Here is a 41,740-nt window from a genome sequence, read left to right on the forward strand (position 1 = left end):
AATACATGGCGAAATTGTCTAACCTAGAATGACTAGGCGTCAAAAATTTCACTGCGTATTGTCTAAAAAATAGCCACCGCCAGTGCCACATTTGAATGTTCAACAGACCCTAAAAACAAGCAGCCATTCTATTACTAATCGTTTTATTACCAACACATTTTATTACCAACACATTTTACTATTAACAAAAGTAACGGAAGATTTATGAGTCAGTCGCAAACGCAGAATGAGAGCAATGTGAGTAAGTTAGATCCAAACTGGCGTAACGACGCCCTAGATTTAGGGCTTGATTATGGCATGCAGACCATCGCTGTACGAGCAGGACAACATCGCACGGATGAAGGTGAGCACTCAGAGGCTATCTTTACTACCAGCTCGTATGTTTATACCTCAGCGGCAGATGCCGCCGCTCATTTTAACGGAGATAAGACAGGCAATGTCTACTCGCGGCATACCAATCCGAGCGTGCGTACCTTTGAGCGTCGTTTGGCAGCGCTTGAAAATGGTGAGCGCGCTGTTGCGACAGCTTCGGGTATGGGTGCGATTTTGACCATGTGCTTGGCGTATCTAAAAGCAGGCGATCATCTGCTGGCTGCCAATCAGCTGTTTGGTTCATCCATCGGTCTATTCAATAATTATATGGCCAAGTTTGACGTTGAGGTCAGCTACGTTGATTGCTTTGATAATGACGCTTGGGCAAAGGCAGTGCAGCCAAATACCAAGGTTATTTATTGCGAAAGCCCAAGCAATCCATTGGCGCAGATTTGTGATATTGAGTATTTAAGTCAGCTGTGCAAAGACAATGACATCTTATTGGTGGTAGATAATTGCTTTGCCACGCCAGCCTTGCAGCGTCCGCTTGATTTGGGTGCCGATGTGGTAATTCACTCTGCGACCAAGTACTTAGACGGGCAAGGTCGTGTATTGGGCGGTGCGCTGGTTGGTAGCGATGCGCTCATGCAAGAGGCATTTACCGTCGTGCGCTCAGGTGGTATTAGCATGAGTCCGTTTAATGCGTGGGTGTTTACCAAAGGGCTTGAGACACTGAAATTGCGTATGCAAGCGCATTGTCAAAATGCCAATCAAGTGGCGGATTTCTTGGTCAATCACCCCAATGTCAGTACCGTGCATTTCTCAGGGTTGAGCGATCATCCGGCTCATGAACTGGCGACGCGTCAACATCATATGAAAGGTGGTTATGGTGCTATCATGGGTTTTGAAGTCAAGCCATCTGCTAGCCTTGATTCAAAAGCCGCTGCATGGCATGTGATAGACTCAACGCAAATGGTTTCTATTACTAATAATTTGGGCGATGCCAAAACCACGATTACTCATCCAGCGACGACTACCCACTTTCGCTTGACCGCTGAGGCAAGGGCAGAAGCAGGCGTCAAAGATGGTCTTATTCGTCTGTCTGTCGGTTTGGAAGATGTAGAAGATATCATTAAAGATTTGGCGCGTGGTTTAGACAGTTTGTAAAGATAACGGTATAATCACTGTTAACGCATAAAATTTACGTTATTAATAATTACTCACTACGATACGCATTATCATAAATAATAAAGAGGCAACTATGAACATCCAAGCATTAATGCAACAAGCACAAACGATGCAAAAGAAAGTCGAAGCAAACGTTGAAAATGCTAAAAAAGAGCTAGGCAATAAAGAAGTTCACGCAGAAGCGGGCAGTGGTCTGGTAAAAGTCACCATGACGGGTCGCCATGTGGTTAAGCGTTTGACCATTGATCCAAGTTTGCTTGAAGATGAGCCAGATATGATCGAAGACTTAATCGCTGCTGCTATCAATGATGCGGTGCGTCAAGCGGATGAGCTATACGAAGAAACCATGGCTGGCGCGACCTCAGGTATGGGTCTGCCACCAGGTATGCAAGGTATGTTTTAAGCGTTAAATACTTCATACTTAAGACAAAAATGGGGTTGTTATCGACACGATACGACCCCATTTTTATAGCTACGGTTTATAAATTAAGTTAAATAAAGGAAGATGCTTTGCTGACAGCCAAATTTGATCAGCTGGTCAAACAGCTGCGTATTTTGCCGGGTGTGGGTCAAAAAAGTGCCCAACGTATGGCGCTGCATTTGCTTACCAAAAAGCGCCCACAAGGCATGGCACTCGCCCAAGCACTTGATGAGGCGATGCGTGATATCGTCGAATGCCAGCGTTGTCACAGCTTTAGTGATGAGGTCGTTTGTCCGCTGTGTCAAGATCCAAGGCGTGATGATGGCCTATTATGCGTGGTCGAAACGGCGGCAGATGTGATGGCTATCGAGCAAACGGCAGGTTATCGTGGACGCTACTTTGTTTTAGGTGGTCACTTATCACCGATTGATGGGATTAGTGCCGACGACTTAAACATCGATCAGCTAGTATGGCGGGTTAAGCAAGAGCCTGTTGAAGAGCTGATATTGGCAACGGGTACAACTGTCGAAGGGCAGACCACCGCACACTTTATCAGCGAAGCGGTCAGTCGTCATGTCAATAAAGTCACACGTTTGGCGCAAGGCGTACCGATGGGTGGCGAGCTGGAATACCTTGATAGTATGACCCTTGGACAAGCGATGCAAAATCGTTCATTCCTATAGCAATTTTATAAGTTCTCTATAAAACCCAAATCTTGCCCATTTTATTTTATGAACTTGTTATAATTGCTTAATTGCCACTATTTTTCTCGTTTTTTTTTATTAAAACGCAGTTTGGCGTTTTCTTTCCCCCTATTTATGCAGGTATCTGCCCGTGTCTAACCATGTTCCAACCGCTTCAAGCGCTTCAAGCGCTGCCACCCAATCAAACCTTGCAGACAACGCTGCTGCTATTGACGATTCATCAAGGCAATCAGTTGATACTGATATAGCGTCAGCAGCTGTGCCGCCTGAACCAAATATAGATGCATTATTGGATATTGCGGACGAAGTTGCCATCACGTGGGTGCGCGAGCAAGATGGTTTGGCTGAAGTTATCGATGCATTGGCGATTTGCGGGCGAGTGGCATTAGATACCGAGTTTATCAAGCGCGATACTTATTACCCGCGCTTGGCACTGGTACAGCTAAATACAGGCAATCACATCTATTTACTAGATGCTCCGCAGTTGCAACTGGGTGATTTTTGGCAAGCGCTTAGCGAAGTTGACGTGGCGATTTGGCATGCTTGTGGTGAAGATTTAGGGATTTTTTATCTATTGTCTGGTTGCCCACCGTTGACCAATATTTTTGATACGCAAATTGCGTTGTCTTATTTGACGGGACAGTTGCAAATGGGCTATCAGCAGGCGCTTGATGATCAGTTAGATATGCATATCGATAAAGAACAAAGCCAATCAGATTGGTTACAGCGTCCGCTCTCAGATGAGCAAGAGCAATATGCGATTGATGATGTACGCTTTTTGCCAGCGCTTTACTTGAGCCTCGAATACGAGCTAAAAAAGCAAGGACTGTTTGAATATGTATGGGCGGATTGCCAGCTTTATGCCAGCGATTTGTACGACGCTCAGCACGTTGAAGACGAAGCGATGTACCTAACGATGGCTGATTATCGCTATAACTCGCAGCAAATGGCGATACTCAAAGGAGTGGCTACGTGGCGAGAAGAGCTAGCGCGTTCGACCAATCAGCCGCGTACTTTTGTGATTAAAAAACAAGCCGTACGTGAGATTATCACTGAAAAACCGAGCAATATGCGAGAGCTTGCGCACAAAACCACGATGCATCGCAGTATGTTGCGCCTATACGGCGAAGAGCTGCTTAAGGTAATAAAAGAGGCAAAAAACCTGCATCCTGCTGAATATCCAGACTGTCTATTGCCGCCGTATCGCTCAAAAAATAAAGTGCTGTCAAAAGCCGTGCAACAAGCGATTGATGAGCAATCAGAAGCTATTGGTGTACCTGCTAATGTATTGATGCGCAAAAAATGGCTAGGGCAGCTGTATGAAGTGATTGCGTTTGATAAAAACCTAAGCGAGCTACCAGAAGGCTTAAAAGGCTGGCGCAATGAGTGGGTGACGCAGACTTTGATACCAGTGATTAACAAGCATAAAACCGAGTTGCAGCAGGGTATGGGTATCAATGTTTAAGTTTTTTATGCTCAAACTGTCCATGTTGTAAAAAATATATCACTTGTGTGGTGACACCTTTATCGACCAGCATCCCAGTATGCGAAACTGGTAAAACAATATGATCAGTGGCTGCCTCTATTTTAGTTTCTTCTATATATACTGTGCCATCGTGTAGCAGATGTTTTGCTGATGGCATATTGTCTGCTTTACGCAGTTTACGGTTATGATACTGTAAAAAAAGCTGCCCCAATCCATACGGACGATTTCCTGCAATCACGCCCAAGGTAATATGTGCTGGTAATGGTGGGACTGTTCCATCTAAAGCATCGACATATGAGCGTCCTACTACAGCGGGGCTTAAGCGCCAGATATAATCTGCACAAACACTTCCTACATGCGGTGTCCCAAGCGTCACGCAGCGTCCAATCTGCCACTTGGGATACTGAGTGACGAAATCACGAATAATCAAACCACCCAAACTATGACCGACCAAATCTATCGGCTGATCAGGCTGATGATGCTTTTCTAGCCAAGTATTAAGGCCTGCACTATTGGTTTTGATGCCATCACGCATACTGCGGTAGCTATATTGATGAGTATCGAAGCCTGCTGCTTGCAGGCGCTTGGCTAGTGGTCGCATGATCCAAGCGGTTTGATGCAGACCATGAATTAGAATAACGCGGTTTTTTTGTTGCATAGTAAGATCCAAGTCATTGCTTCAAAAATTTACGGCTTCAAAGATTTAAGATAAATATTTTCTTATCGGTATAAGCCTTTATTTATCGCTTATCCATTAATAATGTTACCTGTTAATTTGATAGATAAAAAGTAAGCAAAATAAAAACCTCCAAATCAGCTACTGACTTGGAGGTTTGTTTTTCTATAAAAAGCTACTTATGATTTATCGAAGACTTCGATTACAGATAGTTTTCGATACTTGGGCACGAACACATCAGATTCTTATCACCATAAGCATCATCGATACGAGCGACGCTTGGCCAGAATTTATGAGCGCGTACATAAGGCAATGGGAATGCGGCAACATCACGGCTGTATGGATGCGTCCACTCGCTGCTGGTGATCATAGAAGCGGTGTGCGGTGCATTGACTAGTGGATTGTCTTCTAGCGTCCAATTGTCTTCGCCTGCTTTGGCTTTCATCGCTTCAGCTTTGATAGATTTTAGCGCACTGATAAAACGATCTAACTCTTCTTTAGATTCAGACTCAGTTGGCTCAATCATCAACGTACCTGAAACTGGGAAGCTCATGGTTGGTGAATGGAAACCATAATCCATTAAGCGCTTGGCAATATCGCTTTCGCTGATACCAGTTTCATCCTTTAATGGACGAATATCGATGATACATTCGTGCGCGACGCGGCCGTTTTTACCAGCGTATAGAACAGGGTAGTGATCTTTTAGCTGAGCGGCGACGTAGTTGGCATTTAACAGCGCCAGTTCAGTGGCTTTAAGCAAACCATCACGGCCCATCATGGCAATATACATCCACGAGATCGGCAAGATGCTGGCTGAGCCATAAGGCGCTGCCGATACAGCTGAACAGTCTTTTTGCGCATTATGCACAGGGCTTAAGGTATGGTTGGCCATAAATGGTGCTAAATGTGCCTTCATACCGATAGGACCCATACCTGGACCGCCGCCGCCATGTGGGATACAGAAGGTTTTGTGCAAGTTCATATGTAATACATCTGCACCGACATCCGCAGGCTGCATCATGCCGACCTGCGCATTCATATTCGCGCCATCCATATAGACTTGGCCGCCATGCTTATGAATCAAATCACAAATATGACGAATGCCTTCTTCGAACACACCATGCGTCGACGGGTAGGTAATCATCAAGGCACCTAGGTGCTCGCTATGCTCTTCACATTTAGCGGTCAAATCTTCGATGTCGACGTTACCGTTTTCATCGGTTTTAACCACGACGACTTTCATACCCATCATCATGGCAGTCGCAGGGTTGGTACCATGCGCTGACATTGGGATGAGGCAAACATCACGGTCGGTCTCGCCCAATGATTCATGATAGCGGCGAATCGCTAGCAGACCAGCATATTCACCTGAAGCGCCAGAGTTTGGCTGCATCGACACATCGTCAAAACCAGTGATGGCTTTAAGTTGATCTTGTAGACTATCAATCATCGCAATGTAGCCAGTGACTTGATCGCGCGGTGCAAAAGGATGCACATTGGCAAACTCGGGCCACGTAATCGGTATCATTTCACTGGTTGCGTTCAATTTCATGGTACAGCTACCCAATGAAATCATACTGCGATTCATCGCCAAATCTTTGTCTTCAAGCGACTTTAAATAGCGCAGCATCTCATGCTCGGTATGATGCGAGTTAAATACTGGATGGGTTAAGATGTCATCGGTACGCAAATGTGCGCTATCAAGTGACAGGCTGGCAGTCTCAGGCAAGTCATGTGATTTACTAACGAAGAGCTGGGTCAACACCGTAAAGTCATGCTGGTCGCTGATTTCACTAAAAGCGACACCCAGTTTGTTATCATCAAGACGCCATAAGTTATAACCAACATTATCGGCATTTGCAAAAATTTGCGTCGCCAGTTTTTCTGAACCGCAATCGACAACGACGGTATCAAAGAACTGATCATGTACTACACTTAGACTGCTATCGTTGGCTTCTGTAATGACATTAGCAAACGCTGTGGCAAAAGCATGGATACGAGTGGCAATGCGTTTTACGCCACCGGGACCATGATAGACCGCATACATACCAGCGAGGTTAGCCAGCAATACTTGCGAGGTACAGATGTTTGAGTTGGCTTTTTCGCGGCGGATATGCTGCTCGCGGGTTTGTAATGCCATACGTAGGGCGGTATTACCTTGCGAATCTTTAGACACGCCGATAATACGACCAGGTGCTGAGCGCTTGGCTTTATCAGAGAAAGCAAAGTAGGCGGCATGAGGACCACCAAAGCCCATTGGAATACCAAAGCGCTGGGTGCTACCTAACGCGACATCTGCGCCCATATCCGCTGGTGATTTTAATAGCACCAAGCTCATGATGTCGCTGACGACGCTGACATAAGTTTTGTTTTTCTTAACCGCAGCAATAACGTCAGTTAAGTCTTTGACATCGCCTTCAACACCGACGTATTGGAATAGCGCACCAAAATAATCACCAGATTTGGCGGTTTCAACATCACCAACGACGACTTCCCAACCAAAGTATTTTGCGCGAGTATTGATAACGTCTAACGTTTGTGGATAGACACGATCATCAACGAAAAACTGCGTTGATTTACTTTTGCTCACACGCTTAGACATCGCCATGGCTTCTGCGGCTGCCGTTGCTTCGTCAAGTAACGATGCGCCAGCCATTTCTAGACCCGTTAAATCGATACAAACTTGCTGGAAGTTGAGCAAAGCTTCTAGACGACCTTGGGCGATTTCAGCTTGATATGGCGTATAAGCGGTATACCAACCTGGATTTTCAAGGACATTACGTTGAATGACCGCAGGCATACGCACAGGCGAATAGCCTTGGCCGATGTAGCTTTTATTAACGGTGATATTATCTGCCATGGCGCGCAATTTAGCCAACGCTGCATGCTCACTCATTGCCAATGGCAAGTCTAAGTCTTTGTGCAAGCGTACGGGCTCAGGCACCGTATCATTGATAAAACTCGCCATGTCTTTATAACCAATTTTGCTGAGTAAATCAGCTTGTTTGGTCTCATTTGAGCCTAAATGACGATAGACAAATTCAGCTTCGTTGAATAAACCTTGAAAGGTATCAAACGTCGGGTTTTGAGAAATAGTCATGACAATCCTTGGTTAAGGGAGTAATAAAAGGGTTTATTTAAATAGAGTAATATGGCGATGCATTAAACGTAATGTACAAATTGCTTTTGATCAAAGCGGAACTGGCTGTTGTAAATGCCATTGTCAGCACGCTCGCCAGCACCAATCATCATGATAATGTGCTGATCATTGCTTAAGCCTAACAAGCGCTTCATGGCAGGCTCATCGAAGCCGCCCATCGGACAGCTATCAAAGCCGTGCGCGCGTAGTGCCAACATGAGGTTTTCGGCAGCAAGTGCGGTATTGTTGGTCGCCCAGTTTTTGGTGTCTTCAAAAGTATAGTAAGGCGATTTAATAGGCCCTTTTACCCGTCTGACGACTTGAGTTGCGCTCCATTTAGCCGCTGATACTACGTTGGCAGGTCCACGTAAAAAGTCCATGGCAACGACTTTGGTATAGTAGTCTTTGACTTTCTTCGGTACTGGCGTCTCAGGATACTCACGTAAGATCTGCTGAGCGTGGTCGTGCCAAATGTCAGTACGGGCGACAACTGCGATCAAGCGCGCTGCTGTTTTTGCTGCGTTTTGATTCATGCAGTTTTTGACGGTACGTTTGCGTTTATCAGCATTGTCAATCACATAAAATTCCCACGGCTGTAGATTGCTTGAGTTCGGCGCTAGCATGGCCAAACGCAGACAATCTGCTAACACATCGTCAGGTATCGGCGTGTCAGTAAAACGACGGACTGAACGACGTGACTCGACCACCTCACGGAACGCTTGCAACTGCGGTGTGTGTTCGGGTGTGGCAATGTTGTCGTTGTTATCAGAGTTGGAAGTCATATTAAGATCCATGCTGGGGATTAAGTGATTAATTTGCTTATTACCGATGGCAGATTTTTTATAGACCAAGTCAAATAGATAAGGCAAATACATTAACGAGCGTATGGGGTAATAACATTGAGTAACAATCTTTCATGGCAGTATGCGTATTTAGCACAGTTGCTGAATATTTTGAAATGATAAGTGCGTCTAAAATAAAGCGTACAGATACCAGTTAGCACCAGTATCTGTCATGTTTTCACGTCATATGACTATCGAATATAAGTGATTATCGAATATAAGCTAAATATTGATTACAAAAGAAAGCTTGGACTATAGATCGTTTTCGTACTCATCAGCCGTCATTAGTGCTTCGTAGTCAGCGATGTTGTCAGGCTTCATTCTAAAGAACCAACCTTCGCCATATGGGTCAGAGTTGATGATTTCTGGATCTTCTTCTAGCGCTTCGTTAATCTCAACCACTTCACCTGAGATCGGGGCATAAACGTCAGAGGCAGCTTTTACCGACTCAACGACTGAGATTTCGTCATCAACGGCGATGATGTCACCCACGTCAGGCAGTTCAACAAACACCACGTCACCAAGCAAGTCTTGAGCATGGTCTGTGATACCGACAGTGATTGTACCGTCGTCTTCTAGACGTAGCCATTCGTGGCTGGCAATGTATTTTAGTTCTGCTGGGATATTACTCATGGTCTCTCTCCTAAGTGATAGAGGATGGTTAACAAAAAAAGTGAAAGCTAATAATAGAGTTTATAATGCCTATGAGTCAAACTGCTGCTTGCCATTACGGACAAACGGTAACTTGAGAACGCGTACATCAACGAACTTGCCTTTGCCGCGTAGATCAACTTGGACATTATCATCCTCTGATACGCTGGCAGGAACACGGGCAATCGCAATGGAGTTTTTTAGACTAGGGGAGAATGTACCACTGGTGATAATGCCAGTCTGCTCATTGTCTGAGCCTTGATTGATGGTGACCGTCATGCCTTCACGTAACACACCGCGCGTCGTCAATAGGAGACCCACTTGCTTCATGGCCGTATTGTCGTCTTTTGACTGCTGGCGTTTGCTAACCAACGCTGCACGACCAACGAAGTCGCGCTCATCTTTTAGCGCGAGCGTCCAGCCCATATTACATTCGTAAGGGCTAATGGTCTCGTCCATATCGTGACCATAGAGGTTCATGCCCGCTTCCATACGCAAGGTATCACGAGCGCCAAGACCCGCTGGTTTTACACCATTGGCTTTTAATAGCTCAAAGAACGCTGGTGCATCATCGCCGTGCATGATCACTTCGACACCGTCTTCACCAGTGTAGCCAGTACGAGCCACGAACCAATCAGCGCCTTCGATATCAGTCAAGTCAGCACCGACGAAAGGTTTAAGTTCAGCTAACGTTTCTGCCCAGCTTGGTTTGGCTTGTGCCAGTTTTTCAATCGCATTAGGTCCTTGAACTGCCAGCATAGCAAGCTCTGGACGCTCAGTGATGGTGATGTCAAAGCCTTCTGCGACTTTATTGAACTGCGCCATATCTTTATCGCGAGTGGCGGCGTTTGAGACGATACGATATTCGGTTTCATCTGCATTCATTAGATAGACGATCAAATCATCGATAACGCTGCCTTGCTCGTTTAGCATGCCAGAATACAGCGCTTTGCCAGCAGTCTTGAGTTTATTGACATCATTAGCGAGCAGTTTTTGTAGCCATGCCTTAGTGTCAGCGCCTTTGATATCTGCGACGACCATGTGTGAGACATCAAACATACCGGCGTCAGTACGTACCGCTTCGTGCTCTTCGATTTGTGAACCATAATGAATCGGCAATTCCCAACCAGAAAAATCCACTAACTTGCCTTCACTATCAACGTGAGACTGGTAAAGGGGCGTGCGTTTAGGGGCTGAGGTATTGGTGTTTTGAGAGTCGGTCATAACAAATCCTTATGTGTACATTAGTCATACTCGGTAGAGTAATGAGCGATGCGCAGTATCATAGTAGCGAGAAGCAACGTTGCAGGGTGCAAGCATTGCAACCAAGGGTAGCACAGAAAAAAAAGATAAAGCCGCCAGCCAAACAGACGCTGAACGTCAGTTTAAGCAAAAGCCCTATCTGTCCTGTAACCTGAGATTTTCAACACGAACCATCACTGTTAGTTTCTAAAGCATAAGCTTCAAAAAATCAAATGATGTCGCATTTTCTCCCCTTCGGTGGGTAAGACGTCGTCCGTCCTTACCGCTCTCCAGATTTGTTATGCCCTATGTTTGGATGTGCTACGCGATTGACGGCAGACAGCGAAACAGTCGTGACATGCGTTTTTCAGTCCTTTTACCTGAGCGATTGGCAGGGTGGATGCGCCTTCGGTGGTCGTGTAGCAATTATATACGTCGTATGACCAATGCGGTTTGATACGATATTTTTTATGTTATAACCATATATTATAGTATAACTATGCTCACAAACTCTCTCCTGAAAAACGCTTTTATTATGAAAGGTTCAGGGCGCTTTTACAAGTCATCAACGCCATTAAAATCAATAATTTCGGCAAAAGTGCCTGTTTGTGAGGATAATCAGGCACATCCGCGATAAACCGAGTACCTTTATTGCTATTTTATCGTCTCAGTCTTAGAGCGGTTGCTTATATCAAAACGTAAAGCAACTACTGAAATTTGGCTAAATTATGCTAACCTACGCCTATAGTTTCTGACAGGTGGTTTTTATGCATTGTGATATTTATAAATTTTCTAAACATGACGGCATGTATGTCTATATTGCCCGCCCTGATTATCCTGATGACACTGACGAGATTAAGGACTGGCTGGGTGTGCTACCAAAAGACTTCCGCGCAAGCTTAGGTCGCAGTAAATTTGTGATGCATCTGGATTTGGCAACCACGCCAACGCTTGCACGTGTCGATAAAGAAGAGGTACTCGCAAAATTACAGTCGCAAGGGTATTTTGTACAAATGCCACCGCAAGACGTTATGCGCCGCCAAGCGGAATTACGTGCGCGCGAGGCACAAGACAACATTTACGATTGATACGTTTCTTTGAAAAGTTTTCTTGATAGCTATCTCTTTGATATGTTGAATGAAAGCCACTAAGAAAAAGTTTACGACACATTTGCGCTCATGCATTTTGATAGAAAGTCATGATAAACTAGCAGGCTATCAATGAGTGATGAATGGCAAGGTGAGTAGTTTTGTCTCCAAGGCTTCTTTCGATAACGTATACGATATTCTCGTGAATAAAACAGCATATACTATAGTCAGAGCATTTTTAAACCGCTACGGTGTTACCTGTCCTAGATGTACTCAGTGTACTATTTGCGGTCGGTCGCCTTGTAGCGATTCTAAAATTACTTGACTATATTTATCATTAAGCGCAACAACGCGACGCACAATTTATAAACGCAGGTAACTACACACGCATGGACTGGTTAAAAGGTATTATAAACAGCTTACCGCTGGAAGCCATTAGCGATATTCTCGGTGAGATTGCTATTTGGTGGGGACAGCTGGTAAAAGACGTGCCACCCGCAGACTTACCAATGTATGCGTATCTCGGTGGTGTCGTTATTGTGTTGGTATTGTGGTTGTTGGTCGCTCGTATGCTGCCGCGACCGTTGGGTGGTATGAGTTGGATGATGTTGTTTGCCGTGTTGTTGGCACCTGGCACTGCCCTTAGCGACCCAAGTGTGATTGCACCGGCCAGTATTTCTGTAGTCTATGCGATTATGATGAAAGACACAGCTGGCGCGATTACCAACATGTTACCGATATTGGTTGTCTTGGTATCAGGCTTGTTTATTGGCTTTGTTTGGCAGCTTATTCGCGGTGCGTTTGAGTCAAGTCTAGACAAAGCGCGCAGTCGTACCGCAGAAGATACGCAAGCAACCATGCAGCTGACGACGGGCAGTTATTTGACAGAAAACGCGACTTTGATGGATCCGCCTACTGTCGCTGAGCAGTCTAATAAAACGCCTTTAGCGGCTAATCCTAAAGCAGATATTAGCTTAAAAAAAGACAGCAGCTTAGCTAAGCAACCCGATGTTGAAAAGCTTGATAAGCGGTAAAGTTATACCAGAAAAGTGATATCAAAATTTTGCTAGAGGTGACTGGGTCTTTGCTTTAGGCTTATGGTAAGTACAATCAAAGCCGCTATGAATAAAAGATACTATTAATAGACAAAAGATACTATTAATAGACAAAAGATATTATGAATAGATGAAAAGTATTATGAATAGATGAAAAGTATTATGAATAAAAAAAAGACACCATGCGTGTCTTTTTTTATGAAAAAACGTTTTATGATTGAGAGAATAAATAGTTAAAAGGCGCTCCCTATATATGTTGTTTATTAGCAATTGCGAACGCATGAGTATTTTGGCAATCAATCATGCTGTGCTAATCTAAATGATTATTTATTTGCCATCGATTGCTTTTAGGCTCTTGATAGCCTTAATCTATAACAATAACTGAGACTTGATTATGACCACGACTGATAAAACGAAGAAAAGCTTCACCGGTACGCAAAACTATATAGCCACTGACGATTTGCAGCTGGCGGTTAACGCAGCGATGACGTTACAAAAGCCGCTCCTGATTAAAGGTGAGCCGGGTACTGGTAAGACGTTACTGGCAGAAGAAGTGGCTGAGAGTTTGGGTATGCCGCTGATTACGTGGCATATCAAATCAACCACCAAGGCTGAGCAAGGGCTGTACGAGTACGATGCCGTATCACGCTTACGTGATTCGCAACTGGGTGATGACAAGGTGTATGACATTGCCAACTATATCAAGCCCGGCAAGCTATGGGATGCGTTTACCAGTAAAGAGCGTAGTGTGCTACTGATTGATGAAATTGATAAAGCTGATATCGAGTTCCCAAATGACTTGCTACATGAGCTGGACAAAATGTCTTTTTATGTCTATGAGACAGGCGAGACCATTACCGCGGCACAGCGTCCAGTGGTTATCATCACCTCGAACAATGAAAAAGAGCTGCCCGATGCCTTTTTGCGTCGTTGTTTCTTCCATTATATTGACTTCCCAGAAGAAGAGACCATGCGTCAAATCATCGACGTGCATTTTCCTGAGATTCAAGAAAAGCTGGTCAATGATGCGCTCGATATTTTTTATAAGCTGCGTAATGTTCAAGGGCTTAAAAAGCCGCCATCAACGTCTGAACTTGTCGATTGGTTAACTTTGCTACTGGCTGATGATATGGCACAAGCAGAGCTGGAAGAAAATTTACGCGGTGAAAAATCTATTCCGCCGTTATATGGTGCGCTGCTCAAAAATGAAGCCGATGTGAGCTTGTTGCAACGCTTTGCTAATATGATGCGTCGTTAAGCAACAGACCATTTGTCATGATTAAAGCTCATGATTGAAGTCAATAAAACGGCTTCATTCGTCACCATATCAGCCAATAAGCGATGCGACTCTTATGTTTATCAAATTGTTCTATACCTTACGTACTTACGGTGTGCCAGTCAGTACGCGCGAGCTGCTTGATCTAAATGCTGCGCTAGATAAAGGGCTGATGATGCACCCGCATCCTGAAGATTCGGCATTGACTACCTTTGCCAGTCGCGAAGATATGTATCGGTTGATTCGATTGTGCATGGTCAAAGACGAGCGCCATTTTGATAAGTTTGATCGGGCAATGGCAGATTATTTCGAGGGTGTCGACAGTCTGGATATGGATGAGCTATTGTCTAAGCTCACAGATGTGCCCAAAGAATGGTTAGATTTAAAGCTCGATCCAAAGAATCTAACTGAAGAGCAGCGCCGATTGCTGAAAAAATATGGCTCGTTAGAGGAGCTGATGAAAGCCTTGGAAGAGCGTCTTAAAGAGCAAAAAGAGCGTCATCAGGGCGGTAGTAAGTGGGTTGGTACAGGCGGCACGTCACCATTTGGTGCCTATGGCGACCATCCAGAAGGGGTGCGCGTCGGCGGTGAGTCACGTAAACGTAGCGCAGCGAAAGTCTGGGAGCAGCGTAAATACCGTAATCTCGATGACGACAGCCAGCTTGGCACCCGTCAAATTCAGATGGCACTACGAAACTTGCGCCAGTTTGCTCGTACTGGTAGCGCGGATGAGCTAGACATTCATGAGACTATCAAACGCACCGCTAAAAAAGGCGTGCTCGATATCCATATGCAAGCGGAGCGTCGCAATCGCGTCAAAGTATTGATGCTGTTTGATGTTGGCGGCAGTATGGATATTCATGTCGAAGCTCTAGAAAAGCTGTTTTCGGCGGCCAGAAATGAATTTAAAACATTAGAGTTTTTTTACTTTCATAACTGTCTGTATGACTATGTCTGGAAGGACAATGATCGTCGCCACAGTGCGCCGATGCCAACGTATGAGCTGCTCAATAAATACGGTCGCGAGTATCGTGTTATCTTCGTCGGTGATGCCTCAATGTCGCCATATGAGCTGATGACAGTAGGCGGTAGCGTTGAGTATATGAATAATGAGGCGGGTATTGTTTGGTTGAAGCGGGTACTTGATCATTTTGATAAAGTGGCTTGGCTGAATCCTGAAGCGCCTTCTTACTGGCAATATACCCAAACCATCGTTGAGATTAAAAAGTTAGTGGATCATAAGATGTATCCGATGACGTTACATGGCGTAGAAGAGATGACCAATTATTTAGCGCGGTAATTTTGGTGTTTTCACCAACTTGTAAAACCTGTTGATTCCCATATTTTTTGATAATAGCAGCCGTTATGACAGCATAACGGCTGCTTTTTTGGCTAAAAATCAGCTTTATAGCAATGCGGCATTGGTATGCTCAGTAAAATATGATAACATTCATTTAAAATGAATGTTATAGATAGGTTGATGGCTTTCACAAAGCTTGACGGCAGAATTTTAAATTTTGTTGGCGCCACTTATTTAAGTTATTTATTTTAAAATCTCTATCTTTCATTTTTAAACTGATCAATACCATCATTTATTAAGAGAAATAACATGGCCTCACCAAAAACGTTAGAAATCGTCACCGCAACTGTTCCCATCCTTGAAGAGCATGGAACGGCAATCACCACGGTGTTTTATAAAAACATGTTTGAAGAGCATCCCGAGCTGTTGGACATATTTAACGAAACCAATCAAAAATTGGGTCGTCAACAGACGGCTCTGGCGACGACCGTGTTAGCCGCTGCTAAGCACTTGGATAAATTGGCAGCGTTATTGCCACAAGTCACGCAAATCAGCCACAAGCATCGTGCTTTACAAATTTTGCCCGAGCATTATCCCATCGTTGGTAAGCATTTAATCGGTGCAATCAAGGAAGTGCTGGGCGAGGCTGCCAATGACGATATCATCGATGCTTGGACTGAAGCTTATGATGAGATTGCCTCAGTATTTATTCAGATTGAACATGGCATGTATAAGGAGGCAATGTGGCAGGGTTTTGCGCCTTTTGTAGTGACTAAAAAGGTAGCAGCTGCTACGGATATTGCTGCTTTTACAGTTGTACCAGCCAAGGATAACGCCGACAGCAATCAAGATATTGACTTGAGCAAATTGACTTTAACCGCGGGTCAGTACATCACGGTGAAAACAGACCCAAAAGACAGTGACCATGTTGCCCTGCGTCATTACTCTTTATATTCCGCTAGTACCGATACAGGCATTCAGTTTGCAGTCAGACGTGACAACCGCAATGAGCATCATGGTTTGGTCTCTAACTATATGCATGATGATTTAGAAGTGGGTGACACGGTTCTATTATCGGCACCAGCGGGCGACTTTGCGCTCAATCAAGACTTGGTACAGCAAAATGAGATTCCGCTGGTATTGATGAGTGCGGGTGTTGGCGTAACCCCTGTGCTATCTATGTTAGAGGCACAAGTATTAGCCAATCCAAAACGTCCTATCATCTGGGTTTATGCTTGCCAAAATGAAGCGCATCATGCTTTTAATACCGAAGTAAACAAGCTATTAGAAAAGGCTGAGACTGTAGAAAAACATGTCTTCTATTTTGAGTCGGGACAACTATTAGATGAGGCATGGCTTGCTATATTGCCTGAGCCTGCTGATATTTATGTCTGTGGCTCAATGCCATTTATGGAAAGTATGATCGATGGGCTAGTGACGTTAGATCACGGTGTCGATAGTGTCCATTACGAACCGTTTGGTCCCAAGATGAGTCTGGGCGGTTAATCTTTAGCTGTTGTTAGTCGTTAACTGTTGCTAGTAATAAAAAAAGCACTTGGATGACAAAGTCGTCTCAAGTGCTTTTTATGCGACATACTATAGTCGATACTAAATAAAATGCATACAGGACACTATGCTGCATGACTGGTACAAATTTTTCGTAGCCTCTGCTGGCGTAGGCACAGCAAGCGAGAAAAATTTGTACCAGCCCTGCTGTATCTCTTTTATATTGACATAACTATATGAAGGCAGGCAGTTGATTAGATATTAACTTTGAAATATAAAGGCAAATTAATCTTTACTTTCAACCAACGCTATCATTACACCCATCTCTTTTTTATCGTGCTTATCAATGCTGGGCGCATATAACGCTGACGCAATCCCACCATCTAAAAAGAGCGCGTTTGGACAGCTTAAGTCATCCTTAAACAACGATGCAAATTGATAAAACGTCACCGGCTCATCACTATTGACGAATTTTATGTGGCCGTCGTCACAAACCCCTGCGCCATTACGAATCTTGAGTGAGGTGCTATCAGGATTAAATTGCGGGTGTATCTCGTTATTGATAACCAGCATAGGACCTGATTGAGTGGCATACCTAGGCTCTGCCTCATCATTTTTAAGCTGCTCATTTAAAGCATTGCTTTCAGTGATTTGTACTTTACCAGCTTTATCCCACCACAGCACACCATTTGGCAGTAAATGAAAATTGCCGCCACCTTCTTTGGTATTTAACGCGCGAATCTCTTTACCGTCGATGACAGTATAGCCAATCGGTGCATAATTTTCGTTATACATGCCTGCATTCATGGCAAAGGTAAGTGTTTGGTTGGCTGGCAAAGTCGCTAATAAATTGTCAAAGGTTAGTAGCGGCTGACTGCTATCGGAGGGCTGCCAAAACAGCTGTAGAGAAGAGTGTTCGCTATTTAATGCATCAGCATCAACACGACAGACGCTGTAAGTAAACGGTGAGTTTTGCGTCTGGCACGACCAAATTCCTGTATTACTTTCAGAATCTTGTTTGGTGATGGGTTGGCAAGCACTGACGCTTAACGTAATAAGCGCTGCTGTCAGTAGAGTGTGCGGTAAGGTGAAAACGGAACTTGGCATCAATCATCTGTCTTTTTGGTAGAGAGTAAAATATAAACGCTCACGGATAGTGAAATACTCATCACTATTTTTCAATACTATTTTCAGTCATTGCTAGGTGGAAATTCACGAAAAGTATTGTTGACGTTGCCAATTAACTGCCCACCGCCACTGATACTCGCAAAGTTCCCAAGACTCTGTTCCGCTGATGTGGTGGTTTCTCTACCTTTATCTCGTGAGTCTTTATTATAAGCAATGAGGGCATCATCATTGGCTAAAAAGCTATCAGGGTTCGCCATTACCCACATCTGATTGAACACGTCCGCGCGGGCACTACTATTAAGCAAGGCACCTCTATCAGTGAAATAAAAGAATTTCGATAATAGCTTTATCTGCCCGTCATCGAGGCGTCGAGCGATATGATAAGGTTGTAATTGGCTTGGGTGTTGTAAGCCGACCGCACCCACGATACTGGCAAGCGATTTTAGGGTGTTTTTATGGAAGCTTGCAACACGCTCAGCTTTGCTCGGCACATCCAACGCCTTTTGGCGATACGGGTCTTGAGTGGCAACGCCAGTCGGGCAAGTATTGGTATGACACGAGCGTGATTGAATACAGCCCACGGCAAACATAAAGCCGCGTGCTGAATTACACCAGTCTGCGCCCAACGCAATCATACGGGCAATATCGAAGCCAGAGACAATTTTACCGCTCACGCCAAGTTTGATTTTATCGCGAATGCCTGCACCGACCAAAGTATTGTGTACCAATAAAAACCCTTCGACCATTGGCATGCCAACATTGTCCATAAACTCGACAGGGGCGGCACCCGTACCACCTTCTGCGCCATCGATAACGATAAAATCAGGATAATTGTCCGTCTCTATCATGGCTTTGACAATGGCCATAAACTGCCAAGGTTGGCCAATACATAGCTTAAAGCCAACCGGCTTGCCACCAGATAACTCGCGTAGCTGCTGCCAAAAGGCGACTAGCTCACGCGGTGTGCTAAATGCCGTATGCGAAGAGGGTGAAACGCAGTCTTGCCCCATCGGCACTTGACGTGTATCAGCGATTTCTTGAGTGATTTTGCTGGATGGTAAGACGCCACCTTTACCAGGCTTTGCGCCTTGAGATAGCTTAATCTCAATCATTTTCACTTGTGGATCGACGGCTTTTTCGGCAAAGGATTGCGGACTAAAATCACCGTTTTCATCGCGGCAACCAAAGTAACCTGTACCTAGCTCCCAAATCAAATCACCACCGAACTTGCGATGATAAGGACTGATGGCACCTTCACCCGTGTCATGGGTAAAACCGCCTATTTTTGCGCCTTGATTAAGCGCCATGATAGCGTTTGCTGACAGACTACCGAAACTCATCGCCGAGATATTAAATACCGACATATCATGCGGCTGCTGACAACGCTCACCGCCCACCATAATGCGAAAATCTTGGTTTTCTAAAGGCTGGCTAATGGCTGATTGTAAAAACCATTCTTTACCATGGGTGTAGAGATTGTCTAGTGTGCCAAAAGCATTGGTATCGCTAACGTTTTTGGCACGCTGATAAACCAAGGCACGCTGCTGGCGTGAAAACGGTACTTGCTCTTTATCGTTTTCTAACAAATACTGACGAATCTCAGGACGGAAGTCTTCAAGTACGTAGCGGATATGCCCAGCCACTGGATAGTTTCTCAAGATGGCATGCTTTGACTGTATAACGTCATAAATCCCCAAACATACCCCAAACCCGCCAAGAATAATCAGCCACCAATTCATCAATAATAGCCCTGCTAAAAACAGCAAGACAGCAGCGGCAAAAGTACTGTAACGTAACAGCACACCGACTAAATAAGGCGAGTTGGTTTTGGGTTCAGGGTTTAGATTGGTACGAGATTGGGGCATAACGAGGCTCAATAGTAATGGTTAAATATAGTATAGATAAGATGATCAAATTTATCGTGTATATCATACGCCAATAATATCATGGCTTAATGATTATTGAGTAACGGTGTGCTAACGTTGGCTTTATTGAGTCAACCGCTGCGATTTATACGATTCTGGATATGTTTATAGGTTCTTACCCATCTCTCCTCAAAGAGTCACTCAATTTCCTATATAATGTGAGCTATTTCGTTATTGATAATCCATTCAATTTAGGCTTTTTTCTTAGCAAAAAACGCTTCTTATCAGGTAAAACGGTGCTTTATGTTCAACGCTTCCTCGACTCGTTTAAATAAATACATCAGCGAAAGTGGTATTTGCTCCAGGCGAGACGCTGACCGCTTTATTGAGCAAGGTAATGTGTACGTCAATGGCAAGCGTGCTCAAGTAGGCGCGCAAGTGGTTGCTGGAGATGCGGTGAAAGTTAACGGGCAGCTCATCGAGCCACGAGAGACAGATGATTTTGTGTTTATTGTCTTAAATAAGCCAGTGGGCATTGTGAGCACCACAGAAAGCTCTGAGAAAAATAACATTGTCGACTTTGTGAGACACAGTTTACGTATTTTCCCCATTGGTCGTTTGGATAAAGATTCCCAAGGGTTAATCTTTTTGACCAATAATGGCGATCTGGTCAATAAGGTGCTACGTGCTGGTAATAACCATGAAAAAGAGTATCTGGTCACGGTCAATAAGCCGTTAACCGATAGTGTTATTGAGGGTTTGGCCGGTGGTGTGCCGATGCTTGGCAAAATGACGAAAAAATGCCCAGTGACTAAAGTAGCGCCCAATGTGTTTAACATCACGCTAGTGCAAGGTCTGAACCGTCAAATTCGCCGTATGTGTGAGCATTTTGGCTATGAAGTTGTGAAGCTTGAGCGTACACGGATTATGAATGTAAGTCTCAAGGGTACGCCCGTTGGAGACTGGCGAGATTTGACGCCAAAAGAGTTGTCTGTTTTGCTTAAGTCTGTAGAAGATTCTTCTTCGCAAGATAGTAAACCGGCTAAGAAATCTCGTAATGCACCACGAAAAAACTCTCGTACTGATGACTCGTCAAAAGCAAAGTCGTCTTCAAAACCAGCGGGTGCGGCAAAGGGAAATAAAAAATACGCCAAGGATGATGCTAGAAAACCAGCGGGTTCTAAAGGTAGAGATGGGCGTCCTGCTGGTCGTGGTAAGCCGTCAGGGGGTAATGGTAAATCTGGAGGTAATGGTAAACCTGCTACCAATGGCAGGCGTCCTTCAAAAGGCCGAGGGTCTAAGCGGTAGTAGTTTCGCGATCATAAGTTTTTGACGTGCGACTGCTTTATTCATGTTTTAAATGTCAGTAAGCTAAATAATTTCAACTTTGATCTTAACGGGATAATATTATGTTTAAAATAAAAGTAGAACGCATTGTCAAAAAACCGATTGATGAGGTGTTTGAAGCACTGAGTGACCATGCCAGTTATGGCTCATTTAAAGCTGTGGGGGTTGCTAAGCTAGTGGCTGAAGGTGACGAGGAGCGCAATGGCGTTGGGGCTTTACGTAGCATTCAAACGGGACCTGTTAAGTTTTGGGAGCGAATTACGGCGTTTGAGCGTCCTACTCATATGGAATACCAAATCGAAAAAGCTAAACCTATAAAAATGCAACATGATAAAGGCGTCATTGATTTAAAAGACTTGGGCGATGGCACCACACACGTGACTTGGATATCTGAGGGTCGATTGACTGTACCATTGCCATTAATCGGTCGCCTATTTGACCGTCAAATGCAGAAACAAGGAACCATAGGGTTTAGTAGCATACTCAAATCTATAGAAAGCCGCTAATCTAGCGGCAATACTCGCTTTCTTGATATAATTATCTAGTGATGGCTTATTTTATTTGAGCTATCACTGTCAGTTTTAATCCGATTTTTTCTTAGCAGCTTCAATCTCGTTAAAACGTGCTAATTGCTCTGGTGTTGCTTTCTGTTGATGCTTCTCTTTCCACTCAGCATAAGGCATCCCATAAACAAGCTCGCGTGCATCCTCGTATTCGATTTCAATACCACGCTCCTCACCAGCCGCTTTATACCATTTGGATAAGCAGTTACGACAAAAGTCGGCAAGGTTCATCAGTTCGATATTTTGTACATCTTTACGCTCGTCTAAATGAGCTAGTAAGCGACGAAATGCCGCGGCTTCTAATTCGATGTTTGATTCTAATTTTGCCATAAGGTTTTTCCTAATTGTAATTGAGTCATCTCAAAACTGAGATGATACTAACGATATAAATATTGCGCAACCTGTCATGATCTATATTAAAAAATCGCACAAGCAAACTTGGCAAACTTATCATAGTAAGGTTTATCAACTTAAAGCCTTTTAATCATGATATTAAATCACGCTTCATTCCTATCTGCTCGTTGGTCAATCGTGAGCTAAGTTTCTTCTTTGAATTCATGAATAATTTTTTTGCCAGTCACGCATCATAATGTCGTGTATCCATTTTACGTAGTATCAGCTATATCATCACTTCTAGAGAATCGTCGTTAAATGATTTGACTGTTATCATTTTAGCTGTTAATTTTAAGTAGCGTTTTGAATGTTAAGCAGTTTTAATTTAAAGTGCTTATGTCTTTTAAGGCAGATTAATTAAGTCTTAATATCAATCAAATGTCAAAAAAATAATTGCTATCAAAAGGAATTGATAATGAAATTAGCACCTTTTTTTTCGATAGGTGCACTAGCAGCTATTAGCCTTTTTGGTTGTTCTGGCCAATCTGATAACAGTAGCGAAGTTGCCTCAAATCAAGAAGTTACCGTTCTACGTTTCTCCCATTTTTATCCCGCCACTGCTGATGTTAATAAAGAAATCTTTGAGCCATGGGCCAAAAAAATTGGAGAAGATTCTAATGGTCGTCTTAAGGTTGAGGTATATCCATCGGCAACACTCAGTAAAGCAGATACCGCTTATGAATCCACAGTAAAGGGAACGATTGACATCGGTTCTCAAGTACAGGGTTATACTAGTGGCCGCTTTCCACTGACCCAGATTGCAGAGCTTCCCGGTTTGTCTAATTCATCAACACAGACAGGTTGTATGCTGCAAACCCTTTATGAAAATGGCACTATATCTAGCGAATATGAAGATTCACATCTCCTTTTTATGTTCGCTACCGGCCCTGGTACATTACATAGTGCTGATAAGCTTATTCGAACTCCCGAAGATATGAAAGGGATGCGTATTCGCAGGCCATCTGCTGTAGCAGGTGATATTATTGAAAGTATGGGTGCCTCTCCTGTGGGTTTACCTGCCAATGATATATATACGTCTCTACAGCGCGGTGTGGTTGATGGATTAAGCTTTCCATGGGAGGCGATCACAACTTTCAAGCTTGATGAGTTAACCAAATATCATACCAATATCCCATTTTATAGTTCTGCTCTGATGATGACTATGAATAAAGATAAATATGAAAGTTTGCCTGATGATTTAAAAAAGGTCATTGATGATAACTCAGGTATGGCTCTTACTAAGAAAGTTGGTGAGATGTGGGATAGAACTGATTTATTAGGTTTGCAAGCTGCTAAAGATAGAGGTGATGAGATCATTGATATTCCAGATCCACTTAATGATCCAGATTGGAAAGGACCTCTGCTAAAAGGAACACAGAAATACTTAGACGATGTAAGCGCATTAGGACTCGATGCTGAAAGTGTCTATGAAAAAGCAAAAGCTGCTAGTGTGGCCTGTAAGGTCTAATTTATTAGAAATTTCTAAGGCGTGTCATCAAATCTCCTATAAAGCCCAAAAATTGGACAAAAAAAAGCCTCACTTCCTATTTAAGGAGTGAGGCTTTTAGTGCTTTTTCAAGCCATATTTGGAGCGGGAAAAGAGATTCGAACTCTCGACCCCAACCTTGGCAAGGTTATGCTCTACCACTGAGCTATTCCCGCTAATTATCAATTAACTATCGTCAGTTGATGATGGCGTATTATACGCAGTTTTTTTGGTGTGTCAACACCCATGACGAAAAAAACCAAAGTTAATAAAATAGGCGTGTCTTCTAGCCATAAATGTATGTTATAACAGTTTATTATAATATGTATTCCAAAAGCTTTGCATTACATAAATAAGCTGGGATGCACTTTATAATTTAACCTCAATCACATTCACAGTTATCAATACTTATAAAGATAAGTCATAGGGATATACAATGAGTCAACACTATACCATCGCCGATTATTTGTTTGATCGTGTCGCAGAAGCGGGCGCCTCTGAGATATTTGGCGTACCTGGTGATTTCAACTTAACTTTTTTAGACAATGTTCTCGCATCTGATAAGCTGCGCTGGGTAGGTAATACCAATGAGCTAAATGCCGGTTATGCTGCTGATGGTTATGCACGCGAGCGTGGGTTTGCCGCGATGGTGACGACCTTTGGTGTGGGCGAGTTATCAGCGATCAACGCGACGGCAGGCTCTTTTGCTGAGTACGCGCCTGTATTGCATATCGTGGGAGCACCAAGTACCGCTCTACAAGACTCAAAGCGCCGTATTCATCATTCGCTTGGTGATGGCGTATTCAATCACTTTATTAAAATGGTAGAGCCTGTGACCGTGGCACGGGCGCAAATTACACCAGAAAACGCGGCCTCAGAGATTGACCGTGTCATTCGTCTGGTGCTCAAAAAGCATCGCCCCGGCTATCTGTTACTATCGCCTGATGTTGCGCGTCAGCCTATCTATCCACCAACCACCAAGCTGATTGACAGCCAAGAAGATATCACCAGTCAAGCGGCACTGGCAGATTTCAAACAAGCCTTGACGGAGTTTTTGCCAAACAAAACCATGATGCTTATGGCAGATTTGATGGTACATCGTTTAGGATTGCAAAATCAGCTCAAAGCACTGATCGCTGATACCGATATTCCTTATACCACACTGTCTTGGGGCAAAACGCTGCTTGATGAAAACAGTGATCGTTGGGCAGGAACTTATGCAGGTGTTGCCTCGCGTCCTGTGGTCAAAGATGCGGTAGAAAACTGTGAATGCCTGATCAAAGTAGGGGTGCAGTATACCGATACGACTACCGCAGGATTCAGCCAAGATATCAATGAGGATGTGGTCGTAGATTTACATTACGAGCGTGCTGCCATTAGCGGTAAGAATTTTGCACCGATTGCACTCAAAGATGCGTTGCAAGCGTTACATGAAGTGATGACCTCAGGCATTAACATCGTACCGAAAGTTTTTTGTGAGCCAGTCAATCCTCATGAACAAAACGGCAAAGACGATGAAGCCATCCGCCAAGATGATCTGTGGCATATCATTGCTGCGCGCTTAGATCACAATAATTTGGTGTTTTCAGAACAAGGAACGGCCTATTTTGGTATCAGTGATGTGCGTCTGCCAGAAGGGGTGACCTCTTATGGGCAACCGATGTGGGGATCAATTGGCTACACATTGCCAGCCAGCTTAGGTGCCGCTATCGCATCGCCAGACAAGCGCAGTGTTCTATTAATCGGTGATGGCTCAGCATTGTTGACTATTCAAGAACTGGCGGTCATGATTCAGGAGCGTATCAATCCAGTCATCGTCTTAATTAACAACGATGGATATACCGTGGAGCGTGCGATTCATGGCGAAAACCAATACTACAATGATATTCCTAAATGTGATTGGCAGATCATGCCACAAGCGTTTGGTGCCAACAAAGAGAACAGTCTCATACTCAAAGTAGAAACGGCAGGTGAGCTAAAATCTGCCCTCGACAAGGCCGCTGCTACCACGGATAAATTAGTGATGATCGAGGTGATCGCGGACAAGCATGATATCCCGCCATTACTTGCAGATATCAGTGCCGCGCTGAAGCCAAAAAATGATTAATTAGTTCGCAAATAGCATCAACAATTATCAGTCATCGCCCCATTTAGCAGCATTGCTAGGTGGGGTTTTTTTGAGCCTTTTTATGATGTAAGTCAATTAAGCTGTTGTTCCTCTTATATCGCTTTGCAGACTTTAGTATCATGGTGGATTGGGCTATGTTCAGCCCTCAGCCCTCAGCCCTCAGCATTCAACAGGAGATGATCCCGTCGTGATTTGGTTAAAAATGCTTATTGGCGCTTTAATGGTACTGGCGATTCAATTATTTGCGCAAACTCGATTTTTTTATTTGGCGGCACTTGCGCCACTTTTCCCCACCTTTACATTAATCAGTCACTTCATCGTCGGTACTGAGCGTAGTCCTGCTGATTTAAGGGTTGCATTGATATTTAGTATGCTTGGCGTCATCCCGCATCTTATTTATACCTTTGTAGTGTTTTTTAGCATCAGCTATGTCAGCTTATATAAGGCACTTTTATTGGGCACCGTTGCTTGGACAATAGCAGCTGCTATTTTGGTACTAACATGGCAATACATTCAGGCTTAGTCAGTATTGAAAAGAGTATGCCAAACAGTTTCAACTGTATTTATAGGGCTGAGGGCATGTCATCAAACTCACTTGTATCATCATGACTAAAATGAGAGCAAGTATTAGTAAAAATCTTTATAGATAGTTTTTGTAGAAATGATAGTAGATGTTATTCTTAATGATATTTTTAATATTCAGATGTGGCGTCTACTGGTAAAGGTAAAAGATTAAATTGTAATATTTTCGCACCAACTTAATTCATCACCATTGATAAAAATAGGGCTTAAAAAAGATGGATACCTTAAATATCCTATACCTAGTAGGGGCATTGTTAATTTTTGCCAGTATCATGGCCAGTACATTATCCGCGCGTTTGGGCGTTCCATTATTGCTGTTGTTTTTGATGGTAGGGATGTTGGCAGGTGAGCAGGGTATTTTAGGTATTGAGTTTTCTCAATATGGTATCGCCAATTTCGTTGGGCAAGCAGCCTTAGCCTGTATCTTATTAGATGGTGGTTTGCGCACCTCTTTTAAGTCGTTTCGGGTTGGTCTTAAGCCTGCCGTTACACTCGCTACTTGGGGTGTCCTCGCTACTGTCATGATACTGGGCGTTTTCGTGACTTGGCTACTCGATGTCGATTGGCGCTTTGGGCTATTGATGGCAGCCATCGTTGGCTCAACCGATGCGGCAGCGGTATTTTCACTATTACGTAATGGCGGTGTCAAGCTCAATGATCGCGTCCAAGCCACACTCGAATTAGAGTCTGGTGCCAATGATCCGTTGGCTATTTTATTGGTGACGGGTCTTATCGCTCTAAATGTTGATCCAGCGGGACAGACAGTATTTGGCTTTTTGATATTACTGTTCCAGCAGTTGAGCTTTGGGCTAGGGATGGGCTTGCTATTCGGTTATTTGCTGTCTCGATTATTGCCCAAGATACATTTAGCAGAAGGCATGTATGCTATTTTGATACTATCTGCTGGCTTGTCCGTCTTTGCCGCGACCAATCTAATTGGCGGTAGTGGATTTTTAGCGGTTTATCTCACGGGTGTGATGATTGGCAATCACAAGGTACGCTCCACCGAGCATGTGATGCGAGTGATGGACAGCTTTGCTTGGTTATCACAAGCGGTGCTTTTCGTAGTGTTAGGACTATTGGTCACCCCATCAAACGTCATCAATGTTTGGCATTATTCAGTCGCGATTGCCGCCTTTATGATCTTCGTTGCCCGTCCTATCGCCGTCTATACCAGCGTTAAACCTTTTAAATTTAAAGACAGAGAGATAGGCTTTATCTCTTGGGTTGGCTTGCGCGGGGCAGTACCTATTACCCTTGCGATATTGCCTGTTATGGCAGGGATAGATAACGCCTTCATGCTGTTTGATATTGCCTTTGGGGTCGTAGTTTTGTCCTTGATTTTGCAAGGTACAACCATTCCTATCATGGCCAACTTGTTTAAGGTGCGGATTCCGACCAATGATGATCCAAAAGAGGAGCATGAGGTTTGGGTATCGGATAAGGCAAGTATTACTTTGTATGAATTCGAAGTTCAATCAGGGGCATTTGCGATTGGTCGTCATCCGATGGATATCTCTAAACGCATTAGCTCTGATGAGATTAGTGTGTTTGCGCTGGTACGTAGGCAGAGAATCGTGGTCGTTGACGAAGACACGAAGCTGAAATTTGGTGACGGTGTCTGGTACGCCATGCGTGGCGATCATGCCAGAAAAATCGCTAAAATTTTCAATGATACGACATTAGATCGTAAAGTCATCGATGATTTTTATGGCGACTGGCTACTATCACCTAGCGTCAAGCTTGGAGATTTACCCTTCTTTACGGCTATGATGCAATCTGAATCACTGGTAGACAGCCTACAGTCTGACTCTGACAGCCCAAAAAACATGTGGGAACAAACGGTCGCTGAATATGTGACAGGAAATCTAGGTACAGCACTGGTCTCAGGAGATACCGTCGCTATTAATGATAAGTGGTCATTGGTCATCAAAGAAATGGATGATAAAGGCAAGCTAAGAACCATTGGCTTAAAGCGTCAGGAGCAACCAATCTAATCAATCCACTATAAAAGCGTTATAGCGTTAACCTCGCTTGAGGTATTAAGTATACCTCTACACTCGGTTGCCTTGTACCACTTTTAAATTGAACCGACTATAGCGATATAGCCATTTATCGTTGCTGGTGATGAGCCATGATTTAAACTGGCTTATATTAGCTGGCTTATATTAGCTGGCTCGTATTAGGCCACGCCTTAGTCATTTACAGCTTTGGCGAGCTTTTTGATAATAGACGCATCATTTGACTCAAAAAATCAGCGACCTGTTTGTGCAAGTTTTCTCGGTAAGCCCAATGATGCTTGACTTCATAACTGGCCTCGGTGGGCAGTAGTATTTTCATCAGTCCCATCTCTTCATAACGTTTGGCTAAGTCATTGGGCAGGTAACCAACATGATGACCTGCCAAAATCAGCTGCGCGGTAGCCTCCATATGGTAAGTGGTGGCACTCAAAGTTTTTGGGCGCACATGATTGATACTCAAATCAGTAATATAGCCTCGTTTTATCCATGGATAGTTTTGTTCCAAACCCTCAAAGGTTAGCCCTTCTGATTCATAAAATAATCGATGCTCGCGTCCACAGCAAACCACCTGCTTTTCAATAAATGCTGGCTGAAAAGTGAGTAGCGGTGGAAAACTGCCAAAATATCCCACACCAATATCACTCTCGTTGCTTAGCAGCTTCTCTAGCATGCTTTCAGGGCTTTGCACATCGATAGAAAAGTGGATAAGGGGATTGTCACGATAACTAGCAGCCAAGCATTGGCGCAAGGCATCATAAAAAAACGTCGGCATTTGATCAATGAGACACAATCGAATGTGACCGCCATGCACGGAGTCTAATTGACGAATATAGTGCAGTTGATGTTGAAAGCTGGCAACCGCTTCGGTAAAACTCAAGCAAGCTTCATATACTGCTGCACCATCTTCTGTCAGCTTAAAACCCGCGCGTCCACGATGACAAAGCGTCATACCCAAGCGGTCTTCTAAATGGGCCAAATGACCACTAATGACAGAGGTCGTCACATTTAAGCGCGACTGGGCGGCTGTCACGCCCTGACACTCTACAATTGCCATAAAGCTACGCAAGGTTTTGATGTCTATTTTTATCAATTCATCTAGCATCAGTAATTATCCCTCAGCACTTGTGATGTTTATCAAAATGAATTTTCTATTCATCACTTTTTTAGCATAAAATTTATATCAAACTTCTGATAATAACGGTTAAATCTAACTTACTACGAAAAATCAGAAGTTTACTTCTAAATTTTACCATGGTTTGTATTCAATTATTTAGGTATTGTCAGAGTCATATAAAAAGTGACATATAACAAATTGGCTATACCGACACACTAAAACAAGGATGTGATTTATGAAATTCAATCAACCATTAAGCGGCAACGACATGCCAAGATTTGGCGGCTTTGCTTCTATGATGCGCCTGCCGACTCAGGCTGATGCAGAAGGATTAGATGTGGCTTTCGTTGGTGTACCTTTGGACATCGGTGCATCCAACCGTAGTGGTGCTAGATTGGGACCAAGACAGATACGCGATGAATCACGCATGATTCGTCCTTATAATGTCGCTACTCGTGCTGCGCCTTTTGAGTCTTTACAAGTCGCTGATATTGGCGACGTACCTATCAATACTTTCAACCTGCTAAAAAGTGTTGATATCATCGAAAAATTCTATACAGAAAAAGTCGTCAAACATGGCGCTATTCCTCTAACACTAGGCGGCGATCACACCATTGCCTTGCCTATTTTGCGTGCGCTTGCCAAAAAACATGGCCCTGTCGGTATGGTGCATATCGATGCGCATGCAGATATCAACGATGATATGTTTGGTGAAAAAATCGCTCATGGCACCCCATTTCGCCGTGCTGTCGAAGAAAATTTAATCGATGGTAACCGTGTAGTACAAATCGGTCTGCGTGGTACTGGTTATAGTGCCGAAGAGTTTGATTGGTCAACCCAGCAAGGCTTTCGCGTTGTACCTGCTGAGGAATGCTGGTACAAGTCGCTAACACCGCTCATGGCAGAAGTGCGCGAAAAGCTAGGCGATGGACCTGTCTATTTAAGTTTCGATATCGATGGTATTGACCCAGCGTTTGCGCCTGGTACGGGTACTGCTGAAATCGGTGGTCTGACCTCAACTCAAGCCATAGAAATCATTCGCGGTATGCGCGGACTGGAAGTAGTCGGTGGCGATTTGGTAGAAGTGTCACCGCCGTATGACCCATTCGGTAACACCTCAGTACTGGCAGCGAACTTATTGTTTGAGATGCTATGTATCCTACCGGGTGTGCGCTATGACGATAAAGTAAAGGCTGTTTACTAATAGCTGTGTCTCATCATGATAACCATAAAAGAATGGATCATTAACAATCTCTTATTAGCTAGATTTGGCGTATAGGGTAGCTATCCCAATACGGTATATGAGCGGATAACGGCATCGTCACCAGTGTATTTGAGTTGCTGGTATTAATATAATTTGGTTAAGGAAGACCGCAATGAGCAAACCCTCTTCATTTTTTGGTCAAGATACGCTCTCTCCAAATGAGGCTGGACACAGTTTAGGTTCGATTGGTACGTTTGCGCTGTGGTTTGGTGCCAATATAGTCGTCACGACTATTTTAACTGGGATGCTGTTGGTACCTGATTTGCGGTTTACTACTGCTATAACGACGGTACTCATCGGCTCATTGATCGGTGCCATTCCGTTACTCTTAGTTGGTCTAATGGGTCAGCGCACTGGTTTACCATCGATGGCGCTCACACGTAGAGCTTATGGGTCATTGGGTAGTCAGTTAATTTCATTGGTAAACATGGGCGTGCTCATCGCGTGGAGCTGTATTCAGGCTTTGCTCGCTGGCATGAGCCTTAACTATGCCGTTGAAGCCACAACAGGCTATAGCAATCTGCCACTATTTGTCATTCTGTGTGAGACAGTCGTGGTGTTGATTGTATTACGTGGTCACCTTGGTATTGAGCTTGTCGAGCGCTGGGCAGCATTAGCAATGGCAGGTCTTACCGTCGTGGTGCTATATCAGTTAAATCAGCACTATGATGTTTCTACACTATTTGAGATGCCAGTTGAGTCGCGTAATGGTATTACGTTAGGTATCGCTTTTGATATTGTCATCGCCACTGCGTTTTCTTGGATGTCTTCGGCAGCCGATTACAATCGCAATTGCAAGACCTCAAAAATTGCAGTATGGGGTACTTATTTTGGTTATATCGTGGCTGCTATCGTTGCGATGGGTTTGGGTGCGACAATCTCAGGGCTTTCTATCCTAAATGGCATGGAGCAGACTTACGATCCGACTCGTTTGCTTGCTGAATTTGGTTTTGGTTTACCAGCTGCACTGGTTATTTTCTTCTCAGTCATGACAACCAATGTGATGGCAGTCTATAGCGCAACACTATCATGCATGAACATAGCGCCTAACATGAGCTTTTGGAAACCTGCACTTATCATTGGCTTAGTCACTATTTTTGGTGCACTGATTCCTGGTATTTTAGATCAGTTCCAAAACTTCTTGTTAATCGTTGGTGCATTGTTCATCCCAGCATTCTCAGTCATGATTGTTGATTATTACCTTGTGGGTCAAGAAGGTTATACGGCAAAACTGCTTGATTCTACTAAACAATTGGGCCGTCCTACGGCAAAGATTGCTATCGCGGCTTATTTAATTGGTGCTGCTCTTGCAGCTTACTGGACTTTGATCTCTCCTCCTTCTTTTGGTGCCTCGTTACCTGTCTTTATCATCACTGGCGGACTTTACTGGTTAGGTGCTACTTTATTTACTCGTCCTAGTGATGCCATCACTTCCGCTCAAAAGGAGCCTTCATTATGAGATTGATGATTGCTCAAACAAATCCTTTATGGGCTGAACCTGCTGCTAACTTAAAAGCATTGGAGTCATTATGTCGCCTAGCAGCAGAGGCCAAAGTAGACTTATTGGCACTGCCAGAGCTGGCATTCACAGGCTACAACATCTTTGAGCGGCTTGATAGCCTAGCGGAACCTGCTGATGGCTCAATCGTGACCGAAGTAGCCACGCTTGCTGATAAATATAATTTGCACTTGCTATTTGGCCTTGCTGAGCAGGGTGCTGATGGTGAGTTTAGCAACTCTGCCTTATTGTTAGATGATAACGGTCAGCACCTTGCCACTTATCATAAGCGGCATTTATGGGGCCGCGAAAATGAGTTCTTTGTCGCAGGTAAGCAATCTTGTGTGGTTGATACTCGATTCGGAAAATTAGGATTGATGATTTGCTATGACAATGAGTTTCCAGAAGTGGCAAGAGAGCTGGCACAAGCAGGGGCAGAAATCATACTGTCACCGACGGCAAATATGTTGCCAAATGCAGAGCGGCAGGTGCTACAAATACGCGCTCGAGCAATGGACAATCAATGCTTTGTCGCTTGTATTAACCGATCAGGTGTAGAACAAACGCTTCATTACTGTGGGAATAGTATCGTCGCTGGTCCGGATGGTGAGGTGCTCGGCCGACTTGGCTTAGCGGCTGGCACCCTGATAGTAGATATCGATCTCGCTTGCATCGATGAGAGTCGCACGCATCAAGACTATCTTAAAGACCTGCGTGTTCTTAAAGACAATCATGCCTTTAATGGAGCGAACTCATGAGTGAACAGTTATTACCACGAATCAAACCAGAAAACTGGTATCGAACAACAACACTTAGCGATGGCATTACGCTCATCGATGAGCCGTGGATCAAGCCGTTTTTTCGCTGTAATCTATGGCACGTGCAAGGAAGTCAGCGCGATTTATTAGTCGATTTTGGATTAGGGGCTGTACCATTGCGCCGCCACGTTGCTTTGCTTGCTGATCGCGATATCGTTGGTGTTGCCAGTCATACTCATTTTGATCATATTGGCGCGGCAAGTGAATTTGACTGCTGTCACGTACATTCTGCTGAAGCCCATATTCTCGCTGAGCCAGATAACGCACGTACTTTAGCTGATATGTTCGTCAACGATGAGATGTTTGATGCGTTACCTCCTGAGCCTTATGCTCATTGCGGCTATAAAATTGCTGCACCAGCGAAAATAATGCAACTTGAAGACGGTGACATGATTGATTTGGGCAATCGTCAATTTGAAGTGATTCATACACCCGGTCACTCCCCAGGTGGTATTGCCTTGTGGGAATCAGCTAGCGAGACTCTGATTTCTGGTGATCTGATCTATGACGGCCCATTGATCGAAGATACGTGGCACAGCAACATGTCCGATTATGCCAAGAGTATGCGCCGCTTAAATGCACTGCCTGTGCGTGTTGTACACGGTGGTCATTTTCCCAGTTTTTCAGGTGAACGTTTAAATATCATGATTGATGATTGGTTACGGCACCATGAATTGTGATTTGTAGCATTTAATAACTATTTAAAACAAACAGCTAGCCAATATAAAAATCTTAACTTAATACTTATTACATTTTTTAGGATAACTGACTCATGACCCAATTGACGCAAACGTCTTCTTCATTACCTGCAACCCCATCTCTGACATGCGGTGAGCTGTTGGTACAGTGGTTAGAATACTATGGCGTAGAGACCGTATTTGGCATACCCGGTGTGCACACGGTCGAGCTATATCGTGGTCTGCCAAACACCAATATCCGCCATGTGACGCCGCGTCACGAGCAAGGCGCTGGGTTTATGGCTGACGGCTACTATCGTGCTTCTGGCAAGATTGGCGTGTGTTTTATCATCACCGGCCCTGGCATGACCAATATTATGACTGCCATGGCACAAGCATTGGCGGATTCTATACCGATGCTGGTGATCTCTAGTGTCAATAAAGTGGCAGATACGGGCAGCGGTGAAGGGCACTTGCATGAATTGCATGATCAGCAAGGCATGGTCAGCAAGGTGGCACTCACGAGCAAAACCATCTGGAAGCCTGAGTCGCTACCCAAGGTCATCGCAGAAGCTTTTGCCTTATTCAATGGTGCACGTCCGGGGCCAGTGCATATCCAGCTGCCAATCGATGTGATCACCGCCGATGCCAGCCATGTCGCCAAGCCACCTGATTTAACGCCTTACTTGAATAGTCCGGAAACCAGCCAAACTGATGCGAATAGCTCAACGCTGCCTCGAGTAATAAGACCGCTGCCCAATCCTGCACAGCTTGACTTAATTATCGAGTCTCTCAAAACCGCAAAAAATCCAGTGTTGCTCTATGGTGGTGGCTGCGTCGATGTCAATAAAGATGCACAAAAACTGGCAGAGCTGATCGATGCGCCGACATTTTTGACCATCAACGCCAAAGGTCTGCTACCACCCGCTCATCCGTTGAGCTTAGGCAGCAATCAATCATTAGCAGCAGGTCGAGCCGTTATCACCGAGGCTGACTTGGTATTGGCCATTGGCACTGAGCTTGGCGAGACGGACTATGATGTCTTTTTCAATGGCGAGTTTAAAATTAATGGCACGTTGATTCGTATCGACTGCGATGCTCAGCAACTGCATCGTCCTTTTAGAGCGGATATCGCCGTATTATCCGATGCGCAAATGGCTATAAGTGGCCTTTGCACACGTTTAGAAAACCAAGCGTTGAATCATAAAGCGGTGTCACGAGTCGCCGAGGCAAAACAGGCATTGTTAGCAGAAATGACCCCAGACTTTGCTGGTCAAAATGCGCTACTTCAGCTGATTCGAGATGAAGTAAAAGACGTCATATTTGTTGGAGATTCAACGCAGCCTGTCTATAGTGGCAATCTTGGTTTTGAAGCATTAGCAACCCGAAAATGGTTTAACTCGTCGACTGGGTTTGGCACGCTAGGTTACGGTTTGCCTGCCGCGATAGGTGCCATGATTGGCTCAAAATCGCCAGTTATTAGTCTTATTGGCGATGGCGGTATTCAATTTACCATTGCAGAACTCATCTGCGCTGCCGAGCTTGAGCTACCATTGATAGTCCTGCTGTGGAACAACCAAGGCTATGGTGAGATTCGTCGTTATATGGAAGAGGGTAGTCTACCACTGATTGGGGTCAATATTAAGACGCCACATTTTGAGCCATTAGCCGCAGGATTTGGTGCAGGTTATCGCCGAATTACCGATAAGCAGCAACTGCTAGACGCCTTGCAAAAGGACATCAACGGCAAGCAGCCTTTCATTTATGAAGTTGATGAAGCCGATGATTTTCTGACTGAGATAGGCAAGGACTTTATCTGTTTTAGCTGATGGTAATGACTTAACGGTACTAAAGGCTAGTCACTCAAGGAAAAATGTCTGCAATGCTAAATTCTAACCACTCGTCTAATAGTTGGAATGCGTCGCAGGCAAGTTTGTTAACAGACTTAGCAGCCGTTGCTGGCGCGCCCAATGTATTGACCAAGCCTAGTCAGCAGCAGTCATATATACAAGGGGCGATTGCTGCTATCACAGATGCTATCTTGGCAGTGGTGACCCCTCATTCTCTTGTGGCGCTATGGCGCGTCATTAACCTCTGTGCAGCATCTGATGTGATCATTATCGCTCAGGCTGCTAACACAGGGTTGACCGGAGGCTCCACGCCGTATGGGAAGTATGACAGACCAGTCATCGTTATTTCTACGCAACTATTGGGCGGTGTTCATCTGCTCAATGACGCAGCAGAGCTTGTTGCCTTGCCAGCGGCGACCCTTCAGCAATTAGAATACAAGCTTGCACCTTTGGGGCGTGAGCCGCATTCAGTGCTGAGCTCTAGTTGTGTTGGTGCTTCGGTGATTGGCGGTATTTGCAACAGCTCTGGCGGTATGTTGGTGCAGCGTGGTCCGGCGTATACCGAGATGTCACTATTTGCCAAACGTAATGCTATGGGTGAGTTTGAATTAATCAATCACTTAGGCATTGATTTAGGTGTCGATCCAGAAGAGATGCTTGGAAACCTACAAGCTGGCACGTTCAATAAAAATCCAGATAGTGCCAACAGTAAGTCCTGTACAAACTATCATTATCAACACAAAGTGCGTGATTGCGAGGCAGACACACCTGCCAGATTTAACAATGATCCTAACGGATTGTATGAAGCCTCTGGTTCAGCAGGCAAAGTTATCGTCTTTGCGGTTCGAGTCGCGACATTTGCCAAACCAGCGCAAGAGCAAACATTCTATATCTCGACCAATGACGCTGATACCTTGACCACACTCAGGCAGCAGTGGTTAAAAAGCGAGCTGAACCTGCCTGTTTTGGCAGAATACATGCACAAAAATTATAACGATATAACCATGCGCTATGGCCGCGATACTTGTTTAAGTATGCGCAAACTGCCAGCCAGTAAGATAGGCGCGTTGTATCGGTTACAAGCCAAGATTGGCTATTATTTGGATAAATGGCGACTGCCTCAGACTTTACCAGATCGGGTGCTACAAATGGTATCGACCTTTATGCCGCCATCATTGCCTGCGCCTTTAAGCACGCAAGCGCTCTCGTACCGTTATCATCTAATCATCAAAGTCGCGAATGACAGTGATAGTGATAGTGACGATGATAATCACAGTGCTAAGGCTAGTAATCAGCATATTGCCGCCGCTCAAGCATTTCTACAGTCCCATATGCAGCAGCATCAAGGCGTCGTACATCTTTGTACAGCCGAAGAATCACAAGCATTATCGGTGTTTCGCAGTGCGGCAACCGCTGCCATGTTTCGTTATCACAATCTTAACCACACAAAGTTTGGCGAGCTATTAGCGACTGATATTGCCTTACCAAGGAATGCTGTAGATTGGGATGAGGTGCTACCTACTGACTTACAAAAGCAGGTAAGTAAAACCTTTTATTTGGGGCATTTTTTCTGTCATGTCATGCATCAAGACTATCTGTTATACCCTGAAGTGGATGCAAAAAAATTCAAGGATGAGCTATTGGCGTTTTATGATCGGCGTCGTATAGAGTACCCTGCTGAGCACAACGTGGGACATGTCTATACCGCAAAATCTGCACTACATAATTTTTATAAAAAACTAGATCCGACTAATTCGCTAAACCCAGGCATTGGTCAGACAGCAAAATGGAAAAATTGGCGGTCGTCGCCTATCATGGAGGAATTAAATGACGAGTCATATCAGTAAGTCACAGCAGCCAGTCTTAGGTAATAATGCTGTCGATCCAAAAACACCACAGGGCGAGCAATGGCGAGCGTCATTGTGGAAATTTATTTTATTTTCAGCCCTTGGTATCGCGCTATTTATCATTCCCTTTCAATGGGATGGCAAGGTTACTATTTTATTGGGCGTATTGACCGATGCACTACAAGGCTGGATAGGCGGTTATGTGGCTTACGTGGCACTGGCGATCGTTACCATCTCTTTTGTTGGCGCACTCGCGGTCAAGCTGTTACGACCTACCTTGCACGAAGACTCTATGATAAAGAAGCTCTTCGATGTTGAGTGGTTGTGGTTTGGCGCTCGTTTTTTGGGCGCAGTATTTATCTGGATGATATTTTTACAAGTAGGCCCCGAGTTTATTATTAACCGTAATACCGGCGGCGTTATTTTTGAAGATTTGATTCCGATTTTGATTCCTTTGTTTTTCTTCGCTATCTTATCCTTGCCGTTCTTAACGGATTTTGGTTTGATGGAGTTTTTGGGAACGTTAGCCAGTAAAGTCTTTATCAAACTATTTAAACTACCCGGACGCTCAGCGGTAGATGCGATGTCTTCTTGGTTTGGCGCGGCCTCTATCGGCTTGCTAGTGACCATGCAAGAGTATGACAAAAGCTATTATAGCCAGCGTGAAGCGGCGGTTATTGCCACAACTTTTTCGGTAACTTCAATCGCTTTTACTTATGTCGTAGCGAAAACAATTGGCGTAGACAACAACTTTGTCTTCTTTTATCTGACCATCGCGTTGACTGGTTTTATAGCAGCCATTATCATGCCACGCATCCCGCCATTATCACTGAAAGCGGACACCTATCATTCTGGCAAATGTATGCTAGATGAAGAGATTCCTACTCAGTATAGTATGCCGCAGTGGGCGCTAAATCGTGCTGTGACGCGTGCGTATTCTATGCCAAGTCTGGCAAGTGTGTTCAAACACAGCCTAAAGAATTTATTTGATATTTACTTTGGTCTGATTCCTGTTATTTTTGCTATCGGCACCATTGGTCTAGGGCTGGCAGAGTACACGCCAGTATTTAACTGGATATCTGCGCCCCTCGTGCCTTTGCTTGAATTGCTACAAATTCCAGAAGCGGCAGAAGCGGCGCCTGCCATGATTATGGGCTTTGCTGATATGTACTTACCAGCGTTGGTCGGTAAGAGTATTGAGAGTGAAATGACACGATTCATCGTTGGGGCATGCTCTATTACGCAGATTATTTATATGTCTGAAGTGGGTGCGCTGATTTTGAAATCAAACATTAAGCTTAATGTGTTAGAGCTGTTTATGATTTTCATCCTTCGTACTTTGATTAGCCTAGTGATTATTACCTCAGTAGCGCATCTCCTGTATTAATCAGAAGACCCCGTGACAAAGTTAGGATAGGGTAAGCGACAGTGATTTTTGGCGGGTGATTGATGCCATTGACTGCGCAGATAGGCAGTAGCGTCAATCACCCGTAATCATTATCAATAAATACGCTACGAATAAACAATGAGAGAGGACATACCATCATGGAAACGACAAATGCTACTGATATAACCAGACAAATTGCAAAAGAGACAATGCAAAATGAAGTGGTATTAAATGCGGCCTATATCAATGGTAAATGGACTGCCATCGAAGCATCATCGGTTGATAGCGAAGACACTGATATGCAGAATCTATATGACCCAAATACTGGTGAGGTGTTAGCATCGACACGCTTATGTACCAGTGCCCATGTAGAAACAGCGGTCAATGCTGCCTTTGCTGCCTATGCAAATTGGTCGCAAACCCCAGTAAGCGTGCGTGCGCATTATTTGCATGCGATTGCTGACGCTATGGAGCAGCGATTTGACAAATTGGTTGGATTGTCTGTTTTAAACAATGGTAAGCCCATCGAAGAGGCAAAAATAGACGTCGGTGATGCTATCGCTTGTTATCGCTATTATGCCAACCTGATAACAGATCAAGAAACGTGGTCGGAAGTACCCACGAATGAATCAGGCATTCGTCTGCTAAAGACTTTTGCGCCCGTTGGCGTGTGCGCATTGATTGTACCTTGGAACTTTCCAATGGTGACGACCTCTTGGAAGTTGGCACCAGCGCTAGCAGCAGGCTGCACAGTGGTATTAAAGCCTTCTGAGGTGACCTTATTGCCAGAATTGATGCTGGGCAATATATTGTCTAGTATCGAGCTGCCAAAGGGCGTGGTTAATATTTTGCCCGGTGCTGCCGAAGTTGGTGCTGCCATGACCAGTCATCCGCTGATTGATAAAGTCTCTTTTACTGGTAGTAATGTGGTGGGTGAAAAGGTAATGACCCAAGCGGCAAAGAGCATCAAAGACATCAGTCTTGAGCTTGGTGGCAAGTCTGCTATTGTGGTGCGCGCGGATGCCGATATCGACTACGCTTGTGACCTGATCATTGGCGGTGTATTTACCAATGCTGGTCAAATATGTTCAGCGACCTCTAGATTGCTTGTTCATGAAGGTATCGCACCGACTTTATTTGAAGCGTTGAAAGTGAAAACCGCAAGCCTGCAAGTTGGTGATGGTTTTGATACAGTCACTCAGATGGGTCCAATGGTCAGCGAGCAACAGCTTAAGCAAGTAAAAAAATACTGTGATATTGCGACTGCCGAACATCTTACTTGCCTGACTGGTGGAGAAATATTAGCTAGGCAAGGATATTTTGCCGCGCCCACTGTTTATATCGATGTTCCTGTAACCAGCCAATTGTGGCTCGAAGAAGTGTTCGGACCAGTATTGGTTAGCAAAACCTTCAAAGACGATGCAGAAGCCATTCGTTTGGCCAACGACAGCAAATATGCGTTGGCGGCAACCATTGTCAGTACTGATGAAACGGTCGCATTGGCGATGGCATTACAGATTGAAGCGGGTCATGTTTGGATCAATGAACAACAAATCGTGCTGCCTGAGTCAGGGTGGGGTGGCTTTAAACAAAGCGGCATCGGTCGTGAGTTAGGTGGGGGCGGTCTGTCCGCTTACCAAAAGAGCAAGCATGTATTGTTATCTGACTAAATATTTGAATGTTCAACAGACCCTAATATTTTAAGCTTATCGATTACCCATTAAAAACCCCTTTAAATCTTAAAATTTAAAGGGATTTCAAAAACGATTAACTTTGGATAATGAACGACAGTAGTACGATTGAGTTTTCAATTTTTGCCACGCTAACGGGTCATCCGCCTTAGCTGATATAAATATTACTCTCGATGTTATTCTTCATATGAAGCAACCGAGGGGCAATGTCTTCTTCTAGTTTAGTACGACTAAGAACAAAACTGGGTGCGCCGCAATTAAAAGTCAGTAAGCCCTCAGTCGGATGCATGATGGCGGTAGCGACAGCGTTGACGTCTTTTTGCCATTCACTAATCGAGAAGCAATACCCATAGTCGTCATAATCTCTAAAGGCTTTATCCAGTCCGCGTCTAATCTTTAACCAATCATCTTTATACTTACTGCGAATGGCATCAAGGATAAATTCTTGCTCAGCAGCGGGCATACTGGCCAAACATGCGCGTCCCATCGAACTTAAATGAATAGGTAGATATGAGCCGACATTACGTCGCATGGTAGTCGTCCCAGACCCTTGTACGACATTGAGATATACCATCCTCAGGCGGTCACGGGTTGCCATAGCGACCGCACTATTGGCATAATCTGCCAGTTCTTCCATATACGGGGTGACTAAATTGTTGATAGAGACATTTGCCATCATCGTATAGCCAAACCCTAACACACCGGCAGAAAGCTGATATTTACTACTGTTGGTCGATTGCTTTAGATATCCTAACTTGACTAAGGTATAAGTCAGTCGCGTGATCGTCCCTTTAGGCAGGCCAGTCAATTGACTTAAGTCTTGATTACCCAAATAAGGGCGCTGCGGGGTAAAACAACGCAGCAGTTCTAAGCCGCGTGCCAAAGCGGTAATAAACTGCCTATCGTTTTTATCTCTCATGTCACTAATCGGCTCTAACAGCTCAATGTGTGTTGATTTATTAGAGTCTTCATCATCAAGGATATTAGTTGTCATATAAGATTTATTGCTCTCAATTACGTTAATTTAAATAGCATAAAATTCACTACTTTTAGGGCGTGTCTTCAATTCACTCGATAGTCATCTAAATGGGCTAAAAATGGCTAAATCTTGCCAAACGTCGTCAAATAGCTGGTTAATATCCCGATATTATCTGCACTATTTTTCTTGTTTGACGGCAATTTATCTCATTTTTAT

33 protein-coding genes, 1 tRNA gene and 2 riboswitches are annotated in these 41,740 nt (G+C 44.2%); of the genes, 23 read left to right on the forward strand and 11 right to left on the reverse strand.

Going from position 1 to position 41,740, the window contains the following annotated elements; translation table 11 throughout:
• Positions 1-204 precede the first annotated feature (204 nt).
• The 4 genes from JMY08_RS11705 (at position 205) to JMY08_RS11720 (ending at position 4,090) form a co-directional block, all read left to right on the forward strand.
• The gene (locus tag JMY08_RS11705; RefSeq protein ID WP_201593488.1) at positions 205-1,479 is read left to right on the forward strand and encodes an O-succinylhomoserine sulfhydrylase; all 1,275 of its coding nucleotides are present in this window, start codon (positions 205-207) and stop codon (positions 1,477-1,479) included.
• Positions 1,480-1,573: 94 nt separating this feature from the next.
• Entirely contained in the window at positions 1,574-1,903 is a 330-nt protein-coding gene (locus JMY08_RS11710) for a YbaB/EbfC family nucleoid-associated protein (protein WP_189584573.1), read from the forward strand.
• A 107-nt stretch (positions 1,904-2,010) separates the two neighbouring features.
• Positions 2,011-2,604: a recombination mediator RecR gene (gene recR / locus JMY08_RS11715; RefSeq protein WP_010199654.1), complete on the forward strand. Its 594-nt coding sequence runs from the start codon at positions 2,011-2,013 to the stop codon at positions 2,602-2,604.
• Between the two features lie 151 nt (positions 2,605-2,755).
• Positions 2,756-4,090, forward strand: coding sequence for a ribonuclease D (locus JMY08_RS11720; protein WP_201593490.1), 1,335 nt, complete (start codon positions 2,756-2,758; stop codon positions 4,088-4,090).
• On the opposite strand, the gene JMY08_RS11725 is transcribed toward JMY08_RS11720, so the two are convergent.
• The 5 genes from JMY08_RS11725 to gcvT all read right to left on the reverse strand — a co-directional run bounded on the left by JMY08_RS11725 (position 4,080) and on the right by gcvT (position 10,643).
• Entirely contained in the window at positions 4,080-4,769 is a 690-nt protein-coding gene (locus JMY08_RS11725) for an esterase/lipase family protein (RefSeq protein ID WP_201593492.1), read from the reverse strand. The genes JMY08_RS11720 and JMY08_RS11725 overlap by 11 nt on opposite strands.
• Positions 4,770-4,989: 220 nt before the next feature.
• Complete coding sequence (gene gcvP / locus JMY08_RS11730) at positions 4,990-7,887, reverse strand: aminomethyl-transferring glycine dehydrogenase (RefSeq protein ID WP_201593494.1); 2,898 nt, start codon at positions 7,885-7,887, stop codon at positions 4,990-4,992.
• 62 nt (positions 7,888-7,949) lie between these two features.
• Complete coding sequence (locus JMY08_RS11735; RefSeq protein WP_189584601.1) at positions 7,950-8,708, reverse strand: nitroreductase family protein; 759 nt, start codon at positions 8,706-8,708, stop codon at positions 7,950-7,952.
• A gap of 312 nt (positions 8,709-9,020) precedes the next feature.
• Positions 9,021-9,401: a glycine cleavage system protein GcvH gene (gene gcvH / locus JMY08_RS11740; RefSeq protein ID WP_010199661.1), complete on the reverse strand. Its 381-nt coding sequence runs from the start codon at positions 9,399-9,401 to the stop codon at positions 9,021-9,023.
• A gap of 69 nt (positions 9,402-9,470) precedes the next feature.
• Positions 9,471-10,643, reverse strand: a complete 1,173-nt coding sequence (gene gcvT / locus JMY08_RS11745) for a glycine cleavage system aminomethyltransferase GcvT (RefSeq protein WP_010199664.1) — start codon at positions 10,641-10,643, stop codon at positions 9,471-9,473.
• A 168-nt stretch (positions 10,644-10,811) separates the two neighbouring features.
• Positions 10,812-10,965: riboswitch (glycine riboswitch) on the reverse strand.
• Between the two features lie 54 nt (positions 10,966-11,019).
• Positions 11,020-11,191: riboswitch (glycine riboswitch) on the reverse strand.
• Positions 11,192-11,428: 237 nt separating this feature from the next.
• Here gcvT and JMY08_RS11750 point away from each other — a divergent pair.
• The 5 genes from JMY08_RS11750 (at position 11,429) to JMY08_RS11770 (ending at position 16,886) form a co-directional block, all read left to right on the forward strand.
• On the forward strand, positions 11,429-11,749 hold the full coding sequence (locus JMY08_RS11750; protein WP_010199666.1) for a YcgL domain-containing protein: 321 nt from the start codon (positions 11,429-11,431) through the stop codon (positions 11,747-11,749).
• Between the two features lie 389 nt (positions 11,750-12,138).
• A complete protein-coding gene (locus tag JMY08_RS11755; RefSeq protein ID WP_201593495.1) occupies positions 12,139-12,783 on the forward strand; it encodes a hypothetical protein in 645 nt (214 codons plus the stop codon).
• 415 nt (positions 12,784-13,198) lie between these two features.
• Positions 13,199-14,062 carry an AAA family ATPase gene (locus tag JMY08_RS11760; RefSeq protein ID WP_201593496.1) on the forward strand — a complete coding sequence of 288 codons (864 nt, stop codon included), beginning with the start codon at positions 13,199-13,201 and terminating at the stop codon, positions 14,060-14,062.
• Between the two features lie 94 nt (positions 14,063-14,156).
• Complete coding sequence (locus tag JMY08_RS11765) at positions 14,157-15,380, forward strand: vWA domain-containing protein (protein ID WP_189584617.1); 1,224 nt, start codon at positions 14,157-14,159, stop codon at positions 15,378-15,380.
• Between the two features lie 309 nt (positions 15,381-15,689).
• Positions 15,690-16,886 carry a globin domain-containing protein gene (locus JMY08_RS11770; protein WP_201593497.1) on the forward strand — a complete coding sequence of 399 codons (1,197 nt, stop codon included), beginning with the start codon at positions 15,690-15,692 and terminating at the stop codon, positions 16,884-16,886.
• Positions 16,887-17,171: 285 nt separating this feature from the next.
• Here the strand turns inward: JMY08_RS11770 and JMY08_RS11775 are convergent, their stop codons facing one another.
• Entirely contained in the window at positions 17,172-17,993 is an 822-nt protein-coding gene (locus JMY08_RS11775; protein WP_201593498.1) for a phosphodiester glycosidase family protein, read from the reverse strand.
• Positions 17,994-18,076: 83 nt separating this feature from the next.
• Positions 18,077-19,879, reverse strand: coding sequence for an FMN-binding glutamate synthase family protein (locus tag JMY08_RS11780; protein WP_201593499.1), 1,803 nt, complete (start codon positions 19,877-19,879; stop codon positions 18,077-18,079).
• A gap of 303 nt (positions 19,880-20,182) precedes the next feature.
• On the opposite strand from JMY08_RS11780, the gene rluF reads away from it, so the two are divergent.
• Together rluF and JMY08_RS11790 are read left to right on the forward strand one after the other, a co-directional pair.
• Positions 20,183-21,187 carry a 23S rRNA pseudouridine(2604) synthase RluF gene (gene rluF, locus JMY08_RS11785; RefSeq protein ID WP_201593500.1) on the forward strand — a complete coding sequence of 335 codons (1,005 nt, stop codon included), beginning with the start codon at positions 20,183-20,185 and terminating at the stop codon, positions 21,185-21,187.
• Between the two features lie 101 nt (positions 21,188-21,288).
• Positions 21,289-21,732, forward strand: a complete 444-nt coding sequence (locus JMY08_RS11790) for an SRPBCC family protein (RefSeq protein ID WP_010199693.1) — start codon at positions 21,289-21,291, stop codon at positions 21,730-21,732.
• A 75-nt stretch (positions 21,733-21,807) separates the two neighbouring features.
• Here JMY08_RS11790 and JMY08_RS11795 read toward each other — a convergent pair whose 3' ends face one another.
• Complete coding sequence (locus JMY08_RS11795) at positions 21,808-22,119, reverse strand: DUF1244 domain-containing protein (protein ID WP_194620001.1); 312 nt, start codon at positions 22,117-22,119, stop codon at positions 21,808-21,810.
• A gap of 478 nt (positions 22,120-22,597) precedes the next feature.
• Between JMY08_RS11795 and JMY08_RS11800 the strand changes: the two genes are divergently transcribed.
• The gene (locus tag JMY08_RS11800) at positions 22,598-23,650 is read left to right on the forward strand and encodes a TRAP transporter substrate-binding protein (protein WP_194619999.1); all 1,053 of its coding nucleotides are present in this window, start codon (positions 22,598-22,600) and stop codon (positions 23,648-23,650) included.
• Positions 23,651-23,769: 119 nt separating this feature from the next.
• Here JMY08_RS11800 and JMY08_RS11805 read toward each other — a convergent pair.
• A tRNA-Gly gene (locus JMY08_RS11805) sits at positions 23,770-23,844 on the reverse strand.
• A gap of 260 nt (positions 23,845-24,104) precedes the next feature.
• On the opposite strand from JMY08_RS11805, the gene JMY08_RS11810 reads away from it, so the two are divergent.
• The 3 genes from JMY08_RS11810 (at position 24,105) to JMY08_RS11820 (ending at position 28,375) form a co-directional block, all read left to right on the forward strand.
• Entirely contained in the window at positions 24,105-25,775 is a 1,671-nt protein-coding gene (locus tag JMY08_RS11810) for an alpha-keto acid decarboxylase family protein (RefSeq protein WP_201593501.1), read from the forward strand.
• Between the two features lie 208 nt (positions 25,776-25,983).
• On the forward strand, positions 25,984-26,319 hold the full coding sequence (locus tag JMY08_RS11815; RefSeq protein WP_227676175.1) for a GlpM family protein: 336 nt from the start codon (positions 25,984-25,986) through the stop codon (positions 26,317-26,319).
• 274 nt (positions 26,320-26,593) lie between these two features.
• A complete protein-coding gene (locus JMY08_RS11820) occupies positions 26,594-28,375 on the forward strand; it encodes a potassium/proton antiporter (protein ID WP_201593502.1) in 1,782 nt (593 codons plus the stop codon).
• A 205-nt stretch (positions 28,376-28,580) separates the two neighbouring features.
• Here the strand turns inward: JMY08_RS11820 and JMY08_RS11825 are convergent, their stop codons facing one another.
• Positions 28,581-29,501: a LysR family transcriptional regulator gene (locus tag JMY08_RS11825; protein ID WP_201593503.1), complete on the reverse strand. Its 921-nt coding sequence runs from the start codon at positions 29,499-29,501 to the stop codon at positions 28,581-28,583.
• Between the two features lie 247 nt (positions 29,502-29,748).
• Between JMY08_RS11825 and speB the strand changes: the two genes are divergently transcribed.
• From speB to JMY08_RS11865, 8 genes are all read left to right on the forward strand, one after another.
• A complete protein-coding gene (gene speB / locus JMY08_RS11830) occupies positions 29,749-30,717 on the forward strand; it encodes an agmatinase (protein ID WP_010199708.1) in 969 nt (322 codons plus the stop codon).
• A gap of 172 nt (positions 30,718-30,889) precedes the next feature.
• Positions 30,890-32,236: a purine-cytosine permease family protein gene (locus JMY08_RS11835; protein WP_201593504.1), complete on the forward strand. Its 1,347-nt coding sequence runs from the start codon at positions 30,890-30,892 to the stop codon at positions 32,234-32,236.
• Positions 32,233-33,033 carry a carbon-nitrogen hydrolase family protein gene (locus JMY08_RS11840; protein WP_201593505.1) on the forward strand — a complete coding sequence of 267 codons (801 nt, stop codon included), beginning with the start codon at positions 32,233-32,235 and terminating at the stop codon, positions 33,031-33,033. Before JMY08_RS11835 ends, JMY08_RS11840 begins: the two co-directional genes overlap by 4 nt.
• Entirely contained in the window at positions 33,030-33,773 is a 744-nt protein-coding gene (locus JMY08_RS11845) for an MBL fold metallo-hydrolase (protein WP_201593506.1), read from the forward strand. Before JMY08_RS11840 ends, JMY08_RS11845 begins: the two co-directional genes overlap by 4 nt.
• Positions 33,774-33,865: 92 nt before the next feature.
• Positions 33,866-35,599 (forward strand): 5-guanidino-2-oxopentanoate decarboxylase, encoded by a 1,734-nt coding sequence (locus JMY08_RS11850; RefSeq protein WP_201593507.1) that lies wholly within the window; start codon positions 33,866-33,868, stop codon positions 35,597-35,599.
• A gap of 53 nt (positions 35,600-35,652) precedes the next feature.
• On the forward strand, positions 35,653-37,467 hold the full coding sequence (dld, locus tag JMY08_RS11855; protein WP_201593508.1) for a D-lactate dehydrogenase: 1,815 nt from the start codon (positions 35,653-35,655) through the stop codon (positions 37,465-37,467).
• Entirely contained in the window at positions 37,448-38,854 is a 1,407-nt protein-coding gene (locus tag JMY08_RS11860) for a YjiH family protein (RefSeq protein ID WP_201593509.1), read from the forward strand. Before dld ends, JMY08_RS11860 begins: the two co-directional genes overlap by 20 nt.
• A gap of 158 nt (positions 38,855-39,012) precedes the next feature.
• The gene (locus tag JMY08_RS11865; RefSeq protein ID WP_227679672.1) at positions 39,013-40,524 is read left to right on the forward strand and encodes an aldehyde dehydrogenase family protein; all 1,512 of its coding nucleotides are present in this window, start codon (positions 39,013-39,015) and stop codon (positions 40,522-40,524) included.
• A gap of 169 nt (positions 40,525-40,693) precedes the next feature.
• Here JMY08_RS11865 and JMY08_RS11870 read toward each other — a convergent pair whose 3' ends face one another.
• A complete protein-coding gene (locus JMY08_RS11870) occupies positions 40,694-41,539 on the reverse strand; it encodes an IclR family transcriptional regulator (protein ID WP_201593510.1) in 846 nt (281 codons plus the stop codon).
• Positions 41,540-41,740: the final 201 nt, after the last annotated feature.

The sequence above is a fragment of the Psychrobacter sp. Pi2-51 genome, assembly GCF_904846665.1.
GTDB lineage: Bacteria > Pseudomonadota > Gammaproteobacteria > Pseudomonadales > Moraxellaceae > Psychrobacter > Psychrobacter glaciei.

Coding starts and splice junctions, on each gene's coding strand:
- JMY08_RS11705 (WP_201593488.1), top strand. CDS start 205: ATGAGTCAGTCGCAAACGCAGAATGAGAGCAATGTGAGTAAGTTAGAT.
- JMY08_RS11710 (WP_189584573.1), top strand. CDS start 1,574: ATGAACATCCAAGCATTAATGCAACAAGCACAAACGATGCAAAAGAAA.
- JMY08_RS11725 (WP_201593492.1), bottom strand. CDS start 4,769: ATGCAACAAAAAAACCGCGTTATTCTAATTCATGGTCTGCATCAAACC.
- gcvP (WP_201593494.1), bottom strand. CDS start 7,887: ATGACTATTTCTCAAAACCCGACGTTTGATACCTTTCAAGGTTTATTC.
- JMY08_RS11735 (WP_189584601.1), bottom strand. CDS start 8,708: ATGACTTCCAACTCTGATAACAACGACAACATTGCCACACCCGAACAC.
- gcvH (WP_010199661.1), bottom strand. CDS start 9,401: ATGAGTAATATCCCAGCAGAACTAAAATACATTGCCAGCCACGAATGG.
- gcvT (WP_010199664.1), bottom strand. CDS start 10,643: ATGACCGACTCTCAAAACACCAATACCTCAGCCCCTAAACGCACGCCC.
- JMY08_RS11750 (WP_010199666.1), top strand. CDS start 11,429: ATGCATTGTGATATTTATAAATTTTCTAAACATGACGGCATGTATGTC.
- JMY08_RS11755 (WP_201593495.1), top strand. CDS start 12,139: ATGGACTGGTTAAAAGGTATTATAAACAGCTTACCGCTGGAAGCCATT.
- JMY08_RS11760 (WP_201593496.1), top strand. CDS start 13,199: ATGACCACGACTGATAAAACGAAGAAAAGCTTCACCGGTACGCAAAAC.
- JMY08_RS11765 (WP_189584617.1), top strand. CDS start 14,157: ATGTTTATCAAATTGTTCTATACCTTACGTACTTACGGTGTGCCAGTC.
- JMY08_RS11770 (WP_201593497.1), top strand. CDS start 15,690: ATGGCCTCACCAAAAACGTTAGAAATCGTCACCGCAACTGTTCCCATC.
- JMY08_RS11775 (WP_201593498.1), bottom strand. CDS start 17,993: ATGCCAAGTTCCGTTTTCACCTTACCGCACACTCTACTGACAGCAGCG.
- JMY08_RS11780 (WP_201593499.1), bottom strand. CDS start 19,879: ATGCCCCAATCTCGTACCAATCTAAACCCTGAACCCAAAACCAACTCG.
- rluF (WP_201593500.1), top strand. CDS start 20,183: ATGTTCAACGCTTCCTCGACTCGTTTAAATAAATACATCAGCGAAAGT.
- JMY08_RS11790 (WP_010199693.1), top strand. CDS start 21,289: ATGTTTAAAATAAAAGTAGAACGCATTGTCAAAAAACCGATTGATGAG.
- JMY08_RS11795 (WP_194620001.1), bottom strand. CDS start 22,119: ATGGCAAAATTAGAATCAAACATCGAATTAGAAGCCGCGGCATTTCGT.
- JMY08_RS11800 (WP_194619999.1), top strand. CDS start 22,598: ATGAAATTAGCACCTTTTTTTTCGATAGGTGCACTAGCAGCTATTAGC.
- JMY08_RS11810 (WP_201593501.1), top strand. CDS start 24,105: ATGAGTCAACACTATACCATCGCCGATTATTTGTTTGATCGTGTCGCA.
- JMY08_RS11820 (WP_201593502.1), top strand. CDS start 26,594: ATGGATACCTTAAATATCCTATACCTAGTAGGGGCATTGTTAATTTTT.
- JMY08_RS11825 (WP_201593503.1), bottom strand. CDS start 29,501: ATGCTAGATGAATTGATAAAAATAGACATCAAAACCTTGCGTAGCTTT.
- speB (WP_010199708.1), top strand. CDS start 29,749: ATGAAATTCAATCAACCATTAAGCGGCAACGACATGCCAAGATTTGGC.
- JMY08_RS11835 (WP_201593504.1), top strand. CDS start 30,890: ATGAGCAAACCCTCTTCATTTTTTGGTCAAGATACGCTCTCTCCAAAT.
- JMY08_RS11840 (WP_201593505.1), top strand. CDS start 32,233: ATGAGATTGATGATTGCTCAAACAAATCCTTTATGGGCTGAACCTGCT.
- JMY08_RS11845 (WP_201593506.1), top strand. CDS start 33,030: ATGAGTGAACAGTTATTACCACGAATCAAACCAGAAAACTGGTATCGA.
- JMY08_RS11850 (WP_201593507.1), top strand. CDS start 33,866: ATGACCCAATTGACGCAAACGTCTTCTTCATTACCTGCAACCCCATCT.
- dld (WP_201593508.1), top strand. CDS start 35,653: ATGCTAAATTCTAACCACTCGTCTAATAGTTGGAATGCGTCGCAGGCA.
- JMY08_RS11860 (WP_201593509.1), top strand. CDS start 37,448: ATGACGAGTCATATCAGTAAGTCACAGCAGCCAGTCTTAGGTAATAAT.
- JMY08_RS11865 (WP_227679672.1), top strand. CDS start 39,013: ATGGAAACGACAAATGCTACTGATATAACCAGACAAATTGCAAAAGAG.
- JMY08_RS11870 (WP_201593510.1), bottom strand. CDS start 41,539: ATGACAACTAATATCCTTGATGATGAAGACTCTAATAAATCAACACAC.